This is a genomic window from Calditrichota bacterium, assembly GCA_013151735.1.
In the GTDB taxonomy this organism is placed as follows: domain Bacteria; phylum Zhuqueibacterota; class JdFR-76; order JdFR-76; family BMS3Abin05; genus BMS3Abin05.
The window spans coordinates 11569-55578 of sequence record JAADHR010000047.1 but is presented as its reverse complement, the minus strand read 5'-3'; the positions used below and the strand labels follow the sequence as shown (position 1 = coordinate 55578).

The following is a 44010-nucleotide window of genomic DNA, read 5'->3' as shown; positions in this document are numbered from 1 at the left end:
TGTTCGGCAAAATGCACCAGATCGATCCCCACACCACAGCCGATTTCCAGCAGCTTTTTGCCCTTGTAGGCCGAAAAGTCCACCACACGCGGCAGGTAATTCAGTTTATCGAATCGATATTCGTCCAGATCGTCAAAAAAGCCCAGCGTTCCCACCGGATGTTTGGCAATGGCCAGATCGTGAATGTGATCGTTCCAGTAGTGATGAATTTCCTGCAATTTTGGCGACAGGGACTCGATGTCCACTTTCAATGTATCGGTTTCTTTTGTCATGATTGCCTTCCGTACAAATCGTACCACCATTCAAACATCATCAATGCCCACAGCCGGTGACTGTGATTTTCTTTGCCCCGCAGATGCTCATCCACAAGACGATTTATGTAGTCAACCTGGAAAAATCCCTCCCGGCGAATCTTTTCCGGCGAGAGGATATCCAGCATCATGTCTCTCAGTTCGTTGCGAATCCAGTTTTTGATGGGGATACTGAATCCCTGTTTATCCCGGGTCAAAATTTTCTCCGGAAGCAAATCCCGCATGGTCTCTTTGAGAATGTATTTCGTTTCCCCATTTTTGATTTTGAGCGACCCGGGCACCCGAAACGCGAATTCCACAATCCGGTGATCCAGAAACGGCACACGCGCTTCGAGAGATGTGGCCATGCTCATGCGGTCGACTTTTACCAGAATGTCGTCCACGAGGTAGGTTTTCACATCCACAAAGCTCTGCTGATTGAGCCGGTCACTGGTTGCAGCCTGTGAAAAATAATCGCGCATAAATTGAAACGTGGCACCATCCCCGAATTTTTCCGCATGTTCCGGCAAAAACAGCCGTGCCCGGTCCACATCGGAGAGAAAAATCATCCAGCGCACGTGCTGGAGGTCATCCGGGTAGGCCGCGCCTTCCGTGAATCGCTTGATTTTGTTGATGAGGCCCTTTTTCTGGGATGTGGGAGGCAGTGCCCGTGCGAAGGGTTCCACCAATCCTTTTCGAATAAATCCGGGAATTTGCCGGTACGTGCGCGCCATCTTGTCTGCGATGTAGGTGTCGTACCCACCGAAGAGCTCATCACCGCCGTCGCCCGACAGAATGACCGTCACGTGTTCCCGCGCCATTTTGGAAACCAGGTACGTCGGGAAAATGGAGAAATCGCCGAAGGGCTCATCCAGATGGTAGATGAGCTTTTCCACCATTGAAACGGCATCCGGTTGAATGATGAATTCTTTGTGTTCGGTTTGAAAGGCTTTGGCCACGGTGCGGGCATACTCCAGCTCGTTGTACGAGGAATCCTCAAATCCGATGGAAAAGGATTTCACGGGTTGATTCATGTGCCCCGCCATGAGCCCCACAATGGTGCTGGAATCGATGCCGCCGCTCAAAAAGGCTCCCAGCGGCACATCGCTGATCAACCGAAGGTTGACGGAATCGGACATGAGCGAGCGGAGTTCCTCTTTGGCTTCCTCTTCGGAGCAAAATTCTTCGGTGAAGGGAATATCCCAGTACTTTTGAACAGCAATCTGACCGTTTTCAAAAACCAGCCAGTGTCCCGGCGGAAGTTTGCGAATTTTTTTGAAGATGCTTTCGGGGGAGGAAATGTACTCAAAGGTCAGAAAATGATTGAGCGCCTCCACATCAATGGTACGGTCAATGCCGGGGACTTCGAGAATCGTCTTGATTTCCGAGCCGTACGCGAATGTTTTTCCATCCCAGTAATAATAAAGCGGCTTAATCCCGACCCGGTCACGAACCAGGAAGAGTTTCTTCTTCTTTTGATCAAAAATCGAATAGGCGAACATGCCGTTCAAATGGACCGGACTGTCTTCTCCGTATTCCTCGTACGCGTGAACGATCGCTTCCGTGTCGGTATTGGTGTAGAATTTGTGCCCCTTTGCCTGCAGCGTGTCGCGAAGGGTCTTGAAATTGTAAATCTCACCGTTAAACACAATGGCCAGGGAATGATCTTCGTTGTAAATGGGCTGCGTGCCGGTGCTTAAATCGATAATACTCAGCCGGCGCATGCCCATCCCGAAATTATCGTGAGCAAAATAACCTGCTTCATCCGGGCCACGATGCGTGATGGTGTCGCACATTGCTTTTACCAGGGGCTCGGGAACATGTTTATCGTGGAAAGAAACGCCGCAAATCCCGCACATAATTAATTCCTGCTCACGTGTTCGTAAAGATCATTTAATTTCTTTAAATAAACGGAATACGTGTACTTTTCTTCTGCCAGTTTTCGGGCATTTTCTGTAATCAGGCGCGAAAGCTCGTTATTTTCCAGAACCTGATTGGTTCCCCGTGCAAAATCCTCCGGGGACGGATGGGTTAAGATGGCCACCGAATCGTTCATAACCTGGGTGTGCGTTATGAGATTGGTTGCCACAATGGGTTTACCGGATCGCAAATAGGAGTAAATCTTCAGGGGCGTGTTGTTCCCATGCGTTCTGGGAGACAACAAGACATCCGAATATTCCACAAATTTTTCGGCTGTTACGGGAGAAACCATCCCGGTAAAATAGAAATGATCGGACAGCCCCAATTTTTGAACCTGATTTTTGTAATGCTCCACCTGTTCCGGTTTCCCCCCCACCATCAGATACACCACTTCCGGGTGCCGCCGAATGACCTGGGCAGCGCTCTCAACCAACAGATCCAGCCCCTGGTAGGGTTCAAACGTACCGGAATACAAAACCTTCACGCGTCCCTTTAATTGATCCCAGGGAACCAGTGTTTTAATCTCTCCATTGGTGTTTTCGAAAAGGCTGGCGTAATCCACCACATTTTCAATTAATGTGTGGTACGTTTTAATTCCCAGTGATTCTACATAATTATAAAGTTCCGGACAAATAGTAATGACTCCTTCCGCATTCTCAAGTGTCTTTTTTTCCAGCCATTCAAACGTTTTGTGGATGACATTTGAATGCGTAAAACTAAAATTATGTAATTGTTGGGGCAAACTTGAATGCATATCGTAAATATGGGGGATTTTAAAAATCCTTTTCAGAAGAATCCCCATAAACCCGGCCTCCTCGTGCGTGTGAAGCACCTCATATTTATGTCGTCTTAATAGGGAAAAAGCTTTAAGAAATAGGGCGATATCCATGGGTATTTTTGCCAGAGACGGCCCGACTTTCACCTTTCTGATCGGCAGTTTGGGAATCCGGTAAATCTGAATATTGGGAAACCCTTTATCTTCTCCGACGTGGTAGGTTACCAGATCCACCGAATGCCCCAGATCAGACAGTGCTTTCAGTCTCCCGAGCACGCTAAAGGGTGTACCCCGGGGCTGGAAAAAGGGTTGCGGTGCAATCATCAATATCTTCATAGGTCGACCTTTCTTTTATTTTTTGATCGACTTTGGATTAAGGCAAAAAAAATACCAAAGCAAAACTTTGGTATTTCTTTTTTTATTATTAATTTTCAATAGGTTATACCAATCCTTTGGTTAGAAACAGAAAAGGTGCGAGCAAACGATGTACTATTTTGAAACATTGATCGATTACTGCCCACACCCCTTTATGCCAATATGAAACAGCTTCATCTTTAGGAAGTGACCTTATCCTTGGCTCTTCCCACGCTGTAATAAATAAACCCTTTTTCCTGCATCTTTTCAGGTTCATAGATATTCCGCAAGTCGAAAACATAATTCGACCGCATGAGAGACTTAATCTTGTCCAAATCCAGGCTGCGGAATTGATTCCATTCCGTCATAAAAACCAGAGCATCCGCCCCTTCAAGAGTATCGTATGTATCCTTGGCATAGTGTACCTTCGGCAAAATTTTGCGCGCATTTTCCGTGGCAACCGGGTCAAACGCATGCACCTCTGCTCCCTCACTCAAAAGGCTCTTGATGATATCGATGGAAGGCGCATCTCTCATATCGTCCGTGTTGGGTTTAAACGCCAAGCCCAGGACCGCAATTTTTTTGCCTTTTAAATCTCCCATAGCCTGTTTGATTTTTTCAAACATGCGCTCACGTTGCTTGTAATTTACTTCAATAGCAGACCCCACAATCTTAAACTCATATCCCCTTTGTTTGGCCAATTGGTAAATAGCCGATGTATCTTTGGGGAAACAGGATCCGCCATAGCCCGGGCCCGCGTGCAAAAATTTGCGTCCGATCCGGTTGTCCAAACCCATGCCCTTTGCCACGTCATGAACATCCGCTCCCACAATTTCGCAGATATTGGCGATTTCATTAATATAGGAGATTTTCGTTGCCAAGAAAGCATTGGCGGCATATTTGATGAGTTCAGCGCTTTCAATATTTGTAATGACGAACGGCGTTTCAATTAAATAAAGCGGCGCATAAAGGTCTTTCATAATGGCAATGGATTCGTCTGTTTCTGCTCCAATGACCACCCGATCGGGACGCATAAAATCATCGATAGCGGAACCCTCCCGCAAAAATTCGGGATTGGATGCCACGGCAAACGGGATCGAATTCTTTTGATTTTTTTCAATTACATGCTTAATCCATTTCCCCGTACCAACGGGAGCCGTGCTTTTGTTGACGACAACCTTGTATCCATTCTTGTACTTTGCAATATCCTTTGCAACGGCCTCAATATACTGAAGATCAGCCGATCCATCCGGTTTGGGTGGCGTTCCTACGGCAATAAAAATGACCAGTGCTTTTTCAATAGCCTCTTTAATATCGGTTGTAAAGTGAAGGCGATTTTCCTTTACATTTTTGGCAACCATAATATCCAGGCCCGGTTCATAAATGGGAATTTCACCATTATTCAGTTTGTCGATTTTTGACTTATCCATATCGACGCACGTTACTTCATTTCCAAATTCCGCAAAACATGTCCCTGTAACCAGACCAACGTAACCCGTTCCAACAATTGCAATATGCATATTTAAACCTCCATGTTCTTAGCTTTTCATTCCAATCAAATTAGTAGGCACCGTAGCCAAAAAGGACCACAAAAATGGTTTTAAACATAATCTTAAAATCCAGAAATAGGGACCAATTATCAATATAATCCAGATCCATTTGCATCCATTCGTCGAAATCGACTTCGTTTCTTCCGCTCACCTGCCAAATGCATGTTAATCCGGGCTTGAGGCTCAGGCGGCGGCGCTGCCAGATTTCATACATTTCAACCTCAACCGGCAGCGGCGGACGCGGACCAACGATACTCATATCCCCTTTTAAAACATTAAAGAGCTGGGGCAATTCATCCATACTGGTTTTCCGCAAAAAACGCCCAAAAGGATACACACGGGGATCATGTTTGATCTTGAAAACCGGCCCCTTCATTTCATTCTGCCGCTCAAGCTCCTTCTTTTTTATATCGGCTCCTACCCGCATCGTCCTGAATTTGTAGAGCGTAAAGCGCCTGCCGTTAACCCCCACACGCTCTTGTTTGAATAAAATCGGTCCCGGTGACGACAATTTGATCCCGACAGCAATTATTAGGAATAATGGCGCTGCCACAACAATTCCAACCAGCGACAAAATAATGTCCAGGCTTCGTTTAATAAAAAGCTGCCACTCATTTGCAGGAACCGTATCAAATTCCAGCAGGGGAATATTCCCCAGTTTGCTCTGTTTGAGTTTGGATATTTTCGTATTGTATAAATCAATCGAGATGTATGCGCCGACGCCTTCATTTTCACAGGCAATAATCGCATTCTCAATTTTGCTCAGCCAATTTCGGGGAACAACAAAAACAACATTATCAACCACATAATCATGCAGGATCGGAGGAATATCCCGTAAGCGTCCCAGCACCTTAAACCCTCTTACGCGAGTGCCCACTTTTCCGGGTTCATCGTCAACAAGACCAATGATTTTGAGCCCCCACTTGGAATGTTTTTGGACACTATCAATAAACTTTTGGGCACGCGGCCCTGTTCCGACAATGAGTAAATTGATGCTGTTGTAGCCGCTTTTCCGAAGAATTTCCAGAAGAAAATTCACCGTCTTCTTCTCAAGCAAAATAAAGACGATTGACATACCCGTAAACGTGAGAATAAAGAGGCGGCTTGTTAACGTCATTTTCGTCAGAAAAACAACGCTTCCCAGGGCTAATGTGACAAAAAAACTGGATTTCAGGGTTATCCAAACGATCTCCCAGAAACTGCGCGTTCGGAAATCGGTGTACACCCCAAAATAAGAGAGAAAAATCAACCAGAATACGATGGCACTAATAAAAATGGAAATATTATATTCAAAAAAATAAATGGCCCCGTTCAAATCAAAGGACGGAGCATAGGCCATTTCGCCCAAATTGTACAGTGTTCGAATATACCCAATGATAAAAAATGACACAAAAAAAGCCAAACTAACTGTAATGGCATCAAAAATCTGCAATATATTTTTAAGGAACGCTTCCTTTTCGTGAACCATGAAACAGCCTTTTTAAACAAATCGATTGGATTTTTCCAGATACCAGTGAATAAATTTCTGAATACCCTCATCAAAAAGCACTTTGGGTTCATAACCCAATTCAGCTTGTGCTTTTGTAATATCGGCGTAGGTAATGGGAACATCACCGGGTTGAAAGGGCAGTTTTTTTATTTTTGCTTTCTTTCCAAGATATTTTTCGATGGTTTGAATCATTTCCATCAGGCCAATTGTTCGGGAATCGCCTAAATTGTAAAGAGCATAACCGGTGCTTTTATCAATAATTCGAATGATTCCATCCACGATGTCATCCACATACGTGTAATCCCGCCTGGAAAGACCATCTCCAAAAACAGGGATTTCCATTCCTTGGTCGATTAATGCGGTAAATTTGTGAATGGCCATGTCCGGGCGCTGTCGTGGTCCATAAACCGTAAAGAACCGAATACCCGTAAAAGAGAAACCGTACAAATGATGGTAGGTATATCCGATCAATTCTCCTGCCTTTTTTGTAGCAGCATAGGGCGATACGGGATGATCCACATTATCGGTCTCACTAAAGGGCACTTTTTTGTTGCTGCCATAAACCGAGGAAGACGAAGCAAAGACAAACTTGGGAATATCTTGGTCCCGGGCTACCTCCAAAAGATTCATCGTCCCCCTGATATTAACATCCTGATAGAGAAGCGGATCTTTGAGTGAAGGACGTACACCGGCCCGCGCGGCCAAATGGACAATAACATCAAAAGAGAAATCCTTCGCGATTGATTCCAATCCCTTTTTGTCCCGGATGTCCATTTCAAAAAGGGAAAAATTCGGATGTTTTAAGGCACTTTTCAGATTGTCTCGTTTGATGCGCGGGTCATAATAATCATTGAAATTATCAATACCTGCAACAAAATCCCCCCTGCTCAGTAGTTTTTCAGTGAGATGTGAACCAATAAAACCGGCACTGCCTGTAACTAAAATCTGCATTCGATCTCCAGAACCAATCCTTTACTCCGCCGGTAGCGGATTTCACTACAACCATCTCTGCGATTTTGATCTTTTATATCCAAATCTTCTCATGCATAAATTAAGGCCTAATAATGATAATAGCTGTACCCCTCGTGCGCCAAATCCTGTTCAGATCCATTCAAAACGGCACCAATAATATTTACCGGAACATTTTCAAATAAATCCAATTTTTGTTTGGCAACATTTCTGTTGGTAACCTCCGCCCGCGCAATTATTAGCAGACCATCCACCTGCGTGCCCAAAACAACCGAATCGGTGGCGGCATTGAGCGGGGGGGTATCAAACATGATAAAATCGAATCGGCGTTTGGCTTCGTCGATAAATCGTTTCAATCGCATCGACCCCAGCAGCTCCGACGGATTGGGAACCATTGAACCGCAACTCACCATGTATAAATTGGGCACGTGGGTTTCCTGAGTCACTTCATTGAACGTGGCTACTCCCATCAGGTAATTCGTTAATCCGGGTTCCTTTGCCACAGAGAACGTATTATGCTGCACGCCCCGCCGCAGGTCGGCATCCACCAACAGAACATTGGTTTTGTGCTGGGCAAGCGTAATGGCCAAATTGGAACAGGTAAAGGATTTTCCATCACCCGGCGCAAAACTGGTGACGACCAGTGTTTTTATCCGGCCGGTGTTTTTGGAAAACATGATTTTTGTACGGAGCGCACGGTAGGCTTCGCCTACTGGCGTGGGGGAATAATCGTATGTCACCAATTGTGAATCTATTTTCTTGATTTTATCCGCATCATTCAATTCGATTTCTTCATCAAATTTCACATTGGGAATGGTGCCGATCACAGACAATTTCAAATATTTTTTTACATCTTCAGGTGTTTTGATTGTTTTGTCCATGAATTCCAGTGTAATGGCGGTTCCCAATGAAAGAAAAAGCGCCAGAAATCCTCCCATTGCCGCCTTCTTTTTCTTATCACGATTTACGGGATATTGAGGCGGAATGGCCGGATCAAGAATATCAATATCCTGCGTTTCAACGGACTCGGTAATCTGAGCCTCCTGATATTTCGCAAGCAAATCAGAATAAATGGTGTTGGCCACTTTCACATTCTGGGTCAGCTCTGCCAATCGAAGCTCTTCCGCAGGAAGAACTCTCAAATTCTGCCGGATATCCTTTTCCGAAGTGGCTAACGAATTGACTTCCCGATAAATCTCATTCAATCGATTTTCCGCAATGGTTTGAATTTCGGAGTAAATCGTCTGAATCTGTTGATCCAGCTTAATCACATCCGGATGGGTCACATTTACCTGTTTAATGAGCTCGGCCCGTTTGCTTTCAAGATCCAGGAGTTGCTGTTTAAGGATTCCCATGGAGGGGTCATTCTTAAAAGCCATGTTATTTGCAATTTCCCGGTAGATATAGGAAAGCTTATTTGAATTTTTATCCACTGATTTCAATTTCGCCAACAACATTGAAAGACTGCTGGCTGTCTCTTTAAGATTGCTAACCTTTGCCTGAAGGGAGGATATTTCTGCAATTTTTGAATTGACTTCATTGTCAAGATTGATATAATGGGTCTGCTTAAAAGCTTTCAGTTCTGCATTGGCTTTATCCAAATTCTCTTTTGAAACCATCAGCTTCTGTTCAAGAATGTCTTTATAGTTTTTTGATCTCTTTCGTTGAGACGAAACACTTTCTTGAACAAAAAGATCGGCCAGCTCATTGACCATATTTGCAACAAGATAGGGATTTTTGTCAACGATACTCAACCGCATGAGTGTTCCCGCCCGATTCATGTCCACTGAAACATGAGCACGAAAAGAATTGACCGTTGAGAAGAAATCCTTTACAGCAAAATTCACAACAGAAATTTTATCCACTATCGAAGGTTTAATTCGAAACGTGAAACCGTTCAGCGTTAAGTCGCTGTCCACTATTTTGGAAAAATCTCCCTGAGAAATTAGTTTTTCGCGCTTTTCGAGTGTAATATAATACAGCCTGTATTCTTTTAATTTTTTATCAAACACCAGCTTATAGTTTCCTGAAACCGGGTTTTTATCGGTATAGAATTCGTAAAAAATATCATCCCTTTGCAAGGGGTGTTTTTCATTTTTGGGGTGAATAATTTCCAGCGTTAATCCCAATTGCGCAACAACCCGTTCCGCGAAGGTCCGGCTTCTTAATTCGGTAATTCGCCCTTCATTTAAGGCACGAAGATTTTTCGATTCGTAATTCTTAAATCGGATAAGGGCAAAGGCTTCGTATTGCGGGGGCTGGCTTTTTACATAAAGAACCCATGGAATTAAGACAACCAAAAATACTGCAATTACCAGCCACTTCCGCTTATAAATACCCTTAATATATTTTTTGATATCAAAATTCTGTCCATCATTCGTTTCTTCTTCAATGAAGAACTGATCCAAATCCATCTAATCTATCTCCCAAAAAACGTGTTTACCACCATTTTTCCTTTAATCGCAAATACAGCAAGGCAAAAGAAACCATCATATTGGAAAATGTTAACACTTCCTGGATACCCCATGTTTTCTTTGCAGGCGCCAATATTTGATCACCCGATTTTACACCAATTTCTTTTAACGAAAATCCTTTTTCAAAAGAAGATAATAAATTTTTAATGATCGGTTTTCCTCCGCGATAGACCTTCATCTTGTTCAAATCGCATTTGCTGGTTGGTCCGTCCGCCATTTCAATCAGTTCCCACAACGATTGATTCGGATTAATTCGATAGGAACCCGGCCGGATAAACTCACCCATAAGAACCACGCGAATGAGCGGCGTAACGACAATAAACGGTTCATCCAAATAGGAAGAAAACTTGCTTTTAATCACCATCTCAACTTCTTTTGGAGTCAAACCTTCAATCTTTTGATACCCCACAATGGGCAAAAGAATGTACCCATATCCATCAATGGTATATTCCCCATTCAGGCTTTTAATCAGCGCCTGTGACCGATCACTCAATTGCCATATTTTTAATTGAATGGCATCGCCCACCGCCAGAGGGCCCTGTAATTCCTGTGCCCTTACGGTTGATACCAATCCAAATAAGAATAAACCCATTATCAAAAAAGAAGAAAATGATTTTCTCATCTTTCCCTCCCGATTTAGCGTGAACGATAAAACCGCATTCGGCGTTCTTTGGAGTCTAAATTCAGTTCTTTTAACAGGTTGTGCAATTTCCAGGGACTAATTTTGACATGCCCGTATTTTTCTGATTTAAGTTGTTTTTTTATCTGCCAAAAACTGGACAGCGGGTTTTCTATAATGACCTGTTTAATTTTTTCCGCCAATGGAAGGTATTTCGGATTTGACTGCTGCATGTCCCATTTTCGTTCGTGCGTGCCGGACCGCATTACAGGCACTTCCAACATGGGTTCTCCGACAGCCACATGCATCTTTTCTTTATGAACGGTTCGCTCTTCGGGAGGTAATTCTTTTACCGGTGTTTGAGTCAGGTCAAATCCCCGTATAAAATCGAATTCATTAATGGCTTCAGGAACAGAATCATAGACTTTTAAAATCCTATTAAACTCAAGCATCTCAAATACATCATATACTTCAGGGGTCATATGTACAATCTTTATATCGCCCCCATTGTCCCGAATATCTTTGATCTCCCCAACGAAAACACCCCAACCCGCACTGCTTACATAATTGACCCCACTCATATCCACAACAAATTGATAGTTCCCCTTTTTCATTAAATCCTTAAAATGCTGAACCAATTCCAAAGATGTTGTTGTGTCGATATAACCAATAATCCGAATATACACGATATCTTCGTATAAACCCACATACCGATCAAGTATTCGAATACCTTCCATCAAAAGTCCTTTTATCTCAATAAATCCATTTATTCATAATCTCGCTTAGTTATTGCAATTTGTATGCCATGGAATGATCAATTATTTTTTATTGAATTAAGGCAGGAAGCAAGATTTGCTTATAATACTATAGGTTACAGCGTTTTCCGCCGTTGTTGGCTGAAACATTGTATCGATACGGAACAACCCTCCTCAAAAAAATAGCTTTTATTTAGCACCCCGTAATTGGGCATATAATTTTAGATACTCCTTTGCGGATGCATCCCAGGAGAAGTCCTGTTTCATCGCCTGTTTTTGCAATTGCACCCATATTTTTTTATTCTGAAACGTTTCTACCGCTCGTTTGACGGCTTCAATAAGCGCTGACGCAGAATACTCTTCAAAAACAAACCCTGTACCGGAATGTGTTTCTGGATTAAAATTGACCACCGTATCGGCCAATCCACCCGTTTTTCGTACAATTGGAATTGTCCCGTACCGAAGGCTGTACATTTGATTCAGACCGCAGGGCTCATATTTTGACGGCATCAAAAACATATCACTTCCTGCTTCGATCAGGTGCGCCAGTCGGTTATCAAATTTCAACTGGGCGCTTATTTTGCGGGGATATTTTTTCTGGAAGATTTCAAATAATTTGTGATATTGGGGTTCACCCGTCCCAAGCAGAACATATTCCAAATCCAGTTTCATCAGGTCATCCATGGCCTCTGCCAAAATATCAAATCCTTTCTGATCGGCCAAACGGGAAACCGTACCTATCAGGGGAGTGTTTTCGTCAAATGGCAATGCCACTTCCTCAAGCAGCGCCTTTTTGTTTTCAACCTTTTGGCTGAGGGTTTTACTATCGTAATTCACGGCAATATGCGTATCAACCGAAGGGTCCCAATCGGTATAATCCACTCCATTTAAAATACCGTGCACATCCTTTGACCGCTCCCGAAGAAGTCCTTCCAGTCCAAATCCGTATTCGGAAGACTGCTGAATTTCCCGGGCGTATGTTGGACTGACCGTGTTGATTTTATCCGAAAAATAGATACCGGCTTTTAAAAAGCTGAACTTTCCATAAAATTCAACGGGACCGGTAGGGTAAAACAGATCGTTTGGCAACCCTGTTTTAGCAAACGATTCGGCCGAGAAATTTCCCTGATAGCCAATGTTGTGGATCGTCAACAAGGTGTGCATCTTACTGAAGAACGGATCGTTTGCATGAACCGTTTTGATGTACGCCGGAATAAGAGCCGACTGCCAGTCGTTACAATGGATCACATCTGCCTGCCAATGCAAGATTTTCAATATCTCGATAGCGGCCTTATTAAACAGGATGAATCGTTCATCATTATCCGGGTAATCCTGTCCGGTTTCCGGATCCACATACAGCCCATCGCGATCGAAATAGGGTTTGTAATCCAAAAAATAGACCTGAATTTTTGTGCCGGGCAAAAAGGCGGATTTGATATCGAATGAGATTTCTTTTCCCCCAACAGACAGCGTGATATCTTGAAGACGAATGACCTCTCTCAACACAAATTTTCGATCGCTGATTTGACGGTACCGGGGCATAAAAATTCGAACATCATGCCTTAAATTCTTCAGGGCCTTTGGAAGAGAGTTTGCCACATCGGCCAAACCGCCCGTTTTTGCAAAAGGGGCAACTTCAGATGCTACAAACAGTATGTTGAATTTCGAGGCCATTTTGTTCATCCCTTTCTTCCAACATGATTATATGTCAGAAATATCTAATTCGCGCAAGAACTTAGCCGCATCTTCCGGAGGGGTAGGGTTGATATAAAAACCGGAACCCCATTCAAAACCAGCAACTTTTGTTAGTTTTGGAATGATTTCCATATGCCAGTGGAGTTCTCCATGCTCATCATCCTGAACGGGAGAATTGTGAATGATAAAATTATACGGAGGATTGGACAGGGCTTTGTTCAGGCGTTGAAGCGTTTCCTTTAGAATTTTGGCAAAGAAAAAATATTCGTCTTTTTTGGGTTCCTCAAAGTGCAGAGCATGCCTTTTGGGTAGGATCCAGGTTTCAAACGGAAAGCGCGGGGCGAACGGTTCCCATGAAATATAGGCTTCATTTTCAATCACCAGCCGTTTGTCGGCTTCCCGTTCCTGACGAATAATGTCACAATAAATGCACCGTTCTTTGTACTCGTAATAGCGTCTGGCCCCTTCAATTTCCTCGGCCACCCGTTTCGGAATGATGGGGGTAGCGATAAGTTGCGAATGGGTGTGTTCCAAGGATGCTCCCGCTGCGGCTCCGTGGTTTTTAAAGATAAGAATGTATTTCAACCGGGTATCATTTTTCAAATCAATGATTCGGTCATGGAAGGCCCAGAGAACATCTTCAATGCGCTCCACACTCAGATCAACCAAATCTTTATCGTGTTCGGGCGTTTCAATGACCACCTCGTGTGCGCCAATTCCATTCATGAGATCGAAAATACCCTCACCGCGGCGGAACAATTCCCCCTCAACCTTCAACGCCGGATATTTATTTGAAACCACCCTCACCCACCAACCGGGCTTATTGGGTTTTGTCCCCGGTTTCCGATAGGCAAGAACTTCCGGCGGCGTTTTGTCTTCATTTCCCTCGCAAAACGGACAAAATCCCCCTTTTTTCTTTTCCGGTTCAATAACAAAATCGGATGGACGCTTTCCCCTTTCCGTGGAAATAATAACCCACCGTCCGATAATCGGATCCTTGCGTAATTCTGGCATGGCTTATTTTTCCTTTGCTACTGAAGCTGATTCAAAAAACGCCTGGCCAGGGGAACATATTCGCTCTTCGGATATTTTTCAATCAAGGTTTTAAAGGCATTTTTCGCTCGCTGTTTATCCCCGAGTTTCATATAACTCATGCCAATTTTTAACTGGGCATCATCTTCCTTATTGGAATTTGGAAAGGTAAACACTTTTTCAAATTCCACAACCGCCTGATCATATTTTCCAAGGGAATAATAGCATTCGCCAATCCAGTACTGGCAGTTGTCCGATAGGGACGTGTTGGGATTTTCCTGAAGCAATTCCCTGAATTTTCGGATGGCTTCCTTGTAATGACGTCTGTTATAGGTTTGAAGGGCATCCTCGTATCTGGCCTTGAAGGATGTAAGATTTGTGCTCGATTTGGTGGAATAACCCGGAGATGAGGAGGCAGTACCCTGACTCGATTTAAGGGTTGTCAGCATCTCTTGCAACTCTTTGAGTTTTCTCTCTTTTGCTTTCACTTCTGATTGCAACTGGTTTACTTCAGAATCTTTCTGATTCAGATTCTGTTCCAGTTGGGCAATTTTGGCCTTCAATTGTTTTTCCTGTTCAATCACATTTGTCGATTCAGGCGTTTCGGCCTTCTTTTTTTCTTCAGGTGTAATTCCCAGAAGCTTTAACACCTCGTCTTCCTCTGGTGCTGTTTTGGCCTCTGCGGTTTTACCCTTGGCCTGAACATCCATTACTTCATTTACGCCGCCTTTTGTTGTTTTCTCAGAGGCTTTGGGTTTTGTGCCGGCACAACCGACAAAATAGACCCCCAGTAAAACAGCCGCACTTACCAATAAAAATTTTTTCATCATATCCTCCCTCAATCCGGTTAATAATCATACCATATAATTTAAATCGCTGGGTAGGGTAAAAAGACAGGCCGTCACTCGTGACTCATCTCACTTTATCAATACTGTTTCAGACGATTGTTCATCACAACAAATGATTAAACCGTACTTAAAACAGATAGTTAAACACACTTGATTCACAATTAATTAAATCTTATTTATTGAATTTATGAAACTTAGCTTAAAAAGTCAAGCCTTTTTTAATTCTCTCCGCGCACGTTTTCCAAAATAGAATAAAAGAAATACGGAAACCAGTATCAGGAGTACGCTGACACCCTGATTCAGTGAGATCGCCACTCCGTGAATACGAACCAAAACCATACTGTTCTCATAATATCTGAAAAAGTCAACCGTAAACCGGGCGGCACCGTACAGGGCCCAAAGAAGAAAAAACGTAAACCCATCGAATGTTTTATATTTTTTCTCCGCCCAAAGAAGAATCAAAAAAATCAGGAGACCGTAAAAGGATGAAAACAACTCTGTGGGATAAATAGGCTGGTTCGGAAATACGGACCCTGCCGGGCTGTTGGGAGGAAAAACCATTCCGATTGGGGAATTTGTAGGAACACCAAAACAGCATCCATTTAAAAAACATCCGATGCGGCCCACAAATATTCCAAGGGCCACTGCCGGCGCAAACGCATCGGCAATCTTCCACACGGGTAATTTCTTCCACCACAGGTACACCAACGTCACAAGAATCGCCAGCAAAACACCGCCCAAAATCGTCAAGCCGGCAATGCCAATCTGGCCGTTACTCTGGATTGGATTAATCGTATCCAGCCAGTGTCCCCGAAACTCGTCCATGTGAGGCAAAACGTAGGCAATTCTGGAACCGATGATTCCTGCCAGAATAATCAGAACGGACAGATCCATTATTTTGTTTGGATCCAATCCCATCTTTTTTGCCCGAACTACCGTAATCCAAATACCCAGTACAAATGCCAGTGCAAGCATTACGCCATAGCTGTGTACTTCAAACCAGCCAATTTTAACCAATACCGGATGCATTTTCTTCGTCCCAATTTTTAGTAAGTTGATTCTTCCATGTTTATGCCGCCTAAACCGCGAGCGGCGGATTTTTCACACTGTTTTCAGTCTTCCGGCTGCTTACTCTATCTTACCGATGATCGTGTTTAATAGTCGTATTTCCGCATAGAGATATTGGCCAACACCCCCATCGAAGCCATACTGACCAGCAAAAAGGACCCGCCGTAACTGACGAACGGAAGCGGAAGCCCCGTTACGGGCATGATCCCCGTAGCCATTCCAATATTAACCACGGTGTGATAGAGAAACAGGGTCGTCACGCCGATTCCTACCAATCCCGCAAAATGGTTTTTGGAAGCGGCGGAAATCTTAAAACCACGATACAGAATAAGAGCAAACAAAAACAAAACGACCATCGCGCCGATGAAGCCAAATTCTTCACCAATTACGGAAAAGATAAAATCGGTGTGTTGAGCCGGTAAGAACCGAAGCTGAGTTTGGGTTCCGTGGAGGAATCCCTTCCCCCATAATCCGCCGGAGCCAATGGCTACTTTGGACTGAATGATCTGGTAGCTCATTCCCTTCGGATCGGAAACCAGTCCCAGAAATGTCAGAATTCGCTTTTGCTGATAGGCGTGGAGGGAATTCCAGAAAAAGGGCGTCATAATTCCCACAAAAAGATTTAAAAGCACGTTGGCCACACTGAATATTAAGGGGCGTTTCACAAAATAAAGAACGCCCACCAGTAATATCATATCCGCAAAAAATGTGTAGAAATTAAACGATGCCAGCATGGTCAAAAACGGCGCGGCAATCAAAAACAAGGCCAGGGGCGACACATCTGCCCAAAACAGAATAGACGGAATAATGGCAGCAAAAACCAGTGAGGTGCCGAGGTCGGGTTCTTCAAAAATCAAAATCATGGGCAAGAGTCCGATGGCAAATGCCGTAATCAGGACCTTGGTGCTTCTGATCTGATTCAGGTTGTCCGACAAATACCTGGCAAGCGCAAAGATTGTAAACAGTTTGGCCCATTCCGAGGGCTGAAATTTAATCCCTCCGATTGAAATCCACCGGGCGGCACCGCCCCCCATTTTCCCCAGAATCAAAACAAAAAGCAAAAGGACAATTGCAAATCCGTAAAGGACATACGCAAAGGCCTGATAATACTTAAAATGGATGAGCGCCATCGTTAAGAAAAGAATGCTTCCGATCGCGATCCAAATAAGCTGTCGTTCGTAATTCTGTTTAAGGTAGGATGAACCGGAATTGTACGTGGCACTGTAAATAGCCAGTACGCCGATGGCCAGCAAGGCCAGCATCCCCAGAAGCAGAATCCAATCAAAATGCTTCACCGTTTTTGTCGAGATATTTTCCATCACGGGTTGTGAACCGTACGTTTCGGATTCATGGCAACTTTCCCTGATACAGTCGGTTGTATCGGGTGTTTTTGAAAATAGAGTTGAAACAGGTCGTGAGCAATCGGTGCGGCAACATGGCCTCCATACCCGCCATTTTCAATCATCACCGCAATGGCTACTTCCGGATGATCGAACGGAGCAAAGCCAATAAACCAGGCATGATCCTTACCATGCGGATTTTGCGTGGTTCCCGTCTTCCCGGCCACCACAATATCCGGCAGTCGTGCCCGGCGCCCCGTGCCGGTTGGACCGTTTACCACCAGACGCATCCCTTCTCTAACGATCTGTATGTTCCGGGGATCCGCGTTTACACGAAAGGAATCGATTTTGACCGACGTTACTTTAAGCGTAAATGGATCCTGAATGCCAATCACCAGGTGGGGACGATATCCCAGCCCATCATTTGCCAGAATCATGGCCAATTGTGCCATTTGAAGAGGGGTGACAAGCAGATCTCCCTGTCCGATGGCCATGTTCAACATGAGCCCTTTCGACCATTTATCCTTTCCGAATTTTTTATCCAGATAGTTCCGATCCGGAACCAGTCCCGCATTCTCGGAGGGCAAATCGATTCCGGTTTTTTCCCCGAAATGAAACCGGCGCGAATAATCCGCCCAAACATCCACCCCGATTTTGGCACCCAGGGTGTAAAAATAGACATTGCAGGAGTTTTCGATTCCGTGAATCAAATCCAGCGTCCCGTGCCCTTTCCGGTACCAGCAGTAATAATTTCGGCGGCCCAGCCGAAGATACCCCCGACAGGTTACGGAAAAGTGCTCTGTTATGATTTTTGAATCCAACCCCGCAACCGCTGTAATGGGCTTGTACGTGGAGCCGGGGGGATAAGAGCTTTGAACCGCCCGATTGTACATCGGATTTTCGGGATTTAGAAAATATTTCTCCCAGATTTTATTTGTAATGACCCCGGAAAACTCTTTTAAGTCATAGTCGGGCATACTGGCAAGCGCCAGAACAGACCCATCTCTGGCATCCAGCAGAACCACGCTTCCCCGTTTTCCTTTTAGCCGGTCTTCCGCAAGTGACTGCAAGTCAATATCCAGCCCCAAAATCAGGTTTTTCCCGGGAACGGGAGGAATGGATTTTTCCGATTTGAGTTTCCGTACCTGCCTTCCCTGTGCATCTACTTCCACATATTCCAGGCCCTCTTTCCCCCTCAATTCCTGATCATATTCTGCTTCCAGACCGCGCTTGCCAATGATATCCCCCCGTTTGTAGCCCTTTTTGGCCAGTTTCTTCAATTCGCCAGTGGAAATTTCACCAATGTAGCCCAGCACGTGTGTGGCGTGCGCCGACGACGGATAAAACCGCTTGGGTTCCACCCACAATCCAACCCCGGGAAGCGAGAGTTTGTTCTCTTCCAAAAGAGAAATCTCCTTAAAACTAACCTGCCGTTTCAGGCGCACCGGCTTAAACCGGCCGTTCTGCCGTCTCTTCATATTCGCCTTAATCTGGGAGGGAGACAGTTCCAGAATTTTACTCAGCCGATCCAGCAAATGGGGCGTGTGAGACAATTCGTAGGGCGTGATGTAGACCGAATAAGCCGGGTGATTTTCCACCAAAACTCGGCCTTCCCGATCATAAATCAAGCCCCGTAACGGTTCGCGTGTCACTTCCCGAATGTGATTCTTTTGAGATTGAAGGTAATATTTCTGGGTGGCGTAAATTTGCAGGTAAAAGAGCCGCCAAATCAAAAGCACAAACAAGCCGGCTGTTAATCCAAAATAGATATATTTTTTGGGAATGGAGAACAGTCTATTTTCATTTTGATCAGTAATCATGCTGCCTAAAAAAGCCCTTCGGAAGAAGTTCGTACACAATAACGGCCACCACGGTTGTGTACACCGCTCCCGGAATTACGGAACGAATAATGACACTCACTAATGATGTCCCGGTTCCCCACACGGAAATCCAGTTCACCAGAAAATCGTGAAACAAACTAATCGTAAAAACAAGACCCCCGAAATAGGCTCCGCCCTTTTCAAATGATCCCTCAGAAATGGTCTGAACCAAAAAGGCGGAAAATGTTTTTGCCAGCGCAAAAACGCCCAAAAAACCGGTGGAGAAGAAATCTTGAATCAGCCCTACAAAAAATCCAACCAATGTTCCCCAGAAACGTTCCCGCTGCAAAGAAAAAATAATCACAAAAATTAACAATAAGTCCGGCTTTATGCCCTTTATTTCAAGAAAGGGAACAAGACCAATCTGCAAAAGAAATGATAGGATAAAAAAGATTAAAAAGCCAGAATTTGTCATTTTTGCGCTTTTTTTAGGATCACAAAAACATCTTCCACATTTCCTGTACGAACAGCAGGAACCACCTCCACCGTTTTGAAAAGATTCCCCTTCCGGGATTCCACCCGGCTCACAACGCCGATTTTAAGACCCTTTGGGAAAATATCGCTGTATCCCGACGTAATAATTACGTCCCCCTTTTTTACATCTGCCTGACTCGGCACATTTTTTAAAAGGTAGGTTCCCTTTTTCCCCGGGGAAAAAATTCCTACCACCCGGCTCCTCTGAACCATGGCACTGACCCGGAAATTCACATCGTCCAGAGGCTGAACCACCGCGTAATCCGCTCCCAAAAGGGCAATTTTTCCGACCAGACCTTCCGCTGTTACGACCGGAAGTTTTTCGCGAAGATTTTCTTTCTTCCCGCCGCTGATAATAAGTGCGTGAGAAAAGCCCTGGTAATTCTGTCCCGTCACCACCGCCGCAACCAATTTGTAGGAGGTTGTTTTTTTATAATTCAGCAGTTTTTTCAAACGAATATTGGACAGGTAGGCCTCTTTCATCATGCTGTTCTCAAAGGCCAGGTTGGCTATCCGGGAACGAAGCATTTCGTTTTCTTTTTCCACACGCCGAAGCTCCTGCCAGGCTCGTAAACGATGCTGAAGACTGCCAATGACATTAATTGAAACCCCGTGAAGCCAGCGCATCTGAGAATTCGAATTGGAATTCATCACAATCAGAGAAATACTTAGGAGGAAAAAGAGCAGAACATAATCTCTTACTTGATGTAAATGCGTTTCCCAGCGAAGCATAGACCTTCCAGACAAACTTAGTAAATTTTAGACCGATTAAGGACCTTCTGGTAGCTGTTAATATCTTCCACAATTTTGCCCGTTCCCCGAACCACACAGGTTAAGGGATCTTCAGCCACATTGACCGGTAAATTGGTAACTTCCCGCAATTGGGCATCGAGGCCCTTCAGCAAAGCGCCTCCCCCCGTTAACATGATTCCGCGATCCAAAATGTCCGCGGACAATTCCGGCGGGGTGCGTTCCAGCGTGAGGCGAACGGCCTCCACAATTGAACTGACCGGTTCCTCAAGGGCATCCTGTATTTCGACGGAACTAATCTCAATTGTTCGCGGAATGCCTTTGACCAGATCCCGACCCTTGACCTTCATGGCCCCTTTTTCTTTGTACGGCGGAACGGATCCAATTTCCATTTTGATGATTTCGGCTGTTTTTTCGCCAATCAGCAGATTGTATTTTCGCTTTAGATACTGAATGATGGCATCGTTCATCTCGTCTCCCGCAATGCGAATCGAAATGCTGGTCACAATCCCCGAAAGTGAAATCACGGCAATTTCCGTTGTCCCGCCGCCAATATCCACAACCATGCTCCCAACGGGCTCATGCACCGGCAGCCCCACCCCGATGGCCGCGGCCATCGGTTCTTCTACCAAAAAAACATCCCTGGCACCGGCGTGTTCGGCGGAATCCCGTACAGCCCGCTTTTCCACCTCTGTAATTCCGGACGGAATGCCAATGACAACCGTGGGGCGCAAAAACCGATTGGCCTGTACACGGCGAATAAAATACCGGATCATTTCTTCTGCCAGTTCAAAATCGGCAATCACCCCATCGCGCAACGGACGAATCGTTGTAATCTCTCCTGGTGTTCGGCCCAGCATTTCTCTGGCTTCGGACCCGAATGCAACAATCTTCTGGTCCAAACGGCGCACCGCTACCAGCGACGGTTCATTTACCTGAATTCCTTTGCCGCGAACAAAAACCAGTGTATTGGCCGTTCCCAGATCAATAGCGATGTCGTTCGAAACAAAACTCAAGAGAGACATTTTCATTGGCAATCCTTTCAGATTTCAAATTACTCTTTTTCGCACGGACAGTTTTACCCAAAAAGAAGGGCTGTATGCCATCCTCCGCACCGGATGAAATTTATCCTTTCGCCTGGCTAATGCCGAAAATGACGAATTCCCGTAAAAACCATCGCCGCGTTTCGCTCGTTTGCCGCCTGAATCACCTCTTCATCCCGAATGGAACCACCGGGCTGAATGACGGCTGTTGCCCCCGCCGAAATTGCCGCATCCAGACCGTCGCGAAACGGGAAAAAGGCATCGGACGCCACGACTGATCCCTTTAAATCCAATTGCGCTTGTTTGGCCTTTTTCACCGCCAATTCGACGGAATCCACACGCGACATTTGCCCGGCACCCACGCCGAGTGTCATGGAATCATTGGTAAAAACAATGGCATTGGATTTCACATGCTTGGCCACTTTCCATGCAAATCGAAGCGCTTCCCATTCTTCATCGGTGGGTTCCCGTTTGGTTACAACCTTTAGAGCAGATTCATCCAGATCGATTGAATCGACTTCCTGCAAAAGCACCCCATTCAAAGCCGATTTTAAGGTGGCGGACAGTCCTTTTACTAATTTCGGCTGAAATTTCAGAATTCTCAACTTCTTTTTTTGCTGAAGAAGTTCCAGTGCCTCCGGGGCAAAATCGGGCGCTACCAGTACCTCTACAAAATGCGTCCGTAATTTTTCGGCCAGCGGCATATCTACTTTCCGATTGGTACAGATAATGCTCCCAAAAGAAGAAAGGGGATCCGTCGCTTTTGCCCGCTGGTAGGCCTCCAGCAGGGTGTCGCCTGTGCCCACGCCACAAGGATTCGTGTGTTTAATGATGGCAACCGTCGGCTTTTCCGTAAATTCCTGAATCAAACGAATGGCGGCATCCATGTCCACGATGTTGTTGTAAGAAAGGGCAATGCCGTGCAATTTTTCCAGGCCGGTCATTTCCGTACTCAGATCGTCCTGAAAATAGCCCGCTTTTTGATGGGGATTTTCGCCGTATCTCAACTGGTACGTTTGTGAAAAAGCCAGTGCCAGATTTTCCGGAATGGTTTCGGCAGGTACCTGAAATCTTTTTCCCAGATACTGTGCAATCATTCCATCATAATGGGCGGTTTTACGAAAGGCCTCCACAGCCAGTTTTCGGGATGTTTCCAGTGAAACCTCCGCATTATTTTCATGCAATTCCTTTAAAATCAAGGTATATTGTGAGGGGTCGTGAGGGGTCCGTTACAACGGCCACATGGGGATAGTTTTTCGCCGCCGAGCGAATCATGGTTGGCCCGCCAATATCGATGTTTTCCAGCAGTTCCCTCTCATCCACATCCGATTTCTGAATAACCTTTAGAAAGGGATAAAGATTCACTACAACCATATCGATGGGCTCGATATCGAAAGATTCCAGTTCGTCCATCTGGTTGGTTAGATCCCGCAGCGCCAAAATCCCCCCGTGAATTTTGGGATGCAGTGTTTTAACGCGGCCATCCAGGATTTCAGGAAAGCCGGTATAATCGGATACCTGCACAACCGGCAGGTTGTTTTCACGCAGCAGATTGGCTGTTCCGCCGGTGGACAGAATTTCAATATCGAAAGCCACCAGTTCCTGAACAAACGGGACCAATCCTTCCTTATCGAAAACACTTACTAACGCACGGCGAATCTTTGGCATTTTTATTCCTTCCGATTTTTTTTAAGTAATTCTTTTATTGAAATAGTTTCGACGGGATAATCCTTCCAGTTGGGGGCATCAAAATGCCACCACTCCGTGGAAAGCGGAATGAACCCCTCAGAGGTCATGGCGTCTTCCAAAATTTGCCGATTGCGAATGGCCAGCGTATCGTTGCCTGTCCAATTACGGTGGGCTTTCGGTGTAAAATCGTCAAATCCGGTGGGCATGTGCCGTTCCCGTCCCGTGGAATCCACAAGTGTAACATCCACGGCTGCTCCGCGATTGTGACGGGACCCGTGCTTCGGATTCGCCACGTAGCGGGAATCGGGAACCAGTGCCCACATCTTTTTTTGAACCGAAAGGGGACGGTAGCCATCCCAGATTTTCAGTCCCAGGCCTTGTTTTTGCAGCTTTTTCTGCACGCGTGCCAGCCGCTCGGCAACCGATTTTCGCAAAAAACATCGGGGCGTATCGTACAAAACCTGCCCGGTAAAATTGTTCGCGGTGGCGTACCGAAGATCAATAACAATGGTGGAATCGACAGAACGCACCTCGACAAATGGTTCGGTTTTCTGATGGGAACACCCCACATAAAACAGGAAAAACGCCGCCGCAAGCAGCAAAATTGCGGCCGTAACCACTCTTTCAAAATTAGCTTCAGTTCGATTGAACATAGACCCGTCTTCCTTTAATAACAATCTTTTCCTCGGCGAACAGCTGAAGGGCTTCCGAGAAGATACGGTGTTCCTGTTTCAAAATGCGGGCTGCCAGGGTATCCGGGGTATCGTTATTCTCAACCGGAACACACCGTTGCAGTACAATCGGGCCGGAATCGTAGACTTCATCCACCAAATGAACTGTTACTCCGGAAACCTTGCAGCCGTACTCCAAAACCGCCTCATGCACATGGTGGCCAAACATGCCCTTGCCGCCAAAAGACGGCAAAAGAGCGGGGTGAATATTGAGAATGCGGTTTCTGTAGGGGTGAATCAGCACCGGTGTGAGCAGACGCAAATAGCCCGCAAGTACCACAAAATTGACTTCATTCTCCCGGAAAAAATCCAGTACTCTTTGGTCGAACGCTTCGTCTGACGAAAAATCTTTTCGTGAAAGCGCAAGCCGGGGAATGTTGTGATGTTTCGCAATGTCCAGAGCGCCAGCTGATTTTCGATTGCTGACCAGCGCACGCACGTCCGCTGACAAAGCTCCCGTCTTGATATGATCCAAAATTGCTTCAAAATTTGAACCTCTTCCCGAGGCCAGAACACCCAGTTGCAATCGTTTCATTCTCACCACACACCCTTTTCGCGCGGCACGATTAGTACCCTCATCAGTTACACCATTCCGTTGGCTTTTGGACGGATAAATCGAATACTCAGGGCATCCGCATCCAATTCAACCGTTGCCCCGATCGGGACGGTGAATTTACGATCGAGATGTCCGTACAAAAAATTTTTCACAACGGGGATCTCCAGGCCGGCCGTGTAATCTTCAATCACCTCGTCAATGGTTAAACTCGGATCATCTCCCGGATTGCAATCCACAAATTGGGAAAAGATAATCCCGGCCACTTGCTGAAGAATTCCGGCTGAACGATAGTGGCTCAGATAGCGGTCTACCCGATAGGGCTCTTCGCCCACGTCTTCCAGAATCAAAATCGCTCCTCTGAAATCCGGTTGGTAGGGCGTTCCCAAAATGGGGTTGATCATGGAGAGACATCCGCCAAGCAGTGTCCCCCTTGCCTTTCCGGGGTGCACCCGCACCAGCGGAGACTCCGGAACCGCCGGGTATTCCGAATAGAATTGTCCCGCCAGCAGATGCGGCCAGAAATGCTCTTCCGTAAACGGGTCGATTCCCTTTCCCATTTCTACGGCCGCCATTGGGCCCGAGTAGGTTACCAGTCCCGTTTGGGAATAGATTGCCAGTTGCAGCGAGGTTAAATCACTGTATCCCACCAAAATTTTCGGGTGTTTGCGAATGAGCGCGTAATCCAGAAAAGGTACCAGCCGCGGTGTGCCGTAGCCGCCCCGGCTGCTGATAATGGCCTTAACCTCCGGGTTGGCAAACATGGCGTGTATGTCCTCGAGACGCGCTTCATCCGTTCCTGCAAGGTAGCCGTGTTGATCGTATACGTGCCTGCCAAGCACTACCGAAAACCCCCTGTCTTTTAAATAGGCCACGCCTTTCTCCAACCGCTCCCGAATCATAGGGCTGGCCGGAGAAATAATTCCGATGGTGTCTCCCTCTCGAAGTGCCGGTGGATAAATCGGTTCCGTCATAAAAGCCTTTCACGCTCAGGTTTGATTAATAGGGTTCGTAAATCGCCATTGGGTTTTCCAATCGATAGTCTCCGAAGCCATGGTGATCCGCAAAAATGAACCGTCGGTTGATGTCGTAATAGTACCAGATTTGATAGGCGTAAATCTCCGTTTCATAATAGGGATTGGCCACCACATTGAACGGCTGGCGTTCCACATCGTTGGGGGGGCCAAACAGGATGTAGACCATTCCCATATCGGTCCGCCAGCCCTCACGAAATCCCGAAAAATGCTGATTCGCAAAATCCACCCGCCGGTAGTATTCGTCCATCAGCTCATTTGTGGGCGTTCCCGGTGTGGGGTCTTTGGCTTTCCAAAAGGCCTCAAAATACGCCTGCTTTTTATCCTTTGGCGCATGGCGGAGTTTATCCAGCTCCTTCTTGGTCGCAATGTATTGAAGCTGCTCAATAGCCTCATCCAGATTTGTGATAGCCATCGGGACCCGGAAATTCCGTACCTGAAAGATTCGTTCAATTTTTTGCCGTTTTTTGCCGCCCTTCACATCCAATAAAAGGCGGTAACGTGCCATGGCCAAATTATGAATATCGATTGGGAGAAATACTTTGGTTCGCCAGCCTGTTTTGGGAACAAGCAGAGACTTATCCAGAAGATGTTTTTTTCGAAAATTCAGGATAGAATAGGACAATTGGTACGCATCGAACGTTCCGGGAGAATAAAGTTCAAAATAGGCAAACATCCGTTTGGTTGTATCGCTGATGCTTTCCTTTACCTGAGGTGACAAATCCGGAAGACTCATGGCGCCTATATTCTTTCGATCCACAAACAGCACATCACTGACGGACAGCTTCTTTTTCCAGAAATTCCTTAATTCTACCTTTTCCTTCCGTTGACTTGCCCGTTTGGTGTCCATATCCGTCAATGCAAGAATGACCTTATATTTTCCGGGATTCAGATCAAACTGCAGGTGCTGGTACTGGTAAATCTGGTTGGAGTTGGTCTCCTCATATTTTTGAACGAACGCCTTTCGACGAAAGCTTTTCCCCTCCACCTGATTTCCATCTTTGTCTAAAATAACCACCGAAAATTCGTACTCCGCCTCAAAGCCGTTGTCTACTTTCAGAAATTGAAGGACATCATTTGAAACCTGCATGGTGATGTACATTCGAGACAAGCCGGACGAGTCGGCTGCAAAATTTGAAATATCGTAATAGAATACCGGCACACCGGCATCCTGCTTGTAAAGGAATTCAGGCTGAGCAAATGCAGACGTCCCGCCCAACCCTATGATCAGAAAAGCGACCCAAATTCCTCTTAAAAAAAACCTTTTCATTGAAACCTCCTCCTGATCCCCACGAAGCGGATCAGAAAATTATTTTTCGATCGTCTCCGGCGCCCGGCCGATGAGTTCTGCTTCTGACGCCGATACAATCGTAACCGGGGAGATGCCTCCGATCACGTAATCCCCCTGCAAAACCACCTGTGTGTCAATTTCCGGGGCATCCCATGGGGTGCGTCCCAGATACACTTTTCGCTCCAAATCAAATTGATCTACCAGAACATCTACCGTCTTTCCCACAAAATTTTGGTTTTTTTGCAGGGCAATTTCTTGCTGAATGGATTGGAGCAGCTCGAACCGTTCTCGTTTAACAGATGCAGGTACCTGATCCGGTAAATCGAAGGAACCCGTATTCTCCTCACGGGAGAACTGAAAAATACCCAGATGATCGAATTGAACGTCTTCAACAAATTCCAGCAGCTCCTGAAAATCCGCGTCGGTCTCGCCGGGGAACCCCACCATCACGCTGGTTCGAATGGCTATTTCGGGGATCTTTGTACGGAGCCGGTCAATCAACCGCTCAATTTTTGACCGCCGGGATCCCCGGCGCATCCTGGACAAAACCCCATCGGAAATGTGCTGAATGGGTACGTCGATGTACGGACAAATAGCTTCCCGCTCTGCCATTAAATCAATCAAATCATCAGAAATCCGATCCGGATAGGTGTAAAGCAGCCGCAGCCACCGGACCGTGGGAATGTCGGACAACTCCCTGAGCAAATGAACCAGAGACGATCCGTTATGCAAATCCTTGCCGTAGTAGGTTGTGTCCTGCGACACGATTACCAGTTCCTGCACTCCCGCTTCGGTTAACCGCCGGGCTTCTTGCAGGATTTCCGGTTCGGGACGGCTCACATGCCCGCCGCGAATCAGCGGAATGGCGCAAAAACTACACGTATTATCGCACCCTTCGGCAATCTTCAAATAGGCATAACTGAGCCCGGTACTCACCAGGCGCTCTTCACAGCTGCTTTTCAGGGGTTTCAATCCCAATTGCTGCGAAAGTTCATCCGCTACCTGCGGAATGTTTCGCGCGCCGAAATATCCGTCCACCTCCGGAATTTCTTTCTGCAGGTCCGACTTGTATCGTTGAGACAGACACCCCGTTACGAAAACCCGCCTGTTCCCTGTTTTCTTAAACTGAACAGCTTCCAAAATCGTTTCAATGGATTCCCGTTTGGCATCTTCAATAAACCCGCATGTATTGACCACGATATCGGATGCTTCAGCTGCATCCTCCACAATTTGGGCTCCTCGTGCCTGAAGGTGCCCCATCAGGATCTCGGAATCCACCAAATTCTTGGGACATCCCAAATTTATGAAAAAAACACGGGGTCGAGTCACGCCTGATTGTTCTCCGAAAAAATGGCATCGATAAAGCGATCCAGATCGAACGCGGCCAGGTCGTCAATCTGCTCCCCCAACCCTACGAATTTTACCGGAATTCCCAATTCCTTCATAATGCTTAAAACCACCCCTCCTTTGGCCGTTCCATCCAGTTTGGTAAGCACAATCCCGGTGACATCCACAGCCTGGCGAAATTGCTCCGCCTGGCGGATACTATTTTGTCCGGTTGTCGCATCCAGCACCAAGAGGGTTTCATGGGGAGCCTCCGGAAGAAGCTTGTTCATGACCCGTTTGATCTTTTTCAATTCTTCCATCAGATTAACCTTGGTGTGCAGACGACCGGCCGTATCCACAATCAGCACATCTTTTTTGCGGGCAAGGGCGGCATTGAGTGCATCGAACACAACGGCTCCCGGATCGGCACCCGGCTGGTGACGGATCAGATCGGCACCGGCACGTTCGGCCCAAATGCCCAACTGTTCGGACGCGGCTGCCCGAAACGTGTCTGCTGCGGCAATCACCACACTCTTTCCGGCCTCCCGAAAGCGGGTGGCCAGTTTCCCGATGGTTGTGGTTTTGCCTGTTCCATTCACCCCCACCACCAAAATCACAAAGGGTTTTTCCGTGGGATGAAAAAAGGCCTCTTCATCAACAGATGCCTGCGGAATTTGATCAAACAAAATGGATTTCAGCTCCCGGCGGATCATCTCCTGAACCTCTTCCGGCTCGTAATCCCGCTTTACCCGCGCCTGTTTCCGAAGGCGTTCCACCAGTTCCATCACCGTTTCCACCCCGATATCACTGGAAATGAGGATTTCCTCGATGTCGTCCAGTGTGTCGTCATCCAGCGATTTCTTTCCGGTAACCGCCTCTTTAATTCGCCCCAAAACACCCGAGCGTGTCCGGGTTAACCCGGAGCGAAGTTTTCCGAATAGTGCCATTTTTTCTCAAATTCCTATTAATTTATCTGCGGATGGGAGTGCTTCCCGCAGGTCCAATCCACCCGATGAGTCACTCCTGCTTACCCTTTCTAAGCAACCCGTCTATTTCCATCCCAGCCCTTGTTTGGCATTAAGAAACCGCCGTGCGTAATCGACCACCGAAATCACAATCATCACTGTACTGATATACAAAAATATAGTGCTTAGCAGCCGTATTTTCAACAAATAAAATAAAAATGTCAGGGCAAGCGATGTGGTTGTGAGTTTCCCCGGGAGCCTGGCCTCGGGAACAACCCCTTTGCGCAAAAGCGTGTATCCGTAGACGGCGTAAAACGAATCCCGGACAAGCAATATTACCAAAAGCCAGACCGGGAGATTGCGGTAAATGACCAGCAAGATTCCAATGGTAAACAGTCCCAGCTTATCGGCAATGGGGTCCAAGATTTTTCCAAGATTTGTTTTCTGATTGAGTTTCCGGGCCAGAAAGCCGTCACTCAAATCCGTGAACGCCGCAATAATCATCAGAATCAGGGCAATACGCTGGGATTTTCGCGTATTCATCACAAAAAAATAAATGATCCAGGGAAGCAATAAAATACGAATGGTCGTTAAAATATTCGAGATCGTCCATATTTCATTTTTACTCTCCGGTTTGAGAAGCGTTTTAACCTGAGAATCCCTTTTGGCACGAGGAACTTTTTGTCTCAAAACCATTCTCCTTTTGGGGGAATTTGCATTCCTGTCTCCCAACCCGCCAAAGGCGGATTAGCTTAACGGATCAAAGACTTCACTGATGCTCATCTTAAAAACCTTCAATGCATCCAGGATAAGTGAAGGCTTGTTATACAGCGCCTTTTTAAAGACAGCCACAATTGTGCGCTTTCCTTCCGGAAGGGAAAGAATCGAATCGGCTGTTTTGTTTAAATCATCGTCCGTCAGTTTATAAACGGCCTCCTTTAGCCGATAGGTGATTTTGTGTGTGTTGCCCTCGGATTTATACCACTGACGCTCATATTTTTTGAGAAACGCTGCGGAAACATCTCCCGTTTGAACCGCCTCAGCCGCCACCTGTCCGGCCAGCTTTCCGGCAACCATGGCCGGGACAATGCCGCCGCCAGAAATGGGATTGGCCTGATGCGCGGCATCGCCGATCAACATAAAGCCGTTTTTTACAATTTGCTTATTGGTGGGTGCAACGGGGACTCCGCCCACGGTTGTTGTTAAAACGGAGGCTTTCGGGAAATGTTCCTGTACGAAATCCTCCAGATAGCGCAGCGGCGATTGGTATTGTGCGTATTCACCGGAAATTCCGAGACCGACATTGGCAATTCCATCCCCCTTGGGAAACACCCAGATGTAACCTCCGGGCGCACGTTCGTGAGAAAAGTAAAAATCACAATCGCTCGGCGTTACATCCACATTGGCCATCGTAAACTGGACGCACGTTTCAATATCCCTGAGTTTTAATTGCGTTCGGATACCGGCCCAGCGCCCCACACGGGACTCCACCCCGTCGGCCCCCATAACAATTTTTGCCCGCAGGGACAGGCGTTTTCCGAAGCGTGAAAAAACAACACCGTTCACGTCACCCTTTTCATCAAAAAGAAGCTCTTCCGCATAAGCCTTGGTTAAGATTTCGGCTCCTGCTTTCGAGGCCTTTTCCGCCAAAAAATTGTCGAACAATTTGCGGTTCAGGACATACCCGAAATCCTCGTTTGCCAGATGAACCCGCTTTCCGTGTGGAGAAATCAGATTAATTCCCTCAATTTTATTCGCAATCCACCGGGGGTCGGCTTCAATAAGACTCTGAAGTCCGGCGGCTCCCACTCCTTCGGCACAGCGAACCGGCAAGCCGATATCGCGGTCCTTTTCCAGCACCAATACCTTTGCTCCGCCCAGTGAGGCATGCCAGGCCGCCATTGAACCGGCCGGCCCTGCACCAATAACAATGACATCGTAATGATCACTCATCGACAAACTCCAGGGTTTCAATGGGACAAACGTACACGCACAATTTGCAATCTGTACAGGTTTTCTCATCTATTTTGATGACTGTTTCCCGCAATTCAATGCAATCCACCGGACAAACAGACACGCAGGTTCCACAAAAATCACAGCGATCTTCTTTGATCCTGATCATAAAACCTCCTTCTCACCATAGGACGGATTCAGCGAAGGGTAATTCAAACCAAACCGAACGTGATAATACCATTTCGAAACGAGAAAAATCCCCAGAATACCGGCAAAATAAATTGGAAAATAAACCGCCACCATCAGGCTCAATAGCAAAATGGGTAATCGGGTTATTCGATTCAGCCAAAGATTATCGTTTTTAAAGATCAAAAATACAAACAAAAAATATGAAAGAAGCGCCGGAATAAAAACAATCCAGTCGCGGGTCAGAAATCCCAGAACGAGGGCGATTGAGTCGAATAAAATGGCCATTCGAATGGTCGTTTGTTTTCCATATCGAACGGCAAATGTAATTTTATGTGAATGCAGATCGCCTTTCGCATCCAAAATGGTTGTCAGAAAATAGACGGAGCCCACCGCAAAAATATACGGCAGCGCATGAAAAACCATGGCGACCGAAGGGGATCCCACGCTCAGCCAGCCGGCAAAAAATGTGAGCAAGCCGCCCAGTAAATTGGTCACAAGGCCTCTGATGGGATGGTCTTTCCACAAAAAGGGCGGCAGGCTGTAGCCTACTCCTAAAATGAGCAGCGACAACACCCACACTCCAAGGAACCATCCCGAGGTTTTCAAACCCGCCAGCAGTCCCAGCACCAAAATAAGGATGCCTTCCCGAACGGCGGCCTTGGCGGAAATGTGCTCATCTGCAATAAGAAACAGTTTGGAATTGCGCTTGTCCGAACCAACATCCGTTAATTGATTTAAAATAAAAACGGTTCCCATGAGCAGGGAATAACTGAGCAACGCCCACCCAAGATCCCCCCAGGCCCCGTGAAAAGCATCCAGTTTGAAAAGAGGCCAGCCATGCCCCTGAGGCGCCATCCCAACGGAAAGTGCACCCGCCAGAAAAACCGTCCAAACCGGATAGAATAATACGGGTCTCAGAATAAAAATGTAATCAAACGGTTTTGCCAACGATTTCATTCAATCCCCCTCAAACCAAGGGAAAATTCAATTTTATTTTGATCAAAACGGCCTTTGAAAACGCGATCAAAAAATGCGGATGAATCGGAACAACCTTAAATCTCAACCGTCTTTAACGATTCATCCAGAGAGAGTTTACTTCCGTTTTCTTCCCGTGCGATGGGATAAACACCGCTGAAACAGGCCGTACAATACCCTTTATCGCTGTTGGGAACGGATGCCAGGAGGCCTTCCAATGATAAATACTCCAGGCTGTCAACCTCCAGATAGTCCCGAATATCTTCAAGGGATTGGCTGGAGGCAATGACCTCTTCCTGAGTGGGAAAATCCATTCCGTAAAAACAGGGATATTTAATTGGCGGCGAGGATACGCGAATGTGAATTTCCCGGGCCCCTGCCCTGCGAATCATTTTGACCAGATTTTTCAGCGTGGTTCCCCGAACAATGGAATCCTCCACAATAACAACCCGCCGGTCCTTTAGAACGCCGCCTACCGGATTGAATTTGATTCGCACATTGATATTTCGCATGGCCTGACTGGGCTGAATGAACGTACGACCAATGTAATGATTCCGAATCAGGCCGATCTCAAATTTAATGCCCGTCCGCCGGGAGTATCCGATCGCCGCTGTGTTGCTGGAATCCGGAACACTGATCACAATATCCGCATCAACCGGATGTTCCATGGCCAGATTTTTTCCCATTTTCCGCCGGGCCTTGTCCACATACTCTCCAAAAATCCGGCTGTCGGGCCGGGAAAAATACACAAATTCAAAAATACAATGGGCCGGTTTGATCGGGGGGGCAATCCGATACGACTGCACGCCCTTTTTATCGATGATCAGCAGCTCCCCGGGCGCCACATCCCGAATGTACTCGGCGCCAATCAAATCCATTACGCAGGATTCCGAGGCGGCGATGTAAACATCCCTCATTTTCCCGAGTGCCAGGGGGCGAATACCGTGGGGATCGCGTGCCACAATCAATTTATTTCGGGTCAAAAAAACAAGCGAAAACGCACCCTTCACACGCTGAAGGGCTTCAATAAGACGCTCAGGCAATGTCAGTTTCTGCGACCGCGCCGTGAGATGTAAAATCACTTCGCTGTCCATCGTTGTCTGAAAAATGGAGCCCTGGGCTTCCAGCTCTCTCCGAAGGGCCTTGTAATTAATCAGATTTCCATTGTGGGCAATGGCCAGCGGACCATCCTTGCAATTTACCAACAGAGGCTGACTGTTGAGCAACTGGCTGGATCCGGTGGTGGAATAGCGATTGTGGCCAATGGCAATGTGCCCTTTTAGTTTTTTGAGAACCGACCGGTCCGGGAACACGTCTGCTACCAGTCCCATCCCCACATGCCGAAACACATTTTCCCCGTTCGAGGAAACAATACCGGCACTCTCCTGCCCCCGATGCTGAAGAGCATACAATCCCATATAGGCCAATTCCGAAGCGGCCGGCGCCCCATACACCCCCACAATTCCGCAATATTCTCTCGGTTTATCCGATTCGATTTGACAATGCTGCATAAAATTTCAACCTAAAATTGTAGTTCCTTGAACAATCACCACACTTTAGTGTGGTATGGCAGTGTTGCCGTAAAACTGCTTTTAGCGCGATGCTCCCTTGATTTTTCACCCGTCTCAGGGCACGGCGACCGCTACTGCCACCGAATGGTTTCCGTGTAGAAAATCAGGCCAAAAGCGATGCCCAAAAGGTCTGCCGTGAGGTCCTTCCAGCTGGCACAGCCCGCGTGAAAATATTTGTCGCGCAGTTCCTTGCCAAGACCCAGGGAAAACGAAAACCCCCCTCCAAATAAAATCGCCTCTTTTTTGGGCCGGCGCAGATTGTACCGCATCATCCAATACCCGGATGCGGCCGCAAACGCACTGCCCACGAAATGGCGATACTTATCATTGGCGATCCATTTGTCTCCCGAGCACCCCGGGAAAAAATCCCGTGGGAACGCATTCACACGCGGAGGGGATGTTCCGGCCGGACTGCGAAATTGCGCCAGTCCGCTTGCAGGCACCAGTATCCAAAAAATGATCAGCAAGAAAAGGCTCTGATGAACAGCCCTTGCCCTGCCGCTGTTTTTCCACGACGATCTTCCAAATCCTGAAAACCGCCCCCCATTTACAGGTTGATTTTTACGCACGGCCTCAAACAATCCCGTTGTTTTTCCTTAAAAATATAATGAATTTCCGCGCCTTTTACAAACTAAAAATAGTCTTGGGAGAAACTCACATTCCTGACAAACGATTCGTGAAAGCCGTTACATTTTGTTGACGGGCGGGTTCAGTTTTTTTGCCGAACCGTTTTTGGTACCGGTTAGTTAAAATGAATCCGCAGTGAAATGCCAATCGGAAGGGCTTTGTGACTCTCCGAAAAGGAAAGGTTCGGACTCACATCAAAATTGGAAAGCTGGGCATCCACGTAAGCGTCCGTTGCGCTCATAAAAATGGTAAACAGAAGCCACCAATTGGACAGGTTTCGATTGTTCTCGTAAAATGCACGATCGTAATCGGTGGGCGCCGACTGCACCTTTTGGTTCCAATAAATCGCCGTGGCAATTAATCCGGTTTCCGCCGTAAAAACCAGAACCGCCTTTGCTTTTTTTCCATTGTACCACTGACCCCAACCCGGAAAAGCAAGGGCCCGCCACAAGGCCCCCCGGGGGGAACGGATTAAGGATTTGTGTTTCGCGGTATCCGGCGTTGTCTGCGAATTTCCAATCATTAAAAGATTCCGGTTAAATTGATTTTGAGCCCTGAGCCCACCGGCAGCGGTCAGCCACACAACACCAATCAGTATTCCCGCCCAAAAACGACTACTCACCGGGGCTTCCTCCGATCACGGAAAGGGCTTTCGGAAAAATCTTCACCCGGAATTCCTGACGATCCATCTCAACGATCTCACCATCCACATGCCCGCCCACCGGCCCCGTCGATTTCACAACGAGTTCCTTGGCCTGCAGCATTTCAACCGGTTTGATTTTGACGTGCCCGCCCCAGAAAACCTTTGGCAAATGCCAAAAAATCTGGGGTTTACTCAAGTGGTGGATCACGCAAACATCGAAAATTCCGTCGTTGTTTTGGGCATTCGGGGTCAGCAAAAAGCCGCCTCCCAGCGAAACCCCGTTCCCGACGGTCAGCATAAAAATACGTCCCTCAATTTTGTGCCGATTGTCCAGATGAATGGTCAAATGGGGGCTGGAATAGAAGAAGATGCTTTTCAAAACCGAATAGAGGTAGATTAAAAATCCCCGCAGGCGGGTGACTTTTGAGCTTTCCAGAACAACAAGGGCGTCGAACCCCACGCCAAATCCGTTGGGGAAGTAGCGTCCGTTCACCCAACCCACGTCAATTCGCTTTTCCTGATTTTGAATCAGAACGTCAATCGCCTTTTGCCACTGAAACGGGATGGCCATGGCCCGCGCAAAATCGTTCCCGGAGCCCGTGGGAATCAACCCCATGGGGCGTGGATTTTTCATGAGACCGTTCACCACCTCATTGGCCGTGCCATCTCCCCCGGCCGCCACAATCACGTCAAAGTCCGGAGGAGCCTCCCGGGCCAGCTTTTCGGCATGCCCCTGCCCTTGGGTTTCTACAAGAACAAAATCCAGATTTTTCCGGCGCAGGGTCTCTTCGATTTTGGGCCGCAGTTTCGCGGCTTTGCCCCGTCCCGAGTGAGGATTGAGAATAACGAAGTAGCGTTTATCCGATTGCTCAGCCATGTTCACACAACCGCTATGCATTCGATTTCAATTTTGACGTCTTTGGGCAATCGGGCCACCTGAACAGCCGACCGGGCCGGAGGATTTTGAGGAAAATATTGGGCATAAACTTCATTCATCGCTGCAAAATCGTTCATATCCAACAGAAATACGGTGGTTTTAACCACATTTTCCAGTCCAGCACCCGCAGCCTTCAGAACGGCCTTTACATTCTCCAAAACCTGCCGCGTTTGGGTTTGGATATCACCCGAAAGGAGTTCTCCGGTTTTCGGATTGATTGGAATTTGCCCGGCTGTAAAGATGAACGATCCTTCTGCTGAAACGCCCTGGCTGTAGGGGCCGATGGCCGCCGGAGCCTGATCGGTTGAAATGATGTGCCTGTTCATCGGTACGTCCTCCTATTCTTTCGCCGGTGCATAAAAACAGCGTTTCGGAGAAATGATCTCGCCTTCTTTCTTCAACATCTTAATCGCCTTTGCAACCTCGTCCTTCCCCAAACCTGTCATCTCCGCAATCTCCCCGGTTTTTACGGGTTTCCCGGATTTTTTCATCGCTTCCAGAACAATTTGCTCTTTTTGATCCATGGTCAGATCCTCCTTCTGTGATCGATTATTTTGCCGATAATAAAATCTCTCAAAGATCCGGGCACATTCCTGTTGGTGGCCCGACTTTTCTTTTAGCGCGGCTTCCAGATCCTTCAACGAGTGTCTGCGAAGGATTTCGGATTCCTCCGGCGTCAGGTCGTTCAGGCGGCCGTCCTCCATGATATCAACCAGGCGGTACAACGGAATCTTTTTAAAATTTTCAATGAGAAAGGCATCGTACTTTGTTCCCCTGCCGGATTCCAGATGATCCAAAACCCGGGTAAAATCCATCCGGTCCCGATAGTGGCGAAAAGAGGTCAGGGCATCGAACACATCGGCAATGGCCAGAATCCGGCCGCCAACGGGGATCTGATCCCCTTTCAGACCGTCGGGATAACCGGAGCCGTCCAACTTTTCGTGATGGGTGGAGGCAATTTGCGGAATGGCCTGATTGTCCCGCGTAAAATGGATTTTGCTTAAAATAGTCCGCGTAATCACCACGTGCTGCTTGATATGTTCGTATTCCTCCCGGGTTAGCCGGGAGCTTTTGGTCAAAACACTCTCCCGAACACCGATTTTGCCCATATCGTGCAGAAGAGCCGAGGTGCGGAGAATTTTTCGCTCATCCGGGGTTAAACCCGCCAGCCGGGCAATCTCGTCCGCATAAAGCATAATCCGCCGGGAATGACCTGCCGTGAGGGGATCCCGGGCATCAATTGTGGATGCCAGGGTTTCCACAAAGCTGTCGAATGTTTTTTCCTGCTCTTCGTACAACTGGGCGTTCTCAATCTGGGACGATGCAATAATTGAGATGGCATCCAGCATTTCTTCGTCTTCCCGCGTAAACACCCCGTTCAATTTATTCAGGATTTGAAAAACACCGATAATTTCCCCCTTTTTATTCCGCATCGGGAAGGTTAACATGCTGCGTGTGCGGTAACCTGTTTGCCGGTCAATTTCCGGATTGAAACGCGAATCCTTGTAGCAATCGGGAATGTTCAGAACATTCCCCGTCGTGGCCACATAGCCGGCAATGCCTTTTTCCAAAGGGAACCGGATTTCGCCCGGTTCAATTCCATGAGCCACCTTCGACCACAATTCTTTTCGTTTTTCATCGATTAAAAAAACCGTACAGCGATCCGCCTGAAGGGCATCACGAACCTCATCCATGACCAACTTAAGCAGGCGATCCAATTTCAATTCGTTGGCAATGGTTCTCGTGATTTTCAGCAGCATCTGAAGCCGCTCGTGCTCGCTCCGGTAGCGCGCCAGCAGTTCCTGCCGGGAAGCGGTATTCTCGTCGATCGGCCCCTGAAATTCACTGGAAACCCGGACTGGCGGGAGCCGTTCAGACATCTTCCGGCACCTCCCGGTCCTGAAGACGAAACTGCATATTGTACAGGCGCTGGTAGGGTCCCTTTTGCTTCAAGAGCTGCCGGTGCGTCCCCTGCTGAGCAATTTCTCCCTTTTCCAGCACAATAATGGTTGAGGCGTTTTGAATGGTGGACAACCGATGGGCAATGACAAAAACCGTCCGGTTGGTCATGAGCCGTTCGATGGCTTCCTGCACCAAAAACTCCGATTCCGTGTCCAGGGCCGAGGTCGCTTCGTCCAGAATGAGAATCGGCGGATTTTTCAAAAGGGCCCGGGCAATGGCAATACGCTGTCGCTGGCCGCCGGATAGTTTGATGCCCCGCTCGCCAATAAGGGTGTCGTAACCCTGGGGGAGCTTTTCAATAAAAGAGTGGGCATTGGCCGCTTTTGCTGCCTCAATTACCTCCTCCAACGGAACGTAGGCCATTCCATAAGCAATGTTGTTCCGAACGGTCTCGTGAAATAAAATGGTTTCCTGGGTCACAATCCCCATCAGCTGCCGCAGCGATTTCAAATCCAGTTCGCGCAGGTCATGGCCATCCAGCGTTATGCGACCCCGCGTGGGATCATAAAAACGGGGAACCAGGTCCACCAACGTGGATTTGCCCACACCGCTCGGCCCCACAATGGCCAGGATGTCTCCCTTTCGCACCGTCAGAGAAACGTCTTTCAGGACAAATTCTTCTCTCTCATTGTACTTAAAAAACACGTGGTCAAAAACAACCGCATCTTCAAAATCAGACACTGCGATGGGGTTGGGTGCATTGACGATCTCCCCCTGCATGTCCAGAATTCTGAAAATCCGGGTTCCCGCAGAGATGGCCTCCTGAATCCGGTTGTTTACGCTCCCCAGTTCCTTTACGGGCTGCATCAGTGAAAAAATCACAAACAGGAACCCTAGAAAATTCTCCGGCGGCAGCATATTTCCGCTTAACACCTTTTGACCGCCAAACCACAGAATAAATACGGCCACACCGGCGCCCAGAAACTCGGTAAGCGGAGAGGCCAGCCGGCGGGTTCGTGTAATTTTAAGAAGGGTTCGGAAATACTCCAGGGTTTTCTGCTTGAATTTTCCGATCTCAAATTCTTCCATGGCAAAGGCCTTAACGGCCCGGGAACCGGCAATGGTTTCCTGAAGAATCGATGTGACATCCGCCATTTTCTCCTGCGATTCCGTGCTCTGTTTCCGCAGGCGCAGCCCGATATTTGCAATAATCAGCAAACTGAACGGCAGTACGGTGAGGGCAATCAGGGTGAGCTGCCAGCTCAAATAAATGGCCAGAATCAAATAGATGATAATTAAAAGGGGATTTTTGATAACCGTAACAAAACTGGCCGAAACACCGCCGTTCACGAGGTTCACGTCGTTCGTCACCCGGGAAATCAGGGTGCCGGTTTTGGTTCGCGCAAAAAACCCGATCGGCATGGTGATAATTTTTCGGTAGAGATCATTGCGGATATCCTTCATCACGCCCTGTTCTACGTACGCCATGAGATAGGCCTGAACGTAATCAAAAAAATTCTTAAAAAATGTAATAATCAGAATCAGAACACAAATTCGCCCCAGAGCCTTGTGGCGATCCTTACCGACAAAAAAATCATTGAGTTTCTTTTCAAATTTCTTTTTGGTTGATGTTAGTTTTGATTCAATTCCTCCCACCCTGCCGGGCGCCGACACAGTGGCCGATTGAGTGGCAGGCGCCGATGAAACGGTCTGGGTTTGTTCAACCTGAAAAATGGTGCGCAAAAAGGGGATAACCGACACAAGGGTTGCACTGCTGAATACCGTAAAAAAGAGAATGGCAATTAGAGAACCGGTCAGATAGACCCAATAGGGCTTGACGTATTTTATTATTCTAAGATAAACATTCATATATTATTTGGTTACCGTTTGTCTCAGTGGTTGTCTTCTTTCTTTTTATCGTCCTTAATCTCCTTGAATTCGGCATCTTCAATTTCAGATTCATCGATATCGAGGGGCTTTGATTTCGGTTTTCCCTTCACTTTTGTGTCTTTTCCGGAGGGGTTTGTTATGTTTTTAAACAGTTTATAGCCGAAATACAGGATAATCCCCCAAAATAATAATCGAATCAAACTCATTTTTTTACTCCTTGCTCTTTCATTGGGTTGTAATATTTGGTTCCACCCAGGGGCAGCAGAATTTGCTGAATGAGATTTTCAAGCTGACCCTCATCGTGAACAAAGTCAATTCCATCCATATTAACAACCAGAAGCGGCGTATCGGTATAGTGAAAGAAAAAGCGGTTATAGGCTTCCACCAATGCCCGGATATAATCTTCAGAAATATTTTTTTCGTACGACCGACCCCGCCGTTTAATATTCATCATCAACCGTTTGGTATTTGCCTGGAGGTAGATGACCAGATCCGGTGCCACGATTTCCCGTTCCAACAGGGTGGCCACTTTTTCGTACAGAACAAATTCCCGGTCTTCCAGTGTGAGACTGGCAAAAATGCGATCCTTTTGAAAGATGTAATCCGAGATAATCACACGCTGGAACAAATCCTGCTGCTGCAAATCCAGCTGCTGGCGATACCGGCTCAGCAGAAAAAACATCTGCGTCTGGAAAGCAAATCGGGCCGGGTCCTTGTAAAAATCAACCAAAAAGGGATTTTCGTCATGTTTTTCCAGAACCAACCGTCCGTTTAAGCGCCTGGCCAAAAGGTGAGCCAAACTGGTTTTCCCGGCGCCAATAACGCCTTCAATGGCAATATAGCTAAGCGTCTTCATGACGTTTCCTCTGTGATCCTTTTTCCAACGGGCAGGCGCTTGTAAACCTGAACGCGTCCCGTATCCGGACATTCAGTTAACATTTCCTGAATCGATTTGTTCCGGTCCGGCAGAATAAATCCGGGCGCTATTTCTGCAAATGGAACCAAAACAAACCGTCTCTCTGCAAGCTCCTTGTGGGGAACCTGGAGAAAATCTTCGTGTGTCACGGACTTTTCATAGGCCAGAATATCCACGTCGATCTCGCGGGGGCCCCAGCGCCGGCGGGGTTTGCGCCCCATTTGCTCTTCAATCGATTTGGCTACAATCAACAGCCGCCGAGGCGTAAGGGATGTTTCCACCTCCACGACCAGATTCAAAAAATCAGGCTGGTCTTTGACCCCATAAGGTTCGGTCTCGTAAACACTTGAAATATTTACTATTTCAAGGGCCGAATTGAGAGAAAGAATGCGAATCGCTCTTTCAAGAAACTCTTCCCGCTGCCCCACGTTGGTTCCCAGACTCAAATACGCTTTTTCCATGTCAGCCCCTCACAATCTCCACCTCCACCCCGCGAACAATGCCCGGCAAAGACACATGGGGTTTGCGAACGCGTACAAGGGTTTTTTCTACCGGGAGCCGTTCCAAAATCAGGCGGGCAATATCCTCGGCGATCGCTTCGATCAGATTGTATTCACCTTCAATAACAATTTCCTCTACAATCTCATATATCGTGACATAATTTACCGTATCAACCAGATCATCCGTATTGCCGGCCCGGCGGGTGTCCAGAAAAACCTCCACGTCAACTTCAAAACGCTGGCCGAGTTTTTTCTCTTCCGATTCCACGCCATGATAGGCGTAAAAAACCATACCGGTAATGCGAATCACATCCAATTCGGGCTCGTTAGAATTCATGAAAGCAATATATCAAAATAAACGGTAAGAATCAAGTAAAAGAAAGAGGTTAAGGAGGTTTGCGCCGTGCCCGTTTTTTTATCCTCAGAAGATAAAACATCCCCGACACGCCGGACGTGCCGGGGACTTTTCATTACATAAAATACGAAATCTCCCCTTTTCCGGCGCGCAGAACTTCCGGCTCATCTTCAATATAATCGATAACCGTCGACGGCTCCGATGCAAGAATACCCACATCCAGAATCAAATCTACCTTGTGTCCGTAGATCGCTTCTATTTCAGTAGGATCCGTCAAAATTCTCCCGTCCGTATCCGAAACGCTGGTACTGATAATCGGGTTGCCAAACAGCTCCAGAAGCCGCAGGCAAATCGGATGATCGGGGACCCGAATCCCAACTGTTTTTTTGTTGGTCGTCAGCAGTTTACGGGGGACAAACTTCGTGGCTTCCAGAACAAACGTGTACGGCCCCGGCAGGAGACGACGCATGGCCTTGTACGCCCGGTTGGAGACGTGGGCATACTTGCTGATCTCCTTTAAATTCGGGCAAATAAAACTCAACGGCTGGCGTTTGCTTATGCCTTTGATCTGGTAAATTCGATCAATGGCACTCTTGTTATAAATGTCACATCCCAATCCGTAAACGGTATCGGTGGGATAAATAATAACACCGCCTTCTTTCAGGACGTCGGCTGCTTGCCGAATCAGGCGATCTTTTGGATGGTCGGGATCCAGATGAAGTCGACGTACCATGGGTGTTCCTCCATTTTTTGATGAATGAAACCGCATTTACGACCGGCAAAACCCACAAACGTTGTCCCTAATCCCTGAAAATCCGTATTGATCTGCGGGCTGTTTGTTCTTTTGACATGGGAAGCACCCCTTTCAAAAAGGGTCCCGTGCTTTTGTGAAGATCAAAACCGGAAAAGACGTAAAAACGATCGGACTAATTTACTCGGATGATATAAAATATAATTCAATTTGCAAAATATTACCAATTTTATTTACGAATAAAAAAACAGGAGAGGGAAGCCCTCTCCTGTTCTTTTGCGTTTTCATTCCGTCCGAATCAATTGGGATCATTTTCGTTGTGTTTGTAAATCCCGTAGGCCGCCGGATCGGGGATATTCGGGTTGGTATTGCGCTCAACCAGCGGGTACAAAAATCGTCTGGGGATGGGTTGATTGTTGTACGTGGTTTTGAATTTGGGATAACCGGTTCGTTTCCAGTCGCTCCAAACCACCATATTGGTAAACAGGGCAATGTACTTTTCCGTCATAATCGCTTCGAGGAGTTTTTCGCCTGAAATTCCGGTGCCCGTATATTTGGGTAGCGTAATTCCCCATTTCCCTTCGATTCCGGATAAAACATGATCCAGCGTGGAGATGGCATCGTTTTCAGCGCCAGAGGCATACTGAGCCTCGGCGATGATAAACTGCATCTCTTCCCAGGTCACAAATTCGGAGGACCAGCTTTTTGAACCGTAGGTATCCGGATTCAAATAGCTGGCACCGGTATTTCCTTCGCCGGGGTCGGACCCGCTGTAGCCGCCATTGGCATCCTTTCCAAAATAGATTTCCAGGCGCGGATCATTTCTTTCTTTCAAAAGATCGACCAGAAATTTCCCGGCGCGTGCGTAACCCGAACGGCCATCCTCCAATTGATACCAGCAATTTTCTTCATTAGCCGTCTCGGAATGTTTCGATTTGAAATTATCGGCATCAGAGGCGATTCCCTGTTGGGCTTCCGTCAGGGCTTTGGCATAATTACCGGCATCCACTTCGGCCCATTCCAGATAAAAACGGGCTTTCAGCGAATGGGCCAAAGCTATCCATTTATTGGCATCACCGCCGTAGTAATGGTCGGCGGCCGGTGTAAAATAGCCCTTCCCGGTCTGCAGGTCTTCGATCGCCGAATCCAACAATTTCTGAAGAGCAGCGTACACATCGGACATTTTATCCAGTTTCGGCGTATCGGAGGTTTCCACTTCGGAATAAGGAATATCGCCCCACAAACTGGCGGTGGTTCCCATGTAGAAGGCTTCCAGGACTTTGGCCACCCCTTCCATCTTCTTGTTTTTCTTTTTCGCGGCCTCTTTCCGAAGTTTCCGGATATCCACCAAACCGGCTCCATCGTAGGCGCGCCGCCATTCCGGCCCAAAGATGGTTTCAGTGACCTGATAATCTCCAAAATTCTCAAATGTCAGGGCGGTACCGGCCATTTGCTGCATCCACATGGCCACCAGCCAGGCATTGAAGTTCTCATAATAGAGAAAAGAATTAACCTCGATGGCCGAAAGCATGCTTTCCATGGGCACCGTGGTTGCAATGTTGGGATTGTTGCTCAATTTCCCCCCGGTAAGGTTTTTCTCGCAGCCAATAAACAGACCTGCCAGAAATAAGAACAGTATGAGTAAAACCGCTCGCTTGGTCATTGTATTCCCTCCTTCATTCTAATAATTAAAACGAAGCGATAAAACATAGGATCGGGTATTTGGCATATTAAAATAATCCATGCCTTTCGCTCCGGTCATATTGAGATTCGTTTCCGGGTCGATGCCGGAATAATTGGTCCAAAGTTTGAGATTCCGCCCGCTCAGGCGGATATCAATGTCACTTAATCCCATTTGTTTGATAAAACGATGACGGAGGGTGTACG

General features: G+C 47.0%; 42 protein-coding genes and 1 pseudogene. All 43 read right to left on the bottom strand.

Annotation, left to right across the window (positions count from 1 at the left end):
- Positions 1-272 (bottom strand): hypothetical protein (locus tag GXO76_02860; GenBank protein ID NOY76792.1); only part of this gene is annotated, 272 nt, incomplete at its 3' end.
- The gene (asnB, locus tag GXO76_02855; protein ID NOY76791.1) at positions 269-2149 is read right to left on the bottom strand and encodes an asparagine synthase (glutamine-hydrolyzing); all 1881 of its coding nucleotides are present in this window, start codon (positions 2147-2149) and stop codon (positions 269-271) included. The genes asnB and GXO76_02860, both read right to left, overlap by 4 nt.
- A gap of 2 nt (positions 2150-2151) precedes the next feature.
- Positions 2152-3321 carry a glycosyltransferase family 4 protein gene (locus GXO76_02850; protein ID NOY76790.1) on the bottom strand — a complete coding sequence of 390 codons (1170 nt, stop codon included), beginning with the start codon at positions 3319-3321 and terminating at the stop codon, positions 2152-2154.
- Between the two features lie 218 nt (positions 3322-3539).
- Positions 3540-4859 carry a UDP-glucose/GDP-mannose dehydrogenase family protein gene (locus GXO76_02845; GenBank protein ID NOY76789.1) on the bottom strand — a complete coding sequence of 440 codons (1320 nt, stop codon included), beginning with the start codon at positions 4857-4859 and terminating at the stop codon, positions 3540-3542.
- Positions 4860-4899: 40 nt separating this feature from the next.
- A complete protein-coding gene (locus GXO76_02840; protein ID NOY76788.1) occupies positions 4900-6357 on the bottom strand; it encodes a sugar transferase in 1458 nt (485 codons plus the stop codon).
- 12 nt (positions 6358-6369) lie between these two features.
- Positions 6370-7329, bottom strand: coding sequence for an NAD-dependent epimerase/dehydratase family protein (locus GXO76_02835; GenBank protein NOY76787.1), 960 nt, complete (start codon positions 7327-7329; stop codon positions 6370-6372).
- A gap of 107 nt (positions 7330-7436) precedes the next feature.
- The gene (locus GXO76_02830) at positions 7437-9761 is read right to left on the bottom strand and encodes a polysaccharide biosynthesis tyrosine autokinase (GenBank protein ID NOY76786.1); all 2325 of its coding nucleotides are present in this window, start codon (positions 9759-9761) and stop codon (positions 7437-7439) included.
- A 25-nt stretch (positions 9762-9786) separates the two neighbouring features.
- Positions 9787-10443, bottom strand: a complete 657-nt coding sequence (locus tag GXO76_02825; GenBank protein ID NOY76785.1) for a hypothetical protein — start codon at positions 10441-10443, stop codon at positions 9787-9789.
- A 14-nt stretch (positions 10444-10457) separates the two neighbouring features.
- Positions 10458-11177, bottom strand: coding sequence for an STAS domain-containing protein (locus GXO76_02820; GenBank protein ID NOY76784.1), 720 nt, complete (start codon positions 11175-11177; stop codon positions 10458-10460).
- A 207-nt stretch (positions 11178-11384) separates the two neighbouring features.
- Positions 11385-12869 carry a glycogen synthase GlgA gene (gene glgA / locus GXO76_02815; GenBank protein ID NOY76783.1) on the bottom strand — a complete coding sequence of 495 codons (1485 nt, stop codon included), beginning with the start codon at positions 12867-12869 and terminating at the stop codon, positions 11385-11387.
- Positions 12870-12896: 27 nt separating this feature from the next.
- Positions 12897-13904, bottom strand: coding sequence for a galactose-1-phosphate uridylyltransferase (gene galT, locus GXO76_02810; GenBank protein ID NOY76782.1), 1008 nt, complete (start codon positions 13902-13904; stop codon positions 12897-12899).
- Positions 13905-13921: 17 nt separating this feature from the next.
- Positions 13922-14749, bottom strand: a complete 828-nt coding sequence (gene ybgF, locus GXO76_02805) for a tol-pal system protein YbgF (GenBank protein NOY76781.1) — start codon at positions 14747-14749, stop codon at positions 13922-13924.
- Between the two features lie 228 nt (positions 14750-14977).
- Entirely contained in the window at positions 14978-15799 is an 822-nt protein-coding gene (gene lgt / locus GXO76_02800; protein NOY76780.1) for a prolipoprotein diacylglyceryl transferase, read from the bottom strand.
- Positions 15800-15924: 125 nt separating this feature from the next.
- Positions 15925-17157: a rod shape-determining protein RodA gene (rodA, locus tag GXO76_02795; protein NOY76779.1), complete on the bottom strand. Its 1233-nt coding sequence runs from the start codon at positions 17155-17157 to the stop codon at positions 15925-15927.
- The gene (gene mrdA, locus GXO76_02790; protein ID NOY76778.1) at positions 17157-18998 is read right to left on the bottom strand and encodes a penicillin-binding protein 2; all 1842 of its coding nucleotides are present in this window, start codon (positions 18996-18998) and stop codon (positions 17157-17159) included. The genes rodA and mrdA overlap by 1 nt, the downstream gene beginning before the upstream one ends.
- Positions 18988-19473 carry a rod shape-determining protein MreD gene (gene mreD / locus GXO76_02785; GenBank protein ID NOY76777.1) on the bottom strand — a complete coding sequence of 162 codons (486 nt, stop codon included), beginning with the start codon at positions 19471-19473 and terminating at the stop codon, positions 18988-18990. The genes mrdA and mreD overlap by 11 nt, the downstream gene beginning before the upstream one ends.
- Positions 19470-20264: a rod shape-determining protein MreC gene (gene mreC, locus GXO76_02780; GenBank protein NOY76776.1), complete on the bottom strand. Its 795-nt coding sequence runs from the start codon at positions 20262-20264 to the stop codon at positions 19470-19472. Before mreC ends, mreD begins: the two co-directional genes overlap by 4 nt.
- A gap of 17 nt (positions 20265-20281) precedes the next feature.
- On the bottom strand, positions 20282-21307 hold the full coding sequence (locus tag GXO76_02775) for a rod shape-determining protein (protein NOY76775.1): 1026 nt from the start codon (positions 21305-21307) through the stop codon (positions 20282-20284).
- Between the two features lie 116 nt (positions 21308-21423).
- Positions 21424-22993, bottom strand: a pseudogene (purH, locus tag GXO76_02770) (bifunctional phosphoribosylaminoimidazolecarboxamide formyltransferase/IMP cyclohydrolase).
- A 2-nt stretch (positions 22994-22995) separates the two neighbouring features.
- Entirely contained in the window at positions 22996-23667 is a 672-nt protein-coding gene (locus tag GXO76_02765; protein NOY76774.1) for a M15 family metallopeptidase, read from the bottom strand.
- On the bottom strand, positions 23651-24280 hold the full coding sequence (locus GXO76_02760; protein ID NOY76773.1) for a phosphoribosylglycinamide formyltransferase: 630 nt from the start codon (positions 24278-24280) through the stop codon (positions 23651-23653). Before GXO76_02760 ends, GXO76_02765 begins: the two co-directional genes overlap by 17 nt.
- Before the next feature lie 47 nt (positions 24281-24327).
- Positions 24328-25272 (bottom strand): LD-carboxypeptidase, encoded by a 945-nt coding sequence (locus tag GXO76_02755; GenBank protein NOY76772.1) that lies wholly within the window; start codon positions 25270-25272, stop codon positions 24328-24330.
- A 25-nt stretch (positions 25273-25297) separates the two neighbouring features.
- The gene (locus tag GXO76_02750; protein ID NOY76771.1) at positions 25298-26602 is read right to left on the bottom strand and encodes a GWxTD domain-containing protein; all 1305 of its coding nucleotides are present in this window, start codon (positions 26600-26602) and stop codon (positions 25298-25300) included.
- A 39-nt stretch (positions 26603-26641) separates the two neighbouring features.
- On the bottom strand, positions 26642-27952 hold the full coding sequence (gene rimO / locus GXO76_02745; GenBank protein ID NOY76770.1) for a 30S ribosomal protein S12 methylthiotransferase RimO: 1311 nt from the start codon (positions 27950-27952) through the stop codon (positions 26642-26644).
- Positions 27949-28896, bottom strand: a complete 948-nt coding sequence (ftsY, locus tag GXO76_02740; protein ID NOY76769.1) for a signal recognition particle-docking protein FtsY — start codon at positions 28894-28896, stop codon at positions 27949-27951. The genes rimO and ftsY overlap by 4 nt, the downstream gene beginning before the upstream one ends.
- A gap of 102 nt (positions 28897-28998) precedes the next feature.
- On the bottom strand, positions 28999-29604 hold the full coding sequence (locus tag GXO76_02735; GenBank protein NOY76768.1) for a hypothetical protein: 606 nt from the start codon (positions 29602-29604) through the stop codon (positions 28999-29001).
- Between the two features lie 57 nt (positions 29605-29661).
- On the bottom strand, positions 29662-30867 hold the full coding sequence (locus tag GXO76_02730) for an NAD(P)/FAD-dependent oxidoreductase (GenBank protein ID NOY76767.1): 1206 nt from the start codon (positions 30865-30867) through the stop codon (positions 29662-29664).
- A complete protein-coding gene (locus GXO76_02725) occupies positions 30860-31036 on the bottom strand; it encodes a 4Fe-4S dicluster domain-containing protein (GenBank protein ID NOY76766.1) in 177 nt (58 codons plus the stop codon). The genes GXO76_02730 and GXO76_02725 overlap by 8 nt, the downstream gene beginning before the upstream one ends.
- The gene (gene ubiA, locus GXO76_02720) at positions 31033-32013 is read right to left on the bottom strand and encodes a UbiA family prenyltransferase (GenBank protein ID NOY76765.1); all 981 of its coding nucleotides are present in this window, start codon (positions 32011-32013) and stop codon (positions 31033-31035) included. Before ubiA ends, GXO76_02725 begins: the two co-directional genes overlap by 4 nt.
- Positions 32014-32108: 95 nt before the next feature.
- Positions 32109-33527 (bottom strand): amidophosphoribosyltransferase, encoded by a 1419-nt coding sequence (locus GXO76_02715; protein ID NOY76764.1) that lies wholly within the window; start codon positions 33525-33527, stop codon positions 32109-32111.
- 146 nt (positions 33528-33673) lie between these two features.
- Positions 33674-34171: a hypothetical protein gene (locus GXO76_02710; GenBank protein ID NOY76763.1), complete on the bottom strand. Its 498-nt coding sequence runs from the start codon at positions 34169-34171 to the stop codon at positions 33674-33676.
- A gap of 173 nt (positions 34172-34344) precedes the next feature.
- Positions 34345-34851 carry a hypothetical protein gene (locus tag GXO76_02705; protein ID NOY76762.1) on the bottom strand — a complete coding sequence of 169 codons (507 nt, stop codon included), beginning with the start codon at positions 34849-34851 and terminating at the stop codon, positions 34345-34347.
- The gene (locus GXO76_02700) at positions 34844-35749 is read right to left on the bottom strand and encodes a diacylglycerol kinase family lipid kinase (protein NOY76761.1); all 906 of its coding nucleotides are present in this window, start codon (positions 35747-35749) and stop codon (positions 34844-34846) included. The genes GXO76_02705 and GXO76_02700 overlap by 8 nt, the downstream gene beginning before the upstream one ends.
- A 2-nt stretch (positions 35750-35751) precedes the next feature.
- Positions 35752-36135 (bottom strand): RidA family protein, encoded by a 384-nt coding sequence (locus GXO76_02695; protein NOY76760.1) that lies wholly within the window; start codon positions 36133-36135, stop codon positions 35752-35754.
- A gap of 12 nt (positions 36136-36147) precedes the next feature.
- Positions 36148-37689: a GAF domain-containing protein gene (locus GXO76_02690; GenBank protein ID NOY76759.1), complete on the bottom strand. Its 1542-nt coding sequence runs from the start codon at positions 37687-37689 to the stop codon at positions 36148-36150.
- Positions 37682-39580, bottom strand: a complete 1899-nt coding sequence (locus GXO76_02685) for an ABC transporter ATP-binding protein (GenBank protein NOY76758.1) — start codon at positions 39578-39580, stop codon at positions 37682-37684. Before GXO76_02685 ends, GXO76_02690 begins: the two co-directional genes overlap by 8 nt.
- 23 nt (positions 39581-39603) lie before the next feature.
- A complete protein-coding gene (locus tag GXO76_02680; protein NOY76757.1) occupies positions 39604-39807 on the bottom strand; it encodes a hypothetical protein in 204 nt (67 codons plus the stop codon).
- On the bottom strand, positions 39804-40457 hold the full coding sequence (locus GXO76_02675) for a deoxynucleoside kinase (GenBank protein NOY76756.1): 654 nt from the start codon (positions 40455-40457) through the stop codon (positions 39804-39806). The genes GXO76_02680 and GXO76_02675 overlap by 4 nt, the downstream gene beginning before the upstream one ends.
- The gene (gene folK / locus GXO76_02670) at positions 40454-40978 is read right to left on the bottom strand and encodes a 2-amino-4-hydroxy-6-hydroxymethyldihydropteridine diphosphokinase (protein NOY76755.1); all 525 of its coding nucleotides are present in this window, start codon (positions 40976-40978) and stop codon (positions 40454-40456) included. Before folK ends, GXO76_02675 begins: the two co-directional genes overlap by 4 nt.
- Before the next feature lies 1 nt (position 40979).
- Complete coding sequence (folB, locus tag GXO76_02665; GenBank protein ID NOY76754.1) at positions 40980-41333, bottom strand: dihydroneopterin aldolase; 354 nt, start codon at positions 41331-41333, stop codon at positions 40980-40982.
- Between the two features lie 154 nt (positions 41334-41487).
- Positions 41488-42105: a threonylcarbamoyl-AMP synthase gene (locus GXO76_02660; GenBank protein ID NOY76753.1), complete on the bottom strand. Its 618-nt coding sequence runs from the start codon at positions 42103-42105 to the stop codon at positions 41488-41490.
- A 316-nt stretch (positions 42106-42421) separates the two neighbouring features.
- Positions 42422-43786: a SusD/RagB family nutrient-binding outer membrane lipoprotein gene (locus tag GXO76_02655; GenBank protein ID NOY76752.1), complete on the bottom strand. Its 1365-nt coding sequence runs from the start codon at positions 43784-43786 to the stop codon at positions 42422-42424.
- Positions 43787-43804: 18 nt separating this feature from the next.
- Positions 43805-43978 (bottom strand): hypothetical protein, encoded by a 174-nt coding sequence (locus GXO76_02650; protein NOY76751.1) that lies wholly within the window; start codon positions 43976-43978, stop codon positions 43805-43807.
- Between the last annotated feature and the right edge of the window lie 32 nt (positions 43979-44010).

Coding starts and splice junctions, on each gene's coding strand:
- GXO76_02655 (NOY76752.1), bottom strand. CDS start 43,786: ATGACCAAGCGAGCGGTTTTACTCATACTGTTCTTATTTCTGGCAGGT.
- GXO76_02675 (NOY76756.1), bottom strand. CDS start 40,457: ATGAAGACGCTTAGCTATATTGCCATTGAAGGCGTTATTGGCGCCGGG.
- GXO76_02825 (NOY76785.1), bottom strand. CDS start 10,443: ATGAGAAAATCATTTTCTTCTTTTTTGATAATGGGTTTATTCTTATTT.
- GXO76_02650 (NOY76751.1), bottom strand. CDS start 43,978: ATGGGATTAAGTGACATTGATATCCGCCTGAGCGGGCGGAATCTCAAA.
- GXO76_02840 (NOY76788.1), bottom strand. CDS start 6,357: ATGGTTCACGAAAAGGAAGCGTTCCTTAAAAATATATTGCAGATTTTT.
- GXO76_02690 (NOY76759.1), bottom strand. CDS start 37,689: ATGTCTGAACGGCTCCCGCCAGTCCGGGTTTCCAGTGAATTTCAGGGG.
- glgA (NOY76783.1), bottom strand. CDS start 12,869: ATGGCCTCGAAATTCAACATACTGTTTGTAGCATCTGAAGTTGCCCCT.
- mreC (NOY76776.1), bottom strand. CDS start 20,264: ATGCTTCGCTGGGAAACGCATTTACATCAAGTAAGAGATTATGTTCTG.
- GXO76_02680 (NOY76757.1), bottom strand. CDS start 39,807: ATGAGTTTGATTCGATTATTATTTTGGGGGATTATCCTGTATTTCGGC.
- mreD (NOY76777.1), bottom strand. CDS start 19,473: ATGACAAATTCTGGCTTTTTAATCTTTTTTATCCTATCATTTCTTTTG.
- GXO76_02755 (NOY76772.1), bottom strand. CDS start 25,272: ATGACGGAACCGATTTATCCACCGGCACTTCGAGAGGGAGACACCATC.
- ybgF (NOY76781.1), bottom strand. CDS start 14,749: ATGAAAAAATTTTTATTGGTAAGTGCGGCTGTTTTACTGGGGGTCTAT.
- galT (NOY76782.1), bottom strand. CDS start 13,904: ATGCCAGAATTACGCAAGGATCCGATTATCGGACGGTGGGTTATTATT.
- mrdA (NOY76778.1), bottom strand. CDS start 18,998: ATGATTACTGATCAAAATGAAAATAGACTGTTCTCCATTCCCAAAAAA.
- GXO76_02765 (NOY76774.1), bottom strand. CDS start 23,667: ATGTTCAATCGAACTGAAGCTAATTTTGAAAGAGTGGTTACGGCCGCA.
- GXO76_02685 (NOY76758.1), bottom strand. CDS start 39,580: ATGAATGTTTATCTTAGAATAATAAAATACGTCAAGCCCTATTGGGTC.
- GXO76_02695 (NOY76760.1), bottom strand. CDS start 36,135: ATGAACAGGCACATCATTTCAACCGATCAGGCTCCGGCGGCCATCGGC.
- rodA (NOY76779.1), bottom strand. CDS start 17,157: ATGGAAAATATCTCGACAAAAACGGTGAAGCATTTTGATTGGATTCTG.
- GXO76_02835 (NOY76787.1), bottom strand. CDS start 7,329: ATGCAGATTTTAGTTACAGGCAGTGCCGGTTTTATTGGTTCACATCTC.
- GXO76_02730 (NOY76767.1), bottom strand. CDS start 30,867: ATGAGTGATCATTACGATGTCATTGTTATTGGTGCAGGGCCGGCCGGT.
- GXO76_02750 (NOY76771.1), bottom strand. CDS start 26,602: ATGAAAAGGTTTTTTTTAAGAGGAATTTGGGTCGCTTTTCTGATCATA.
- GXO76_02845 (NOY76789.1), bottom strand. CDS start 4,859: ATGCATATTGCAATTGTTGGAACGGGTTACGTTGGTCTGGTTACAGGG.
- GXO76_02775 (NOY76775.1), bottom strand. CDS start 21,307: ATGTCTCTCTTGAGTTTTGTTTCGAACGACATCGCTATTGATCTGGGA.
- lgt (NOY76780.1), bottom strand. CDS start 15,799: ATGCATCCGGTATTGGTTAAAATTGGCTGGTTTGAAGTACACAGCTAT.
- GXO76_02660 (NOY76753.1), bottom strand. CDS start 42,105: ATGGTACGTCGACTTCATCTGGATCCCGACCATCCAAAAGATCGCCTG.
- GXO76_02850 (NOY76790.1), bottom strand. CDS start 3,321: ATGAAGATATTGATGATTGCACCGCAACCCTTTTTCCAGCCCCGGGGT.
- asnB (NOY76791.1), bottom strand. CDS start 2,149: ATGTGCGGGATTTGCGGCGTTTCTTTCCACGATAAACATGTTCCCGAG.
- GXO76_02830 (NOY76786.1), bottom strand. CDS start 9,761: ATGGATTTGGATCAGTTCTTCATTGAAGAAGAAACGAATGATGGACAG.
- GXO76_02700 (NOY76761.1), bottom strand. CDS start 35,749: ATGGCTGAGCAATCGGATAAACGCTACTTCGTTATTCTCAATCCTCAC.
- GXO76_02725 (NOY76766.1), bottom strand. CDS start 31,036: ATGATCAGGATCAAAGAAGATCGCTGTGATTTTTGTGGAACCTGCGTG.
- GXO76_02820 (NOY76784.1), bottom strand. CDS start 11,177: ATGGAAGGTATTCGAATACTTGATCGGTATGTGGGTTTATACGAAGAT.
- GXO76_02760 (NOY76773.1), bottom strand. CDS start 24,280: ATGAAACGATTGCAACTGGGTGTTCTGGCCTCGGGAAGAGGTTCAAAT.
- ftsY (NOY76769.1), bottom strand. CDS start 28,896: ATGGCACTATTCGGAAAACTTCGCTCCGGGTTAACCCGGACACGCTCG.
- folK (NOY76755.1), bottom strand. CDS start 40,978: ATGGAAAAAGCGTATTTGAGTCTGGGAACCAACGTGGGGCAGCGGGAA.
- ubiA (NOY76765.1), bottom strand. CDS start 32,013: ATGAAATCGTTGGCAAAACCGTTTGATTACATTTTTATTCTGAGACCC.